Raw genomic sequence first — 56011 nt, 5'->3', positions numbered from 1 at the left:
CCGGGCCGCTGAAGCGCACCGACTGCTCGCTGGTGTCCGATGGGGCCGCCGCGATCGTGCTGGCCGACGTCGACACGGCACTCGGCATGGACAAGGCCGTGGCGTTCCGCGCCGCCGCCCATTCCAGCGACTTCCTGCCGATGTCGAAGCGCGACATCCTGAAGTTCGAGGGCTGCACCTCGGCCTGGCAGAAGGCGTTCGCGCAGTCCGGCCTGACCCTCGACGACCTGTCGCTGGTCGAGACCCATGACTGCTTCACCATCGCCGAGCTGATCGAGTACGAGGCCATGGGCCTGGTGCCGGAAGGCCAGGGCGCGCGCGCCATCGCCGAGGGTTGGACCGAAAAGGACGGCAAGCTGCCGGTCAACCCGTCGGGCGGGCTGAAGGCCAAGGGCCACCCGATCGGCGCCACCGGCGTGTCGATGCACATCATGGCGTCGCTGCAGGTGCGCGGCGAGGCTGGCGACATGCAGGTCGCGGGCGCCAAGCTGGCCGGCATCTTCAACATGGGCGGGGCGGCGGTCGCCAACTACGTCTCGATCCTCGAGCCGCTGCGGTAACACCATGCCATACGGCGTCCGGCTCGCGCGTCCCGACGAGCTGGACGCCCTTCCCGCCATCGAGGTCGCGGCCGACGCCCGGTTCCGGGCGACCGAGTATGCAGATCTGGTGGCCGGCTACCCGACCACCGAGATCGCCGACTTCGCCGACGCCCAGGACCGCTGGGGCCTGTGGGTGGCGATCGACGGCGCCGACCGGCCGGTCGGCTTCGCGCACTGCAAGCCGGTCGGGCGGATCTCGCTCTACGTCGCCCAGCTTTCCGTGCATCCCGACCATGCCGGCAACCGCCTGGCGGCCCGTATGCTGGATCGGGTCGTCGCCTTCCACGGCCCGCGCGGGGTGCAGCGCCTGACCCTGACCACCTTCCGCGACATTCCCTGGAACGGGCCGTACTACGAGCGCATCGGCTTTCGCGAGGTGCCCGACCTCGGCGCCGAGGTGTTCCTCGGCCGCCAGATCGCCGAGCAGGTGCGCTCCGGCTTCCCGCGGGAAACCCGGATGGCGATGGCGCGGGCGATCTGAGGGCGATCCCCGACGATGGAGCGTCGGGTGGGTTCCGGAGCCGGGCGCTCCCGCGCCCCCTCCGGAATGACGATGGAAAGGCGGGCGCACACACGCTCGTCATCCCGGAGAGTCCCGGACTTGAACCGGGACGGCTCCGGGACCCATGGCGCGACGGGCCTATCCCAGCAGCAGCGCCTCAGCCGCGGCGTCGAGGTCGTGGTCGTGCTCCGCCAGCGGGTCGCGCGGCGTGAGCTTGTGGCGGATAACCAGCTCGGCGAGCGCCGTGCGCCGCCGGTCGCCGAGCAGCGCGCCGTCGCAGGCCAGCACGCAGGCCGAGGCGGCGTGGTACAGGCCGGAGGCGACGGCCCGGGCTCGGTGGTCGCCCTCGGCGCCGGCCTTGGCGGCGGTGTCGACCGCGGCGGTGGCGCGGGCCAGTAGGCCGGTCAGCCGGGCCCGCAGCTCCTCGGCGACGCCGGCATCGGCCATGCGCACACCGAGCGCGCCGGCCAGCGCCACATGCGCCATCTCCTTGCGGGCGGCCCGCAGCACGTCGAGCGCGACGATGTTGCTGGTGCCCTCCCAGATCGAGCCGAGATGGGAGTCGCGGACCAGCCGCGGCTCGATCCATTCCTCGATGTAGCCGACCCCGCCGCGCGCCTCCATGGCGTCGCCGGTCACCTTGCGGGCGTCGCGGCAGACCCGGAACTTCAGCAGCGGCGTCAGGATCCGGCGCAGCGCCTTGCCCTCGTCGTCGCCGGCATCGGCCCTGGCCAGGGCGTCGGCGGTGAACATCGACATCGACAGCGCCTGCTCGGTCGCCAGGGTCAGCTTCATCAGCTGGCGGCGCTGCAGGGGCAGCTCGATCAGCCGGCGGCCGAAGGCCTCGCGGCCGCGCGCCACCGCCAGCGCCTCGCGCAGGGCCCGGCGCATCATGCCGGCGGCGCGCACGGCGTTCGACAGCCGCGACTGGTTGACCATCTCGGCCATCTGCACGAAGCCCTGGCCGGCCGCCCCGACCATCCAGGCCGTCGCGCCCTCCAGGGTGATCTCGCCGGACGCCATCGAGCGGGTGCCGAGCTTGTCCTTCAGCCGGACGATCCGGTAGGCGTTGTGGCTGCCGTCCGGCAGGTCGCGCGGCAGCAGGAACAGCGACACGCCCTTGATGCCGTCGGGCGCGCCGTCGGGCCGAGCCAGCACCAGCGCCAGCCCGGCATCGGCGTTCGAGCAGAACCACTTGTCGCCGTACAGCCGCCAGCCGTCGCCGTCGGGCACCGCCCGGGTGACGGTGGCGGCGACGTCGGAGCCGGCGGCGCGCTCGGTCATGAACATCGCGCCCTGGATCTGCTCGTCCAGGGTCTCGGCGGTCAGGCCGGCGAGATAGCGTTCGACCAGCGCCGGGTCGCCGTAGCGCCGGATCGTCCGGGTCAGGGCGTCGGTCATGCTGATCGGGCACAGCAGGCCGAACTCCGACTGCGCGAACAGGTACTGGACCGCGTATTTGGCGGCGTGCGGCACCGGCCGCTCGAGGCCGAGGGCCGGGCGGTGCGACATCGCCGCCATCGCGAATTCACCGAAGCCAAGGCGCTCCATTTCGACATAGGCCGGGTGTTTCTCGATGCGCTGGCGGTCGTCGCCGGTGCGGTCGCGGTGGTGCAGCACCGGCGGGTTGCGGTCGGCGGCGTGCGCCAGGTCGTCGAGCCGGTCGCCGACCAGGCCGCCGAGCCGGCGCAGCGCCGGCGTCAGCACCGCGAGGTCCGTCGGGGAAAGGTATTGGCCGAGCAGCGCGCCGAGTGACGGGTCGTCGTCGTATGCGTTCACGTCCCGGGTTTCCGGCTGGACCCGAAGCGGCACGGCGGGGGCTGCGGCGGTGAAGGAATCCATGGCAGGCTCCGGAACGACTACGTCAGCGCAAGGCCCGAAACCCTCGCACCCCGGGGCGGCTTCGGCAACCGCGCGCCCGATCGAACCGGAGAGGCAGCATGTCCGACAGCTTCAAGGCATACGTCCTGCGCGAGGACGACAACCGCAAGGTCACAGGCGCCTTCGAGCAGGTCGCCACGGCCGATCTGCCGGAAGGCGACGTCACCGTCCGGGTCGCCTACACCACCGTCAACTACAAGGACGGCATGGTAATGAACGGGATCGGCCGGCTGGTGCGCAGCTACCCGCACGTGCCCGGTGTCGATTTCTCCGGCACCGTCGAGGCCTCGACGCACGCGGGGCTGGCGCCGGGCGACCCGGTGGTGCTGACCGGCTGGCGGGTCGGCGAGACCCGCTGGGGCGGCTACGGCGAGCTGGCGCGGGTGCCGGGCGAGTTCCTGGTCAGGCTGCCCGACGGGCTGACCCTGGCGCGGGCCATGGCGCTCGGCACTGCCGGGTTCACCGCCGGCCTTGCGGTCGACACCCTGGAGGCCGCCGGGATGCGGCCGGACGGCGGCGAGGTGCTGGTCACCGGCGCCTCCGGCGGGGTCGGCAGCGTGGCGGTCGCCCTGCTGGCGGCCAAGGGCTACACGGTGGTCGCCTCGACCGGCCGGGCCGAGACCCACGATTACCTGAAGGATCTGGGGGCGGCCGCCATCGTCGACCGCGCCGAGCTGGCGGAGCCGCCGAAGCGGCCGCTGGCCAGCGAGCGGTTCCAGGCGGCGGTCGACAACGTCGGCGGCTCGACCCTGGCCAACCTGCTGACCCAGATCGCCTATGGTGGGGCGGCGGCGGCGGTCGGCCTGACCGGCGGCAACGAAGTGACGACCACCGTGCTGCCGTTCCTGCTGCGCGGCGTCAGCCTGCTCGGGATCGACTCGGTGATGTGCCCGAAGGACCGGCGCGAGCGGGTCTGGCAGACGATCGCCTCGACCCTGCCGATGGACAAGCTGGACGCCGTCAGCCACACGCACCGGTTCGACGAGCTGCCGGACCTCGGCCGGGCGATCCTCAAGGGCGAAGTGCGCGGCCGCGCGGTGGTGTCCTTCGAGGCCCCGCGTTCGCGGGGCGCCTCAGGATGATGGTACCGACAGCCTTAGCCTCGGCTTGCGCCACATCCTGAGGAGCCCTCCGCGTCGGCGGAGCGCCACGAAGGGCTACTCGTCGTAGGGCAGCAGGGCCTCGAACGGGATGTCGAGCCGGTCGCGGCCCTTCAGGAAGGTCAGCTCGATGATGCAGGCGCCGCCGGTGACGTCGGCGCCGACCTTGCGCAGCAGCTGCACCGAGGCGTTCAGGGTGCCGCCGGTCGCCAGCAGGTCGTCCAGGATCACCACTCGGGCGCCGGGCGGCACCGCGCCCTCCTGGATCTCGACGGTGTCGGTGCCGTATTCCAGGTCGTAGGTGTAGGGCACGGTCGGGCCGGGCAGCTTGCCCTTCTTGCGGATCATGATGAAGCCGAGCCCGAGTTCGAGCGCCAGCGGCGCCGCGGTCAGAAACCCGCGGCTCTCGATGCCGGCCAGCAGGTCGGGCTTGAACGGGCGGATCGCGTCGGCCAGCCGGTCGACGGTGGTCTTCCAGGCGACCGGATGCGCCAGCAGGGTCGAGATGTCGTAGAACAGGATCCCCGGCTTCGGGAAATCCGGGACCGAGCGGATGTGCTCCTTGAGGTTCATCGCGTTCTCCTGCGTCGTCCGACCGCCCCGTGTAGAACAATCCGCCGCCGGGTGCCACTGTCGCGCTCGGTGCAGCGCCCTGGCCGATGCGACGGCCACCCTGGTATTCTGTATCGGGGGAACGGGAGGAGTGAGTGCAGGCGACGGCGATCGATCGTCCGGCGGCGGGTCGAAACGGCATCCCGGAATCCGACGCGCTGGCGGTCGAGAGCCGCGGCGACGCCGTGGTCGCGCGATTGCGCGGGGCCTGGACCCTGGAGACGGCGCTGACCGTCGATGCCGCCATGCGGGCGCTGGCCGAGCGGAGCGACCGGGCGGTGACGCTGGACGCGGCGGCGGTGACACGGCTCGACAGCGCCGGCGCCTGGGCGATCCGGCGGACCGCCGCGAGGCTGGAACAGCGCGGCGTGGCGGTCGAGATCGTCGGGTTGGACGCCGGCCTGCGGGCGATCCTCGACAAGGCGACGCTGTCGGATCCTGCGGCCATGGTCGCGCCGCCGCCGCGCTGGTCGCTGCCGCGGTTCCTGGAACAGCTCGGTCGCCACGTCGTCGAGGCCGCGGGCACCGGCCGCGGCCTTCTCGGCCTGCTCGGGCTGGTGGTCGCGGCCCTGGGACGGGTGGTCCTGCGGCCGCGACGGCTGCGCGGCATCGCGGTGGTGGCGCAGATCGAGGCGACCGGCGTGACGGCGCTGCCGATCGTCGGCCTGCTGTGCTTCCTGGTCGGTGTGGTGCTCGCCTATATGGGCGCACTGCAGCTCGCCCGGTTCGGGGCGGCGGTCCTGACCGTCAACCTGGTCGGCGTCTCGGTGCTGCGCGAGATCGGCATCCTGCTGGCGGCGATCATCGTGGCCGGCCGGTCGGGCAGCGCCTTCGCGGCCCAGATCGGCACCATGAAGGTCAACCAGGAGATCGATGCGCTGGAGACCATGGGGCTGTCGGTGGTCGACGTGCTGGTGGTGCCGCGGGTCGTGGCCCTGGTGATCGCGCTGCCGGCGCTGGCGGTGTTCGCCGACGTGGCAGGGCTGGCCGGCGGCGCCGTGGTCTGCCTGTTCCTGCTCGACCTTTCGACCGGGCAGTTCCTGGCGCAGCTGGCATCCGGCGTCACGATCTGGAGCTTCCTGGTCGGGCTGATCAAGGCGCCGGTGTTCGCGGTGGTGATCGCCCTGGTCGGATGCCACAACGGGCTCGGCGTGTCCGGCAGTGCCGAGAGCGTGGGCCGGCAGACCACGCGGGCGGTGGTCGAGTCGATCTTCCTGGTGATCGTGCTGAACGCGATCTTCGCGATCGCCTTCGCCGAGATGGGGATCTGAGGTGGCGGTCGAGCCGGATCCCGGTGCCGAGCCGGCCATCGCGGTGCGCGGCCTGGTCTCGCGGTTCGGGCCGCAGACCGTCCACGACGGCCTCGACCTGGAGGTCCGGCGCGGCGAGATCCTCGGCGTGGTCGGCGGCTCCGGCACCGGCAAGACCGTGCTGCTGCGGACCATCATCGGCCTGCAGCGCCCGGCCGCGGGCGAGGTCGTGCTGCTCGGCGAACCGGTGGCCTGGGACGGCTCGACCACCGCCAGTCTGGCCGGGCGCTTCGGCATGCTGTTCCAGGAGGGTGCGCTGTTCAGCGCGCTGACCGTCGGCCAGAACATCGAGGTGCCGATGCGCGAGCGCGGCGACGTGCCCAAGCCGCTGATGGACGAGCTGGCGCGGCTGAAGGTCGGCCTGGTCGGGCTGCCGCCCGACGCCTGCGGCAAGTTCCCGTCGCAACTGTCCGGCGGCATGAAGAAGCGCGCCGGCCTGGCCCGTGCGCTCGCCCTGGACCCCGAGGTGGTGTTCCTCGACGAGCCGACCGCCGGGCTCGACCCGATCGGCGCCGCCGCCTTCGACGAACTGATCCTGGATCTGCGTCGCGCGCTCGGCCTGACCGTGGTCATGGTGACCCACGACCTCGACAGCCTGGCGCGGATCTGCGACCGCATCGCGGTGCTGGTGGACAAGCGCATCGTGGTCGGCACCATGGCCGAGCTGATGCGCGACCCGCACCCGTGGATCCAGGAGTATTTCCACGGCCCGCGGGCGCGAGCGGCTTTCGAGACCGCGACCCGGACAAGCGCCCGGGACGACGGGGAGGAGCACTGAGAATGGAGACCCGGGCGGGTTACGTACTGGTCGGCGCCTTCGTCCTGGTGCTGTTCCTGGGCGGGCTGGGGCTGGCGGTCTGGTTCGGCGACCTGCGTCTCGACCGGCAGGCGACCGACTATCGGATCGAGTTCGACGGCTCGGTCGGCGGCCTGTCGGTCGGCAGCCCGGTGCGCTACCGCGGGGTGCCGGTCGGCTCGGTGACCGGAATCCAGATCGCCCCGGCCAATGTCGAGAAGATCCAGGTCGACCTGGAGGTCGACGCTACGCTGCCGATCAAGGCCGACATGTACGCCACCCTGGAATCCCAGGGGCTGACCGGGGTCGGATTCATCCAGATCCAGGGCGGGTCGCAAGCCGCGCCGCTGCTGCCGGCGGCGGTCGACGGGCAGCCGCCGACGATCCCGTCGCGGGCGTCGCGCCTGGAGAAGGTGTTCGAGTCGGCGCCCGAGATCGCCAGCCAGCTGGTGGTCCTGACGGCACGTCTGCAGGGCTTCTTCAGCCAGGAGAACCAGGATTCGGTGACCGAGATCCTGCGCAACCTTGCGGTGCTGTCCGCCAGTCTCGGGCGGCGTACCGGCGACATCGAGGCGGCGGTGGTCGACGGGGCCGCGGCGGCGTCCGAGGTTCGCTCGGCGATGGCCGAACTGGTGCCGCTGATCCGCGACATCCGGGGCAGCTTCGCGACCATCACCGACGAGATCGCGGTGACGCTGTCGGCGGCGCGCGGCACCGTCTCCGGCATCGACGTCGAGATCGGCCGCCTGTCCGAGCGGCTGAGCGCGACCACCGAGAAGATCGGCGGCACCGCCACCCAGCTGGAGGCGTTGGTGGCCGAGGCGCGGCCCGGCATGCGGGACTTCTCGAACTCGGGGCTCTACGAACTCACCCAGTTCCTGATCGAGGCGCGGGTGCTGGTCGGCAGCCTCGACCGTGTGGTCCGGCAGATCGACCGCGACCCGAAACAGTTCCTGTTCGGCCGCCGGGAGGGCCAGGTGGAGACACAGCAATGACGACGCATCGCCCGACCCGCCGCATCCTGTTGCTCGGGGGCGCCGGCCTGGCGCTCGCCGGGTGCTCCGGCCTTCCGATCGGCGGGCCGGCCCCGACGCTCTATACGCTCTCGCCGAAGAGCACCTTTCCAGCGGACCTGCCGACCGTCTCGCGGCAGCTCGGGGTCGACCGGCCGTCGTCGCCGGCGGCGCTCGCCACCACCCGGATTGCCGTGGCACGGGGGCCGTACACCATCGACTACTACGCCGGCGCGCGCTGGATCGACGAGGCCCCGGACATGGTCCAGCGGCTGCTCATCGAATCCTTCGAGAACAGCAAGCGCATCGTCGGCGTCGGCCGCGAGTCGGTGACGCTGCGGTCGGACATCGTGCTCCAGGTCGAACTGCGCGAGTTCCAGGCGGAGTACCTCGAAGGCGCGCAAGTGCCTACGATTCGCGTCCGGATCAACGTCAAGCTGGTCCGCATGCCGCAGCGGCACATCGTGGCGGCGACGACCGTGGAACGAACGCTGCCGGCTCCGGACAATCGGATGACGTCGATCGTCGCGACCTTCGACGAGGTGCTCGGCAAGGTGCTGCGCGAGATCGTGGTGTGGACCCTGGGCAACCCGGCGATCAACGCCTGAGCGGCCGGGATCGTCAGCGGACCGGCCGCTCAGGCGTGCTTGACCTGTCCCGGGCGCCGGGCGTTGACTGCCCCTGACGGAGCGCCGGCTCGGCCGGCAGGAGGCCCTCATGACCCACGTGTTCCATCGCCAGACCAAGTCGGTCCCCCCGGTCGCCACCCGCGGCGATGGCGTCTACATCGTCGACAAGTCCGGCAAGCGCTACCTGGACGCGTCGGGCGGGGCCGCGGTCTCCTGCCTCGGTCACAGCGACGCCCGGGTCATCGGCGCCATCAAGGCGCAGCTCGACGCCATTCCCTACGCCCACACCGGGTTCTTCACCAACGAGCCGATGGAGCAGCTGGCTGACTTCCTGGCCGATGCCGCGCCCGGCAACCTGGACATGGTGTATTTCGTGTCCGGCGGCTCCGAGGGTGTCGAGGCGGCGCTGAAGATGGCCCGGCAGTACTATCTCGAGGTCGGCCAGCCGGACCGCTACCGGATCATCGCGCGGCGCCAGAGCTACCATGGCAACACCCTCGGGGCGCTGTCGATCGGCGGCAACGAGTGGCGGCGCGAGCAGTTCCGGCCCCTCCTGATCGACGCCACCCACGTGGCTCCCTGCTACGAGTACCGCGACCGCCGCGACGGCGAGACCCTGGAGGAATACGGCATCCGGGCCGCCGACGAGCTGGACGCGGCGATCCGCGCCGCCGGGCCGGAGACGGTTGCGGCCTTCGTGTGCGAGCCGGTCGTCGGCGCCACCGCCGGCGCGGTACCCGCGGTGCCCGGGTATCTGAAGCGGATCCGCGAGATCTGCGACCGGCACGGGGTGCTGCTGATCTTCGACGAGGTGATGTGCGGCATGGGCCGGACCAGCCACCTGTTCGCCTGCCAGGAGGACGGCGTGGCGCCGGACCTGCTGGTCATCGCCAAGGGCCTGGGCGCCGGCTACCAGCCGATCGGTGCGGTCCTGGTCGATGCCCGGATCTACGCCGCGATCCGCGACGGCTCCGGGTTCTTCCAGCATGGCCATACCTATATGGGTCATCCGGCCGCCTGCGCCGCCGGCCTGGCCGTGCAGCACGTCATCCGCGACGACAACCTGCTGGACAACGTGCGGGAGCGCGGCGCGGAGCTGCGGCAGGCGCTGGAATCGCGCTTCGGCAACAATCCCTATGTCGGCGACATCCGCGGGCGCGGCCTGTTTCTCGGCATCGAGATGGTCGCCGACCGCGCCACCAAGGAGCCGTTCGACCCGGGCCGCCGGCTGAACGCCGCCATCAAGCGCGAAGCCCTGGAGCGGGGCCTGATGGTCTACCCGATGGGCGGGACGATCGACGGTCGCCGTGGCGATCACGTGCTGGTGGCGCCACCGTTCATCATCGACAGGTCCCAGATCGGCGAGATCGTCGAGCGGCTCGGCGACGCGGTCGACGCCGCCCTGGCCGGCTGACGCTCACCCGTTCAGGCAACGCTCCAGGTCGGCCGGGGTGACCGGCTTCGCCAGCGCGCCCGCGACCCGGATCGACAGGGCGGTCGCCAGGGAACCGAGGGTCTGCAGGTAGTCCTGGCCGAAACCGGAGACGATGATCAGTCGCCCGCGGAAGGCGACGTCGCCGAGCAGGCGGATGACCTCGAAGCCGTCGAGCTCGGGACCCAGGATGATGTCGAGAATCAGGACGTCGTCCGTGCCGGCGTCCGCGATGGCGTCCGCGATGGCGGTCCGGTCGGGCTGCACCTCGACCGGGCGGTAGCCCAGGTGTTCGGCATAGGCAGCCACCAACTGCCGGGTCAGGTCGTCGTCGTCCACGACGAACGCGGCCCGCCCGGCCTTCTCGCTCGAGCGCTCTGGATCATTGCCCGTCATGGCACTGTCGTATAGCGGTCACGCCGTTTTGGTCGAGTTATTGGTGGAATTGCTCGCTTTTTGCGCGACCCAACCGCATTTCCGGGCCGAGTGCAAGCACTTGCGGATCAGGGCGCGGGGCCGGCCCGCGTTGACGCGGATAAGCCAGAATGAGCATAGTTAGGCCGGGGTTTGCAGGACAAAGAGGCCCCGGCGCGACCGAGAAGCGAAAAGCCACGGTCGCCGGACAGGTGAGGCAGTCCCAGGGAGGGGCTCCCGTCACCGGAATACAGATGAGAAACGGGAGAGTTCGGAGGACTTCTTATGAAGCGACTTCTTGCTACGACATTTGCTGTCGCGCTGGGCGCCGGCGCGCTGGTAGCGGCCGGCACCGAGGGGGCCTCGGCCGCCGATCAGCGGTTCATTTCGATCGGCACCGGCGGGGTGACCGGGGTGTACTACCCGACCGGCGGCGCGATCTGTCGCCTGGTCAACAAGGACCGCAAGGAACACGGCATTCGCTGCTCGGTGGAATCCACCGGCGGGTCGACCTACAACGTCAACACGATCCGCGCGGGCGAACTGGAGTTCGGCGTCGCCCAGTCCGACGTGCAGTACTACGCCTACACCGGCACCGGCGACTTCGCGAGCGCCGGCCCGTTCAAGGAACTGCGCAGCGTGTTCTCGGTGCATGCCGAGCCGGTGACGATCGTGGCCCGCAAGGACGCCAAGATCGTCAACTTCGAGGATCTGAAGGGCAAGCGGGTCAATATCGGCAACGCCGGTTCCGGTACCCGCAGCACCTGGGAAGTGATCGAGAAGGCGGTCGGCTGGCAGCGCAGCGACCTGAAGCTGGCGGCCGAGCTGAAGTCGGCGGAAACCGGCCAGGCGATCTGCGACAACAAGATCGACGCTTATTTCTGGCTGGTCGGTCACCCGGCGGCACTGGTCCAGGAGACCGTGTCGACCTGTGAGGCCAACCTGGTCAACGTCACCGGCCCGGTCTTCGACAAGCTGGTCTCCGAGAACCCGTACTACCGCCACGCCAAGATCCCGGGCGGCATGTATCCGGGCAACCCGAACGACACCAACACCTTCGGCGTCGGCGCGACCTTCGTCAGCTCGGCGGCGGTGCCGGACGACGTGGCCTACGTGGTCGCCAAGGCTGTCATGAGCAACCTGGACGACTTCAAGAAGCTGCATCCGGCCTTCGCCAATCTGCAGGCGGAGGAGATGGTGAAAGCGTCGCTGTCGGCGCCGCTGCATCCGGGTGCCGAGAAGGCCTACAAGGAACTCGGCCTGCTCAAGTAACCGTCGCCGGCCGGGGGCCCGAATGGCCCCCGGCCGGTTCGGCCGGTACCAACAATACGACGACCGGGAACGACATAAGCCGACGCCTGAAGTCGGCCGGGGGGCATGATGAGTTCAGAGCGCGACGCGAGGCACGCCGAGATCGACCTGCAGGACCTGGTCGCCTCGAGCGACACGGGCAGCCGCAATCCGACGGGGCCGATCGGGGTGTTCCTCGCCGGCCTGGCGCTGGTCTGGTCGCTGTTCCAGCTCTACATCTCCTCGGACATTCCCTACGCCCTGACCGACCTGCTGAAGATCAACGTGATCTTCAACTCGGACGAGGCGCGCTCGGTTCATCTGGCGTTCGCGCTCTCCCTGGCGGCGTTCTCCTATCCGCTGTTCAAGAACTCCCCGCGCGACCGCGTGCCCTGGTACGACTGGGTGCTGGCCGTGATCGGCGTCGCCTGTTGCCTGTACCTGATCGTCGAGAAGGGCAACATCGCGTACCGGGCGGGGTTGCCCACCACCGGCGATCTCATCGTGTCGACCTTCGGGCTCGCGGTTCTGATGATCGCGACCTACCGGTCGCTCGGCCTGCCGCTGGTGATCGTGGCCTCGGTGTTCCTGGTCTACGTGTTCTTCGGGGACCAGCCGTTCATCCCCGAGGTGATCCAGTGGAAGGGCGCGTCCTACGGCAAGGCGATGTGGCACTTCTGGATGCAGACCGAGGGCGTCTTCGGCGTCGCGCTCGGGGTCTCGGCGTCCATGGTTTTCCTGTTCGTGCTGTTTGGCTCGCTGCTCGACAAGGCCGGGGCCGGCAACTACTTCATCCAGGTCGCGTTCGCACTGCTCGGCCATCTGCGCGGCGGCCCGGCCAAGGCGGCGGTGGTGTCGTCGGCCATGACCGGCCTGATCTCCGGCTCCTCGATCGCCAACACCGTGACCACCGGCACCTTCACGATCCCGCTGATGAAGCGGGTCGGCTTCCCGGCCGAGAAGGCCGGCGCGGTCGAGGTGGCGTCCTCGGTGAACGGCCAGATCATGCCGCCGGTCATGGGGGCCGCGGCGTTCCTGATGGTGGAATACGTCGGCGTCACCTACCTGGACGTGGTGAAGCACGCCATCCTGCCGGCCTCGATCTCCTACATCGCGCTGCTGTACATCGTGCACCTCGAGGCCCTGAAGTCGGGGATGAAGGGTCTGCCCAAGCCGGGCCCGATGCGCTCCGGCCTGCAGAAGCTGCTGGGTGCCCTGACCGGGTTCCTGTCCATGGCGATCACCGCGGCGGTGATCTACTACGGCCTGGGCTGGACCAAGCAGGTGTTCCCCGACGCCACCTTCGAGGCGATGGTGGTGCTGTTCCTGGCGGTGTACGTGGGCCTGGTGGCGCTGGCCGCGCGCTATCCGGACCTGGAACTCGACGACCCGAACGCACCGGTCAGCGTACTGCCGGCGGCCGGGCCGACGCTGATGACCGGCCTGTACTACCTGGTCCCGATCGTCGTGCTGGTCTGGAACCTGATGATCGAGCGGCTGTCGCCGGGGCTGTCGGCCTACTGGGCGACCGTGGCGCTGATCTTCATCCAGCTGACCCAGGACCCGCTGAAGGCCCTGTTCCGCAAGTCCGGCGACTATGCCGGGGCGTTCCGGCGCGGCTTCGCGAGCGTCATCGAGGGGCTGATCGCCGGCGCCCGCAACATGATCGGCATCGCCGTGGCGACCGGTGCCGCCGGCATCATCGTCGGGACGATCTCGCTGACCGGTGCGCATCAGGTCATGGGCGAGTTCATCGAGTTCCTGTCCGGCGGCAACCTGATGGCCATGCTCGTGCTGGTGGCGATCTTCAGCCTGATCCTCGGGATGGGCCTGCCGACCACCGCCAACTACATCGTGGTGTCGTCGCTGATGGCCGCCGTGGTCGTGGACGTCGGCGCCCAGAACGGCCTCCTGGTGCCGCTGATCGCGGTCCACCTGTTCGTCTTCTACTTCGGGATCATGGCGGACGTGACGCCGCCGGTCGGTCTCGCCTCGTTCGCGGCGGCGGCGATCTCCGGTGCCGATCCCATCAAGACCGGCGTGACCGCGTTCTACTACTCGCTGCGGACCGTGGCGCTGCCGTTCCTGTTCATCTTCAACACCGACCTGCTGCTGATCAACGTGACGGCCTGGGAGGCGGTCTACGTGTTCGTGGTCGCGACGGTCGCGATGATGCTGTTCGCGGCCGGGACCCAGGGCTATTTCTTCGCCCGGAACAAGGCCTGGGAGGCGGTGGCCCTGCTGCTGATCGCGTTCACCCTGTTCCGGCCCGGATTCTGGCTGGACCTGGTCGCGCCGCCGTTCCACCAGGAGGATCCGGCGAAGATCGTCGAGTTTGCCGAGGCCGAGCCGTCCGACGACGGGATGCGGATCGTCGTCGAGGGGCCGTCGATCAAGTACGCCGACAAGACCGAGACGATCACCTTCCTGTTGCCGCTCGGCCCGAAGGGCGCGGCGGGAGCCGAGCGGCTGAAGGCCCAGGACCTGCATGTCGCGGTCGAGGACGGCGTCGCCAGGCTCGAGGAGCCGTTCCAGCCGACCAGTGTTCCCGGCAGCAAGCTGCTCGACTTCGATTTCTACGGCGATCAGCCGGTCCGGGTGGTCGCGATCGAGGTGCCGACCGAGCGGATCGCGAAGGAGGTCTTCTACATTCCGGCGCTCCTGCTGCTCGCCCTGGTGATCATGCTGCAGCGACGCCGAACCGACGTGCCGGCGTTCTAGACGCGCCGGCAGCCTAGGCGGCCGAGAAACCGAGGGAGGGCGGCGCGATGTACGCCGATATCATGCTGGCGGTGGACCTGGTGCACCCGGGAACCCAGATGAAGGCCGTCGCCACGGCGGTGGAGTTGGCGCGGACCTTCGGGGCGCGGATTCACGTCATCACCGTGGTGCCGGACTACGGGATGAGCCTGGTGGGTGGATTCTTCACCAAGGAGCACGAGCGTCAGGCGATCGACGCCGCCAACAAGGCGCTTCACGATTTCACCGCCGAGAACCTGCCGAAGGAAATCAAACTTCAACATATCGTCGGCCATGGTACGATCTACCAGGAGATCCTGCGGTATGCGGCAGATACCGGATGCGACTTGATCGTGCTGGCGTCGCACCGACCGGAGCTTGAGGACTACCTGCTTGGACCGAATGCCGCCCGTGTCGTGCGGCATGCCCGGTGTTCGGTCATGGTGGTCCGGGACTGACGGCTCGGGGCTCGGCAACATTTCGTTAACATGCTGCCGCTAGCCTCTCCCGTGCCGGGCGGAAGCTTGGCCGTCTGGAGGTTTGAGAGATGAGCGGATCTAAGCCCTCGGCTGGACAGGGAGCGAGGTTGCCGACGGCAGCGCTGGTAGCGAAGCTGTCGAAGGACAGTTCGCCGTCCGCTCGGGCCGAGGTCGCCGAGACGGTCGGGATCGCTCTGGACACAGGCGCGCTGGCCGAGGGCGAGCGTCGGCTCGCGACCGACATCGTCCGGCGCCTGGCGGTCGACCTCGAACGGCAGGTGCGCGAGACTCTCGCCCAGGCTGTGCGCCGAACCCCCGACCTGCCGCATGACGTGGCCCTGCTCCTCGCCCGCGACATCGCCAGCGTCGCAACCCCCGTGCTCTCGGAGTCGAGCGTCCTCACGGACAGCGACCTGGTCGACCTGGTGGTCGGCGAGGACGAGACCAAGCAGCTGGCGGTCGCCGCGCGTCCGTCGCTGTCCGAGGTGGTCGCCGATGCGCTGGTGGCGCACGGCTCGGAAGACGTGGTTGTGGCGGTGGTCTCGAACCCCGGGGCCGAACTCGCCGAGCCGACCCTCGACCTCGCCCTTGACCGGTTCCCGGACAGCGAGCGCGTGCACGCGCCGATGATCGCGCGCGACGCCCTGCCGGTCGCTGTGGCCGAGCGGCTGGTCGCGGTGGTGTCGGAGCGGCTGAAGAGCGAGCTGGTCAGACGCCACGCCCTGCCGTCGGATCTGGCAACCGACCTGATCCTCGAGAGCCGCGAGCGCGCCACGCTTGCACTGGTGGACGACAACTCCTCGCCGGAGCGGGTCGAGGATCTGGTCCGCTCGCTCGCGACCGGTGGCCGCCTGAACTCGTCGATCATCGTGCGGGCCGCCTGCGTCGGCGACATGGCGTTCGTCGAGACGGCCCTGGCGGTGATGGCCGGCGTCCCGGTCGACAATGCCGGCCGCCTGGTTCACGACGCCGGTCGACGCGGCCTGGAGGCACTGGCCGAGAAGGCCGGGATCGCGGCGCGCGACAAGGTTGTATTGCGGGCGGCCATCGAGACGGTCGACGAGACCGAGTTGGGCGACGGACCGGCCGACCGCGACCGGTTCGCCGAGACTGTGATCGAGCGGGTGCTCACCCGGTTCGACGCCGACGAGCCGGGGGTCAGCGAGGAAGACGTCCAGTACTTGATTAAAAAGCTTGAGAATTACGTTTCGCATCGCCCCGAGCCGGCTGCGTCGCAGGCTTGAGGAGACGGTCGCCGCCGTGCCCGACCGAATCATCGTCGACCGGGGCGACAGGGGGACTTCTAAAGCTCGCGCAGACGCGGTAAGATTGCGCAGTTGCTTTCTGCAACCGTCGAGCTGGGGAGTCTCGATGTGAGCATTCAGACCATCGAAGCGAATGACTGGGATCAGTCGGCGGCACGGGTCGCTCTGCGGCGGACCGTAGTCGTCCTGGCGCTGGCCGCCGTGATCGTCGGGCCCATCCTCATCGGCGGGGTTGTCGGCTGGATGACGACCCGCGAGGCGGGGCCGATTCTGGGAGAGGACGGCTGGCTGCGGACCCGGTCGAGTATCGCCAGTACCGGTGCCGGCTTTCCGCTGGTGTCCGCCGGCGAACTGGAAGCGGCGGGGCTGAGCCTCGACGAGGCCCGCAAGATCCTGCGGCGCTGATCCCGTTCCGCCGAACCGGCGGGGATGGATCCGAGGAACCGACCGGCTTTGCGTCGACCGGTGTCGTTCGTCGAACCCCATGGTCGACGCCGACCGGCCAGACGCTCAGGCAGGGAGTGTGCCGAGGAAGCGGTCGACCGCCACTGCCGCCTCGTCGAGTGCGGAGTCGTGGTCGCGCCCGCTGCTCCTGCGCGGCTTCAGGTCGTGGTCGCCGTCGTCGATCCAGGTGACCGAGACCGACGGCGAAAGCCGGTAGCCGGCGACGTCGGCGGCCGTGCCGAACGGGTCGCGGGTGCCCTGGACGACCAGGGCCGGCACGGCCAGGCCGGCAAGGTGTTCGACCCGGGTGCGTTCCGGCTTGCCCGGCGGGTGGAACGGGTAGCCGAGGCAGACCAGCCCGCGGGCGCCATCCTCGGCGGCCAGCAGCGACGCCATCCTTCCGCCCATCGACTTCCCGCCGATCACCAGCCGCTGCCCGCCGCCCAGGGCGTCGACCACCCGACGCCAGCAGGCCAGCAGCGCCGGTTGCCGGTCCGGCGGACGGCGGCGTCCGTCGAGCCGGCGCGCCGCCATGTAGGGAAACTCGAAGCGCACGACGCGATGGCTCCGGGCGGCCAGCCGCGCCGCCATCGCGGTCATGAACGGGCTGTCCATCGGCGCCCCGGCGCCGTGCGCGAGCACGACGGTGACGGCCGCGCCGCCCGGCCCGTCGACCAGCAGGTCGGGGACGGCCTCCACGGCGCGGAGCCCCCGGTCAGATGCCGGAGAAGAAGTCGTTGCCCTTGTCGTCGACGACGATGAAGGCCGGGAACTTCTCGACCTCGATCCGCCAGACCGCCTCCATGCCGAGTTCCGGGAACTCCTGGACCTCGACCTTCTTGATGGAGTTCAGCGCCAGCTTGGCGGCGGCGCCGCCGACCGAGCCGAGATAGAAGCCGCCGTGCTTCTTGCAGGCCTCGCGCACCATCGGCGAGCGGTTGCCCTTGGCCAGCGTCACGAAGCTGCCGCCGGCCGCCATGAACGGCTCGACATAGCTGTCCATGCGGCCGGCCGTGGTCGGCCCGAACGCGCCCGAGGCATAGCCGGGCGGGGTCTTGGCCGGCCCGGCGTAGTAGATCGGGTGGTTCTTGACGTAGTCCGGCAGCGGTTTGCCGGCGTCGATCAGCTCCTGCAGCTTGGCGTGCGCGATGTCGCGCGCCACGATCATCGGGCCGGTCAGCGAGACCCGGGTCTTGATCGGATACTGCGACAGGGTCCGGCGGATCTCCTCCATCGGACGCGTCAGGTCGATCTCGACCGCGTCGGCGGTCAGCGCGGCCTCGTCGATGTCCGGCAGGTACTTCGCCGGATCGGCCTCCAGCCGCTCCAGGTAGATGCCGTCGCGGGTGATCTTGGCGGTCGCCTGGCGGTCGGCCGAGCACGACACCCCGATGCCGATCGGGCAGCTGGCGCCGTGCCGCGGCAGCCGGATCACCCGGACGTCGTGGCAGAAATACTTGCCGCCGAACTGCGCGCCGATGCCCATGTCGCGGGTCATCTGCAGGATCTTCTGCTCCCACTCCAGGTCGCGGAAGGCGTGGCCGCTCTCGGAGCCGGCCGTCGGCAGCCCGTCGAGGTAGCGGGTCGAGGCCAGCTTGACGGTCTTCAGGTTGAACTCGGCCGAGGTGCCGCCGATCACGATCGCCAGGTGATAGGGCGGGCAGGCCGCGGTGCCGAGGGTGCGGATCTTCTCGTCCAGGAACTTGGCGAGGCTGTCCGGGTTCAGGACCGCCTTGGTCTGCTGGAACAGGAAGGTCTTGTTGGCCGAGCCGCCGCCCTTCTGGATGAACAGGAACTTGTAGGCGTCGCCCTTGTCGGCATAGAGCTCGATCTGCGCCGGCAGGTTGGATGCGGTGTTCTTCTCTGCGAACATGTCGAGCGGGGCGAGCTGGCTGTAGCGCAGGTTGGTGTTGACGTAGGTGTTGAACACCCCGCGCGACAGCGCCTCCTCGTCGTCGAAGCCGGTGAAGATGTTCTGGCCCTTCTTGCCCATGACGATGGCGGTGCCGGTGTCCTGGCACATCGGCAGCACGCCGCCGGCGGCGATCGAGGCGTTCTTCAGCAGGTCGTAGGCAACGAACCGGTCGTTCGGCGAGGCGTCGGGATCGTCGAGGATGTTGCGCAGCTGCTGGAGGTGGCCGGGGCGCAGCAGGTGGGAGATGTCCTTGAACGCCTGCTCGGCGAGCAGGGTGAGGCCCTCCGGCTGGACGCTGACCACCTCGCGTCCGCCGAGCGAGGCGACCGACACATGGTCGGATGTCAGCTTGCGGTAATCGGTGGTGTCGGGGCCGAGCGGGAACATCTCGGTGAAATCGAACGCCGCCATCGGGGGTCCTCTCGGGCAGGAGGCGGCGCCGGGGTCCGGGCGCCGGCCGGGATCACTTCTTCTTGCGGAAATGGTCGAGCGAGACGACCTCGCCGGTGCCGCCGTCGGCCGGCGCGTCGCCGCCGCCGTCCGGGGGCGTCGGGTCCGGGTCGCTGTCGCCGGATCCGGCTGCGCTGGAGTCCTGGAACTGCAGGCCGAACTGCACCGACGGGTCGGCGAATCCGGACAGCGCCTCGAACGGCACCAGCAGGCGCTCACGCACGTCGTTGAAGCTCAGCATCACCGAGAACCGGCGGTCTTCGACCTCCAGATTCCAGTACTGGTACTGCAGGACGATGGTCATCTCGTCGGGGTAGCGCTCGACCAGATAGCTCGGGATCTCGACCCCGGGAGCCCGGGTCTTGAAGGTCAGATAGAAATGGTGATTGCCCGGCAAGCCGTGCTCGACAGCCCGCAGCAGGGCGTCGCGGACGACACCGCGCAGGGCGTTCTCGACCATCAGGTCGTATCGGAAAAGATCTTCCGCCATCGGCTCTCATGCACTCGGGACGTCCCGCCAATGAACACCACCGACCGGCGGGCCTCAAGGCAAAACTTCGGACAGCGGCGGGAGAGCGGGGAAGTGCGGGCCTTCTGTTGCTAGGCGGCCCGCGAGCCCCACGTTACGACGCTAACCGCAACGGATTGTTCGGGGTTCCTTACCGCTTAAGCAGCGGCGCGGAGCTCCCCAGCATAGTTGTCATTCGCAACTATAAAGTAGCCCGATAACGGTGGTACCATACCGAGCGAAAAGACGGCCTTTACCACGCGCGTCGATCCTGTTTCGCCCCCATGAGCCCCGGCCGGATCCATTCGGATCGGCCGGAGGAATTTGGTGGAGGCGCCGGGTACTGCCCCCGGGTCCGCTACGCTTATTCCGTCGCCCGTTTATCGCCATAGTCGACCGTCGCCGACGCTCGTACATATAGGCGGTTCGTGGCCGCGATGAAAGGGGGACCGTCACGCCGGGCGACTCGGTTATGCTGTCAGCCTCGTGACGGAGGAGCGCATGCGTCAGTACCTCGACCTGATGGACCGCGTGATGACGGACGGCACGCTCAAGGGCGACCGGACCGGCACCGGCACGCGTAGCGTGTTCGGGCACCAGATGCGGTTCGACCTGCGCGAGGGGTTCCCGATGGTGACCACCAAGCGGCTGCACATGAAATCGATCGTCCATGAGTTGCTGTGGTTTCTGGCCGGCGACACCAACGTGCGCTACCTGCAGGACCACGGGGTCCGGATCTGGAACGAATGGGCCGGGCCGGATGGCGACCTCGGCCCGGTCTACGGCAAGCAGTGGCGGAGCTGGGCGGCTCCCGACGGCGGGACCGTGGACCAGATCGCCACGCTGCTGGAGCAGATCCGCAAGAACCCCAACTCGCGCCGCCTGATCGTCTCCGCGTGGAACGTCGGCGAACTCGATGCCATGGCGCTGGCCCCCTGCCATTGCCTGTTCCAGTTCTACGTCGCGGACGGCCGGCTCTCCTGCCAGCTCTACCAGCGCAGCGCCGACGTGTTCCTCGGCGTGCCGTTCAACATCGCATCCTATGCCCTGCTGACGCACATGATCGCCCATGTGACCGGGCTCGGGGTCGGCGACTTCGTGCACAGCTTCGGCGACGCCCATCTCTATCTGAACCATCTCGAGCAGGCGCGCGAACAGCTCGGACGCGAACCGCTGCCGTTGCCCCGGCTGTGGCTGAACCCGGAGGTCGACGACCTGTTCGGCTTCGGTTTCGACGACATCCGGATCGACGGCTACGAGTCGCATCCCCACATCTCCGCCCCCGTCGCAGTCTGAGATCGCCCATTCGCCATGCCTCGTCGTGAAGACCCCCTAGCCGAAGGTGACCGGCTCGCCCGCGCCGGCGAGCGCGAGAAGGCCGTGGAGGCCTACGACTCCGCGGTCGACGGTGCACCGATCACCGCACGGGCCCGGGCCGCCGACGTGCTGCTCGAGCTCGGACGCCTGGACGCAGCGCTGGAACGTGCCGAGGCGGCGTGGCGGGTGGCGCCGGAGGCACCCGAGGCGCTGCTGCTCATGGGCCGGGTGGCCTGGCGCGCACGCGCGGTCCGCGAGGCCCTGACCTGCCTGGACCGCATCCCCGAGGACTCGCCGCTGTGGCCGGAGGCCCAGGCCGAGCGTGCCGAGGCGCTGCTCGCCGGGCGACGGGCGGACGAGGCCTACGACGACCTGCGGCGGGCGCTGAAACAGCACAGCGATACCCCGGCACTCTGGCTGTCGCTCGGCCATGTGCTGATGACGCTCGAACGGCTGGAAGAGGCGGAGGACGCGTATCGCCAGACCATCGAACGGCTGCCGAACTCCGGGCGCGGCCTTGCCGGACTCGCCGACGTCTGCCTGCGTCTGGGGCGTCCGGACGAGGCGGTGGCGGCGGGCGAACGCGCCGTCGAGGTGTCGCACGGCGACCCGGTGGCGCGCACGGTGCTCGCGAACGCCCTGCTCGCCGTCGGGCGCCACGAGGAGGGATGGGCGGCCTACGAGGCGCGGTTCGACGCATACGCGCTGGATCACCGGGTCGGCGTCAAGGCGCGCAGCTTCGAGACGCCGGGCTGGAACGGCAGCGCGCTCGCCGATTCCTCGATCCTGGTCTGGGGCGAGGGTACGCCGTCGGACGAGGTCAGCTTCGCCGCCCTGCTGCCGGCGCTGCGCGAGCAGAACCCGAGCGCGCTGGTCCTGGAATGCGATCCGCGGCTGCAGGTTCTGTTTCAGCGCTCGTTCCCGGAAGCGGAGGTGGTCGCGCGGACGACGCCGCCCGACCCCGAACTGGCCGACCGGTTCCTGAACTGGCAATGCGCGTCCGGCGGCCTCGCCCATCGGCTGCAGGCCTACCGCAAGGACTACGCGGGAATCCCCCGCGGCTATCTGCTGGCGGACGAGGGCAAGCGCGAGCGCTGGCGGAACCGCTGGGCCGAAGGGGCGTCGGGACGGGTGATCGGGTTGGCGTGGCGGCATCCCGACGCCGAGGCCGACCGCCGGTCCGTGCCGTTCCGCCCGCTGCTCGACGCCCTGTCGGCCAGCGGCCGGGTCCTGGTCTCCCTGCAACGCGGGATGAGCGACGAGGAACGGTCGACCGCGGCCGACCGGGTCCGCATCGAGCCGGACCCGGACGCCAACGACGTCGACGATCTGGCGGCCCGGGCGGCGGCCTGCGACGTGGTGGTCACCGTCGACTCGCTGGTCGCCCACCTGGCCGCCGGATGCGGCGTCGACACCCGCGTCCTGCTGGACGCCGGCGCCGATGCGCGCTGGGGGGCCGGCCGTGCGAAGACACCGTGGTATCCGTCCGCCCGGCTGTACTGGCAGGGCGTGGACGGCGGCTGGACCAGCGCCATCAAGCGATGCGGGCGGGCGGTCGACGGCGGCTGAACGATCGGCTTGGACCGCCTGGGCCGCGGGGCCCCGGCGTTCAGGGGGCGTCGGCCAGGGCCGCCGCGACCGCGGCCACCGGTGCCAGCCAGTCGCCCGGCGCCGTCTGACGGAACAGCCGCATCGTCGGGTACCAGGGCGTGCGCTCGCCGTGCCCCCAGTACCACATCAGACCGGGACCCCGGCTGAGCAGCACCCAGGTCGGGACCCCGAGGGCACCGGCGAGCTGTGCGGTGGTCGAGCCGGTGGTGATCACCAGGTCCATGGCGGCGACCAGGGCGGCGGCGCCGTCCAGGTCGTCGAAAAGGTCGACGTCGGATGTGCGCACTTCGCGGCCGGCGGCCTGGCCGGCCTCGGCGATCTCGGCGGCGACGTCGCCGTATTGAAGGTTGACGAAGGTGACGCCGGGAACCCGCAGGATCGGCGCCCAGTCGACCAGCCGGGTGCTCTTGAACCCGCCGAAGGCGGCGTTCTTGCTGCGCCAGCAGACGCCGACCAGCCGGTGCGCCGGTTCCGCCAGTGCCGTTCTGAGCGCGCCGACCCGGTCCGGATCGGCGGCCAGGTAGGGCGGGGCCTCCGCTCCGGCCGGCGACGGGCTTCCCAGGACCGCCGGCAGGGAGGCGATCTCGACGGCCGCCGCCGCCGCTGTGGCGATGACCGCGCGTTCGTCGGCCAGCGGTCCGTGCACGTCGCGGAACCGGCGGGCGGCGACCAACGGGAGCGCCGGATGGCTGCGCCGGACCAGGGGATGCAGCTTGCCGTCGAGCTCGACGGCGACGACCGGCGCACGGGCGGCCAGGGCCGGCAGGAAGCGCAGGAACAGAATCTGCTCGCCGATGCCCTGTTCGGCCAGTACGGCGACCGGCCGGCCGGCCGCCTCCGCGGTCCAGCGCGGCAGCCGGTGGCGACGCCGGATGTGGTCGGGGATCGTCGGGTCCAGTCGCGCCTCGTAGGCCGGCCAGCCCTCGGACCAGCGCTCGAGGCCGAGCAGTGTTACGGCCCGGTTGAGCCGCAGCTGCGGAGCGGCGTCACCGCGCGTCGCATGGGTATCCAGGGCCGCCAGGGCGGCCTCGGGCCGTCCGAGGTGATGCAGTGCCTCGGCCCGGTTGCCGATCGCCTGCGGATGACCGGGGGCGAGCAGCAGCGCCCGGGCCGCCGAGCGCTCGCCGGGCGCGAACGCCAGGCCGGCGATCAGGCAGCCGGAATGGCTGGCGAGGGCGTCGGGCTGCGCCGGCAGCAGCAGCAGGGAGCGCCGCAGCGCCGCGTCGGCGCCAACCGGATCGCCGGCCCGCAGCCGGGCCGAGCCCAGGGCGGCGGCGACCGGGGCTGCGTCGGGCAGCGACGCGGCGGCCCGCTCGAGGTCTTCCGAGGCACCGCCCGGATCGCCGGCCTCGAGCCGCAGCAGGCCCCGCAGATAGCGCGCCTGAACGGCGTCGGGCGCCGCCGCCAGGGCCCGATCCAGCAGCGCCAGGGCGGCATGGCGCCGGCCGGCGCGGGCTTCCCGCAGGGCCTTGGCGGTCAGGTCGGCCGGTTCGCTCGCAGGCTCGGTCATGCGGCTTGCGTCCAACGGCTCGGCCGCCGATCCTGGCGCCCTGCCGACAAGCTGGAGTTCGTCATGCCGTCCATCGTCGTCGTCGCGGCCGTCGCCCGCAACCATGTCATCGGCGCCGCCGGCGACCTGCCGTGGCGGCTGCCGGCCGACCTGCGGCGGTTCAAGGCCATCACCGTCGGCAAGCCGATGGTGATGGGCCGCAAGACCTACGAGTCGATCGGGCGGCCGCTGCCGGGGCGCCGGATCATCGTCGTGACCCGCGACCCTTCGTGGTCGGCGCAGGGCGCCGAGACGGCCGCGTCGCTGGAAGCGGCGCTCGAGATGGCCCGGACCGGCGCGCCCGAGGAGATCGTGATCGGCGGCGGCGGCGAGATCTATGCCCAGGCGCTGCCGCTCGCCGATCGCCTGCGGCTGACCTGGGTCGAAGCGGAGCCGCCCGGCGACGCGCTGTTCCCGGAAGTCGATCCGCGGATGTGGCGCGAGACCGCGCGCGAGCCGCATCCGGCCGAGGACGGCCGCCCGGCCTTCAGCTTCGTCGACTACGCGCGGGCCCGCTGACCGCTCACTCGAACACGATCTTCGGCTGCTGCCGGCTGGTGTCGCCCAGGCGCCTGGCGACGTCGCGCCAGACCGCGTCGGCGACCGCCGCGAAGGCGGTGGCCTGCGGGCTCTCCGGTGCCGCCGCCACGATCGGGGTGCCGGCGTCGCCGGCTTCGCGGATCGCCAGGTGCAGCGGCACCTCGCCGAGGAACGGCACGCCCAGCCGCTCGGCCTCCTGGCGGGCGCCGCCATGGCCGAACACCTCGCTGCGCTCGCCGCAGTGCGGGCACAGGAAATAGCTCATGTTCTCGACGATGCCGAGCACCGGCACGTCGACCCGGCGGAACATGTTCAGCCCCTTGCGGGCGTCCAGCAGGGCGATGTCCTGTGGGGTCGAGACGATCACGGCGCCGGTCAGCGGCACCCGCTGCGCCATGGTCAGCTGGGCGTCGCCGGTGCCCGGCGGCATGTCGACCACCAGGATGTCGAGCTCGCCCCACTCGACGTCCCGCAGCATCTGCTCGAGCGCGCTCATCACCATCGGCCCGCGCCAGATGGTCGGGGTGTCCTCGGCGACCATGAAGCCGATCGACATGCACTTGACCCCGTGATTGACCAGCGGGATCAGGGTCTTGCCGTCCTTGGACTGCGGCTTGTCGCGGATCGCCATCATGCGGGGCAGCGACGGGCCGTAGATGTCGGCGTCGAGCAGCCCGACGCGCAGGCCCTGCATCGCCAGACCGAGCGCCAGGTTGGTCGCCACCGTCGACTTGCCGACGCCGCCCTTGCCGGAAGCGACGGCGACGATCGAGCGGATTCCGGCGATGTCGGGGCGGGCCGGCATCGCGCCCTGGGCCTGGCCATGCGCATGTCCCTGGCCGTGTGAATGGCCGTGGCCTTGCGGCTGCGCCGGCCGGGTCGCCGCACCACCACGCCCGCCGCCCTGCGGGCCGCCGGCGCGGTGGGCGGTCAGCACGGCGGTGACCGACGTGACGCCGTCGAGCGCCAGTACCGCCGCCTCGGCGGCCTTGCGCAGGCCCTCGAGCTGCGGGCCCCGGGCCGGGTCGACCTCGAGCGCGAAACCGATGTTGCCGTCCTTCACGACGAGACCCGAGACGGTCGCCAGATCGCGGAGCGCTCCAGCCCCTTCGGGGTCGACGACCGAGGCCAGCGCCGTATGGATCGTCTGCTCAGAAACCGTTGCCATTCTTGAAATCCCCACGATTTCGACGATATGCCCGTCCACGACGGGGGATGAGCCCCCGCGAGCGGGGACATAGAGCGTCGGGCTCCGCTTTGCAACGCGAGGTGCGCATGCTAAGCCGCCCGACGGTCTGGGTGCGGACGAAAGGATAACGGGATGCCGTGGAGCGATCAGGGCGGCGGCGGACAGGGGCCCTGGGGGGGCGGCGGGTCCGGCGGCGGAGGACGTGGCAATTCACCCTGGGGACGCCCCGGCGGTGGCGGCCCGAACCCCAAGGATATCGAAGACATGCTGCGCCGGAGCCAGCAGCGGTTCCGCGGCATGCTGCCGCGCGGATTCGGGGGCCCGAAGCTGGTCATCCTGGGAATCCTGGTGCTTGTCGGCCTGTGGTTCGCGAACGGCCTGTACCGCGTGCAGCCGAACCAGCAGGGCATCGAGATGGTGTTCGGGCGCTTCACCGGTCTGCCGACCGAGCCGGGCCTGCACTGGAACTGGCCGTCGCCGATCGGCGACGTCTACCTGCCGAACGTGACGCTCGAGAACCGCATCGAAATCGGTTTCCGGTCCAGCGGTGACGGCTCGGCGCGCTCCTCGGGCAGCCGCGACGTGCCGGAGGAGAGCCAGATGATCACCGGGGACGAGAACCTGGTGGACATCGACTTCGTGGTGTTCTGGCGGATCGCCGACGCAGCCAAATACCTGTTCACCCTGCGCGATCCCGACCAGACCGTGAAGGTCGCGGCCGAGGCGGTGATGCGCGACATCATCGGCGGCACCCGGATCCAGGACGCCCTGACCGACCGTCGCGGACCGATCGAGAGCGAATCGCAGGTCCAACTGCAGAAGCTTATGGATGAGTACGGCGCCGGCATCGAAGTCCGGCAGGTCCAGCTGCTGGAGGTCGACCCGCCGAGCCAGGTCATCGACGCGTTCAACGAGGTCACGCGCGCCAAGCAGGACCTGGAGCGCCTGAAGAACGAGGCCGAGGCCTACCGCAACGACGTGGTGCCGCGGGCCCGCGGCGAGGCCGCGCAGATCGTCGAGCAGGCCGACGCCTACCGCCAGGAGGTCGTGAACCGGGCGCAGGGTGACGGCAACCGCTTCGACTCGGTCTATCAGGCTTATCGCCAGTCCAAGGACATCACCACCCAGCGCATCTATCTCGAGACCCTCGAGGAGGTGCTGAGGAACGTGAACAAGGTGATCATCGACGACGGCGCCGGCGGCAACGGCGTGGTGCCGTATCTGCCCTTGCCGGAGGTCCAGAAGCGCATGAGCAAGCCGAACGCCGGCACGGCGCGTCCGACTCAGCAGGGGGGCAACTGATGAACCGCACACTCGCCATCATCGGCGTTGTCGTCATCCTGCTCGGCATCGTCGCCGTGAACTCGATGTTCATCGTCTCGCAGACCCAGCAGGCCCTGGTCCTGCGGCTCGGCGAGCCGCGCCGCCAGATCCAGGATCCGGGACTTCAGCTGAAGATCCCGTTCATCGAGGACGCGGTGTTCTACGAGCGCCGGGCCCTGGACGTCGATCCGCCGAAGCAGCAGGTCATCCTGTCGGACCAGAAGCGCCTGGATGTCGACAGCTACGCCCGCTACCGGATCGTCGACCCGCTGCTGTTCTTCCAGGCTGTGCGGACCGAACGGGAGGCCCGCGCCCGGCTGTCGGCGATCATCAACTCGTCGCTCCGCCGGGTGCTCGGCAGCCAGACCCTGTTCGACATCCTGTCCGAGAAACGGGTCGGGATCATGGCCAACATCCGCTCCGAGGTGAACGGACCGGCGCAGCGCCTCGGCATCGAGATCATCGAGGTGCGGCTGCGGCGGGCCGACTATCCTGACGAGACCCGTGAGAACATCTACAACCGCATGAAATCGGAGCGCGAGCGCGAGGCCAAGGAGTTCCGCGCCCAGGGCTTCGAGCAGGCCCAGAAGATCCGGGCCGACGCCGACAAGCAGCGGGTTGTGATCGTCGCCGAGGCCCAGAAGCAGGCCGAGACCCTGCGCGGCCAGGGCGATGGCGAGGCCATCAAGATCTACGCCGACGCGTTCGGCAAGGATCCGAGCTTCTTCTCGTTCTACCGGTCGATGCAGGCCTACCGGACGGCGATCACCGACAGCGACACGACCACCATGGTGTTGTCGCCGGACAGTGATTTCTTCCGCTACTTCAATTCGATGACCGGTCAGCCGGGATCGGAGACCCCACCCGCCGGGCAGTGAGCCGGGGACGGCGCCGTGCAGGATCTGCTGTCGGCGTTCGCCCTGGTTCTGGTGATCGAGGGGGTGCTGTATGCCGGGTTCCCCACCGTCATGCGACGGGCGTTGGAGGCCGCGATGACCATGCCGGACTCGACGTTGCGGGCGGCGGGGCTGCTGGCGGCAGCCATCGGCGTCGTGGCGCTGTGGCTGATCCGCGGCTGACGGCCCGTCAAATCGCCGCCGCAATCGTCGGGCATTGGAGTAACCTGTAACAGTACGGTGTTCGCAGAGGGGGCGGCGTTGACTGCCGCCGATCGATGACCACCTTTTCAGGTATCCGACCGCGGCACGCGATTGTCCTGAGTCGAGGAGAGGAAGACACCCGATGACGGTTCTGGTTCGAAACGCGGCCGAGGGGGCCGGTCACGGATCGATGCTGCGCTCGGCGGCACGCCTGGGTATGACGGCGGTGCTGGCGCTGGCGCTGGTGGTTCCGGTGACGGCACCGGCGATCGCCAAGGCTCCGCCCAGCAGCTTTGCCGATCTGGCCGAGCGTCTGCTGCCGGCGGTCGTCAACGTGGCGACCACCCAGACGGTCCAGGACCGTGGCCCCAGCATGGACATGCCGCAGTTCCCGCCGGGTTCCCCGTTCGAGGAGTTCTTCAAGGACTTCTTCGAGCGCAACGGCGGCAACCAGCCGCAGCAGCCGCGGCGGGCGCAGTCGCTGGGCTCGGGCTTCCTGATCTCGGCGGACGGGCTCGTGGTGACCAACAACCACGTGATCGCCGACGCCGACGAGATCACCGTCCGACTGTCCGACGACACCGAGTTCCCGGCAAAGCTGCTGGGCACCGATACCAAGACCGACGTGGCTATCCTGAAGATCGATTCCGGCGGTCGCGATCTGCCGCACGTCAAGTTCGGCAACTCGGACGAGTTGCGGGTCGGCGACTGGGTGGTGGCGATCGGCAATCCGTTCGGGCTGGGCGGGACGGTCACCGCCGGCATCGTGTCGGCGCGCGGCCGCGACATCGGTCAGGGTCCGTATGACGATTTCATCCAGACCGACGCCTCGATCAACCGTGGCAACTCCGGCGGCCCGCTGTTCAACCTCGACGGCGACGTGATCGGCATCAACACCGCGATCTTCTCGCAGTCCGGCGGCTCGATCGGCATCGGCTTCGCGATCTCCTCGAAGCTCGCCTCGAACGTGGTCGGTCAGCTGCGCGAGTTCGGCCGCACCCGGCGCGGGTGGCTCGGGGTGCGGATCCAGCAGGTCACCGACGAGGTCGCGGAATCGCTCGGCCTCGACCGCGCGCGCGGCGCGCTGGTCGCCGACGTGACGCCCGACGGTCCCGCCAAGGCGGCCGGCATCCAGGCCGGCGACGTGATCCTGAATTTCGCCGGCCAGGACGTCTCGGAGATGCGCGAGCTGCCGCGGATCGTCGCGGAGACCGAGGTCGGCAAGACCGTCAGCGTGCAGGTCTGGCGCGACGGCAAGCAGGTGGATGTGACCGCCAAGCTCGGGGAACTGGAAGCGGCCGAGCAGGCCAGCCTCAAGCAGGAGCCGGAAACCCCGCCCGCGGCCAAGGGCGATTTCGGCCGGGTGGACTCGCTTGGCCTTGGACTCGCCACGCTGACGCCGCAATTGCGTGCTGAATATTCCATAGGCGATCAGGTGGAAGGTGTCGTCGTCACCGAGGTCGACCCGGCCGGCACCGCCGGCGAGAAGGGTCTCCGCCCGGGCGATGTCATCGTCGAGGTCGCACAGGATGAGGTTCGTTCCCCTGATGATGTCGATCGCGGCGTGAAGTCCGCGACGGAAAAGGGTCGCAAGTCCGTTCTGTTGTTGATCGAGCGACAGGGCGAGAAGCGTTTCGTTGCGCTCCGCATTGACAAGGGCTGATCCCCCCGCCCCCCGTAGGCCCTGTTTTGCGGAGTGTGAGGCGGCGCCGGTCTTCGGACCGGCGCCGTTCTCGTTTCGGGGTACCGGATTTCAGGAGACCGGGCTGCCGAGCGCGGCCTCGATGTCGGACTCCCGGTAGCCCTGCAGGTACAGCAATCCGCTGAGGTCGCCGTGGTCGATCCGGAAGCCGGCGGCCTCCCGGACCGCCGGCTTGGCGCGGAAGGCGACGCCGATGCCGGCGGCCTGCAGCATCGCCAGGTCGTTGGCACCGTCGCCGACCGCCACCGCGTCCGCCGGGTCCGTGCCCTGCCGGCCGGTCACCTCGCGCAGGGCTGCGAGCTTGGCGTCGCGCCCGAGGATCGGCAGGATCACCCGGCCGGTGAGGGCGCCCTCGTCGATCTCCAGCCGGTTGGCGCGGTCCTCGTCGAAGCCGAGCCGGGCGCGGATCGCGCCGGTGACCGGCGTGAAGCCGCCGGAGACCAGGGCGCAATACGCCCCGTGGGCCTTCATCGTCGCGACCAGGGCGGCCGCCCCGGCGGTGATCTCGATGCGGGCCAGCACGGCGTCGATAGTGGATTCCGCCAACCCCTTCAGCATCGCCACCCGCTCGGTCAGGGCGGCCTCGAACTCCAGCTCGCCGCGCATCGCGCGCGCCGTGATCGCCGCGATCACGTCCTTCAGGCCGGCGTACTCCGCCAGTTCGTCGAGCGATTCCGAGGTGATGATGGTGGAGTCCATGTCGGCGATCAGGACCCGCTTGCGGCGGCCGACGGCCGGTTGGGCGTTGGCGTCGACCGGCCGGTCGGCGAGCGCCGCGCGCGCCGCAGCCAGGGCCGCGCCCAGGGGGATCCCGTCGAACGGAAGGTCGAGCGCGACGTCGGGCGCCAGCCAGTCGGTCTCGCCGACGGCGGCGCCGGCCCGGCGCAGGGCCTCGGCGGCAGTGGCGGCATGGCCGGCGGCGAGCGCGCGGGCCAACGGGTCGGTCGTTAGGGTGAGGACATGTTGCATGGCGCCGCCTTATGGCGTAGCGGCAGGGCGCATGTCCAGCGCTCACGGCCCCTGTCCCGTCCTCGTCGTCGCCGGTCCGACCGCCTCGGGCAAGTCGGCGCTGGCGCTGCGGCTCGCCGAGGCCCTGGACGGCGTGGTGATCAATGCCGACTCCATGCAGATGTATCGCGACCTGCGGATACTGACCGCACGGCCGTCGCCGGCCGACGAGGCGCGGGTGCCGCACCGGCTGTACGGCGTGCTCGATGCCGCCGAGCGCGGCTCGGTGGCCGGCTGGCGGGAAGCCGCGCTCGCCGAGATCGCCGCTGCCCGTGCCGACGAACGGCCGGCGGTGCTGTGTGGCGGCACCGGCCTCTATCTGCGGGCCCTGCTGGAAGGCATTGCCGAGATTCCGCCGGTCCCCGCCGCGGTCGCCGAGGCGGCGGCGGCGCGCTATGCCCGGCTGGGCGGCGAGGCGTTCCGCGACGAGCTGCGGGTCCTGGACCCGGCGGCCGCCGATCGCCTGTTCCCCGGCGACGGTCAGCGCCTGCAGCGGGCCTGGGCCGTGTCGACGGCGACCGGCCGGGCGCTGTCGGACTGGCAGGCCGACGTCCCGGCGCTGCCGGCGGGACTGACCTTCCGTCGCGTGCTGCTGTTCCCGCCGCGCCCGGCCTCGGCCGAGGCGGTGGAGCGGCGGTTCCGGGCGATGGTTGCGGCCGGCGCGGTCGAGGAGGTCGCGCGGCTGGCGGCGCGCCGGCTCGACCCGGCGCTGCCGGCCATGAAGGCGATCGGCGTCCCCGAGCTCCTGGCGCATCTGCAGGGCCGGGCGACCCTCGAGCAGGCGACGCGGAATGCGGTGGTGGCGACCCGGCAGTATGCCAAGCGCCAGCGCACCTGGTTCCGCCATCAGTTCCAGTCCGACCTGCGGGCCGATGCGCAATTTTCGGAAAGCGGCTTTGAGGAAATCTTTTCGAAAGTTCGCGAACTTGTGTTGACGCCCGAGGAGTGACTGACTAGTTTCCGGCGGCCGGCGCGGGTAACCCCCGCGCCGCGTCTGTCTTCAACCCTGATCCGGCCCGCCGAGAACTCGAACCGACGGCGGGACGCCCGATCGCAGCAGAAGGAGCGGAACGGTGGCTAATCCCCGCAGTTCATCCCCCCGTCGCACCGCGGCGCCTACGACAATGTCGGGCGCGGCGATCATTCTCCAGGCGTTGAAGGACCAGGGCGTAGAAGTCGTGTTCGGCTATCCCGGCGGGGCGGTATTGCCGATCTATGACGAGCTCTTCAAGACCAATGCGGTCCGCCACATCCTTGTCCGCCACGAGCAGGCGGCGGTGCACGCCGCCGAGGGCTATGCCCGCTCGACCGGCAAGGTCGGCGTGGTGCTGGTCACCTCCGGCCCCGGTGCCACCAACGCGGTGACCGGCCTGACCGACGCGCTGATGGACTCGATCCCGATCGTGTGCCTGACCGGCCAGGTGCCGACCCACCTGATCGGCAACGACGCGTTCCAGGAGGCCGACACCACCGGCATCACCCGGCCCTGCACCAAGCACAACTACCTGGTGAAGGAGCCGGGCCAGCTCGCGCGCGTCATGCACGAGGCGTTCTACGTCGCCTCGCACGGCCGGCCCGGCCCGGTGGTGATCGACCTGCCGAAGGACATCCTGTTCGCCGACTGTCCCTACGTCGAGGCGAGCCAGGTCGAGACCAAGAGCTACCGCCCGCAGGTCAAGGGCGACAGCGGTGCGGTCGAGCGGGCGGTCGAGCTGATCGCCAAGGCGAAGCGGCCGATCTTCTACGGCGGCGGCGGGCTGATCAACGCCGGGCCGAAGGGCTCGAAGCTGTTCACCGAGTTCGTGCACAAGACCGGCTATCCGGCGACCCTGACCCTGATGGGCCTGGGCGCGCTTCCGGCCTCCGACAAGCGGTTCCTGGGCATGCTCGGCATGCACGGCACCTACGAGGCCAACTGGGCGATGCACGAGTGCGACGTGATGGTGTGCGTCGGCGCCCGGTTCGACGACCGGGTGACCGGGCGGCTGTCGGACTTCGCGCCGAACGCCAAGAAGATCCACATCGACATCGACCCGTCGTCGATCAACAAGAACGTCGCCGTCGACATCCCGATCGTCGGCGACGCCGGGACCGTGCTGGAGCAGATGCTCGCGGTCTGGAAGGCCAAGGGCTACAAGGCCGACGACGCGGCGCTGTCCAAGTGGTGGAAGAAGATCGAGGGCTGGCGGGCGCGCAAGTGCCTGGCCTACCGGCCGAGCCCGGACGTCATCCTGCCGCAGCACGCCATCCGGCGGCTGTTCGAGAAGACCCGCGGCATGGACTGCTACATCACCACCGAGGTCGGCCAGCACCAGATGTGGGCCGCCCAGTATTTCGGCTTCGACGAGCCGAACCGCTGGATGACCTCGGGCGGGCTCGGCACCATGGGCTACGGCTTCCCGGCGGCCATGGGCGTGCAGATCGCGCATCCGGACGCGCTGGTGATCGACATCGCCGGCGAGGCGAGCTTCCTGATGAACATCCAGGAGCTCTCGACCATGTGCCAGTACAGCCTCCCGGTGAAGGCGTTCATCATCAACAACCAGTGGATGGGCATGGTCCGCCAGTGGCAGGAACTGATCCACGGCGGCCGGTATTCCGAGAGCTATTCGGCGGCCCTGCCGGACTTCGTCAAGGTCGCCGAGGCGTTCGGCGGGGTCGGGCTGCGGGCGACCAAGCCGTCCGAGCTGGACGACGTCATCGACGAGATGATCCGCACGCCGCGGACGGTGATCGCGGACATCATGGTCAAGCAGGACGAGAACTGCTTCCCGATGATCCCGTCGGGAGCGGCCCACAACGAGATGCTTCTCGGCCCGGACGACCAGGCCGAGCGGCGCACGTCCGAAGAGGGCATGGTGCTCGTCTGATCGGGTTGAGGCCGGTCGCCGCCGCGCGCGGCGCCGGCCGAAGCCGGTCCCTGTCGTTACGCTTGTCGAGGGCGCGCCCGGTCCGGTGCGGCGCTCCAGGAGAGAACCAGTGATTGCAACCGACATGCCGATCCAACGGCATACCATCGCCGTGCTCGTGGCCAACGAGCCCGGCGTCCTGGCCCGGGTGATCGGGCTGTTCTCCGGTCGCGGCTACAACATCGAGAGCCTGACCGTATCGGAGGTCGACGAGGTGAACGCGCGGTCGCGCATCACCATCGTGACCTCGGGCACGCCGATGGTCATCGAGCAGATCAAGGCCCAGCTCGCGCGCCTGGTGCCGATCTACGACGTCCACGACCTGACGCTCGAGGGTCCGCATGTCAGCCGCGAGATGGCGCTCGTCAAGATCCGCTCGACCGGCGAGCCCCGGATCGAGGCGCTGCGCATCGCCGACACCTTCAGGGCCCGTGCCATCGACTCGACCCTGGAGAGCTTCGTGTTCGAGCTGACCGGCGACACCGGGAAGATCGACGCGTTCATCGACCTGATGGCGGCCCTCGGGGAAGTCGAGGTGTCGCGCACCGGTGTCGTGGCGATCGCCCGGGGGGCGCATCTCCAGATGCCGCTGGTCCGCCGCAAGGCGGCCAGGCGGAAGGGCAAGACAGGCGGCGACGACTGACGAAACCGGCTTTGCGCATCCCGCATATGGACCAGCGGGCGCCCGCCCGCTAAACCGGCGGCCAATCGCCGCCATCGAGACCCGAACCAACAAGACCCAAGAGCGTCAAGACCCGAGAGGAGAGTACCCATGCGCGTCTATTACGATCGCGACGCCGACGTGAACCTGATCAAGACCAAGAAGGTCGTGATCGTCGGCTACGGCAGCCAGGGCCACGCCCACGCCAATAACCTGAAGGACAGCGGCTGCAAGGAGATCGCCGTCGCCCTGAAGAAGGGCTCGCGCTCGGCGCCGAAGGCCGAGGCCGCCGGCCTGAAGGTCATGACCCCGGCCGAGGCCGCGGCCTGGGGCGACGTCATCATGATCCTGACCCCGGACGAGCTGCAGGGCGACATCTACCGCGACGACATCGCTCCGAACATCCGCCCGGGCGCGGCCATCGCCTTCGCGCACGGCTTCAACGTGCACTTCAACTTCATCGAGGCGCGCGACGACATCGACGTCTTCATGATCGCGCCGAAGGGCCCGGGCCACACCGTGCGCTCCGAGTACCTGCGGGGCGGCGGCGTGCCGTGCCTGGTGGCGGTCAACCAGAACCCGTCGGGCAACGCGCTGGAGATTGCGCTGAGCTACTCCTCGGCGATCGGCGGCGGCCGGGCCGGCACCATCGAGACCACCTTCAAGGAAGAGTGCGAGACCGACCTGTTCGGCGAGCAGGTGGTGCTGTGCGGCGGCCTGTGCGAGTTGATCAAGGCCGGCTACGAGACCCTGGTCGAGGCCGGCTACGCGCCGGAGATGGCCTATTTCGAGTGCCTGCACGAGGTGAAGCTGATCGTCGACCTCATCTACGAGGGCGGCATCGCCAACATGAACTACTCGATCTCCAACACCGCCGAGTACGGCGAGTACGTGTCGGGCCCGCGGATCGTGACCCCGGAGGTCCGGGCCGAGATGAAGCGGGTGCTGAACGATATCCAGTCGGGCACCTTCGCGCGCAACTGGATGCTGGAGAACCGGGTCAACCAGGCGTCGTTCAAGGCCATGCGCCGGCGCGCCGCCGAGCACGACATCGAGGTGGTCGGCGAGAAGCTGCGGGCGATGATGCCGTGGATCGCCGCCAACAAGCTGGTCGACAAGACCAAGAACTGAGGCCGGTCGCCGGCCGATGCGGGACGGCGCCGTCGCGAGACGGCGCCGTCTTCGTTTGCCGGCGCCGGTTACGGTCTGTTAAGCAACATGGCATATGCAGTCCGGCGGCGCCCGGTTGCGGCGCTAAAAAAGTGCGAAATCGGGTGAACAGCCTTTTGTAGATGCCCGCGAATCCTGGTATCTTTCCGATCGCCGCGCGGGGAGAAGCGCAGCGTCTATCGATTCCAGGCATACGGACGCACGCGGGCGCGCACCCGGCTCTGAGGCTCTTACGGGATCGGATTCCATGTTCTTTGCCAACCTGCTCGGAATGCTCTCGGCCGACATGGCCATCGATCTCGGGACCGCGAACACGCTGGTCTACGTGAAGGGCCGCGGCATCGTGCTGAACGAGCCGTCGGTCGTCGCCATCGCCACGGTCCGCGGCAAGAAGCAGGTGCTGGCGGTCGGCGACGAGGCCAAGCAGATGCTCGGCCGCACCCCCGGCAACATTCAGGCCATCCGGCCGCTTCGCGACGGCGTCATCGCCGACTTCGAGGTCGCCGAGGAGATGATCAAGCACTTCATCCGCAAGGTGCACAACCGGCGGTCCTTCGCCAGTCCGCAGGTGATCGTGTGCGTGCCGTCGGGCTCGACCGCGGTCGAGCGGCGCGCGATCCAGGAGAGCGCGGAGAGCGCCGGCGCCCGCCGGGTGTTCCTGATCGAGGAGCCGATGGCGGCGGCGATCGGCGCCAACCTCCCGGTGACCGAGCCGACCGGCTCGATGGTCGTCGACATCGGCGGTGGCACCACCGAGGTGGCGGTGCTCTCGCTCGGCGGCATCGTGTACTCGCGTTCGGTGCGGGTCGGTGGCGACAAGATGGACGAGGCGATCATCGCCTACATCCGGCGCAACCATAACCTCCTGGTCGGAGAGGGCAGCGCCGAGCGGATCAAGAAGGACATCGGCTCGGCCTATCCGCCGGAGGATGGCGTCGGCAGGACCATGCAGATCAAGGGCCGCGACCTGATGAACGGCGTGCCCAAGGAAATCATCATCGATCAGTCGCAGATCGCCGACAGCCTGGCCGAGCCGGTCAGCCAGATCGTCGAGGCGGTCAAGGTCGCGCTCGAGCAGACCCCGCCGGAACTGGCGGCCGACATCGTCGACAAGGGCATCGTGCTGACCGGTGGCGGCGCGCTGCTCGGAAATCTCGACTACGTGCTTCGGCATGCCACCGGGCTGCCGGTCATGATCGCCGACGACCCGCTGTCCTGCGTGGCCCTCGGCACCGGCCGGTGCCTCGAGGAGATGAAGGTCCTGCGCAATGTCCTGATCGGCGCATACTGACCGGTCGACGGCGGGGCGCGGAGACGACGAACCCAGGGGGAGGTTGAACGGCGAGGATGGCACGGCGTCCCGGCTCCTTCACCAGTGTCGCGCAGCCGGTGCGGTCCTTCTGGAGCCGCTTTGCCTTTGCGCTGCTGCTGGCCGGCGCCTTCACCCTGATGCTGCTCGGCAAAGCCGACGTCCTGCTGGTCGAGCGGTTCCGGACCAGCGTCGCCGACGCCCTGGCGCCGGTGCTCGAGGTGCTGTCCCGGCCTGCCGCCAGTGTGGCCGATACCGTGGCGGCGGCTCGCCGGCTGCGCGACCTGCGGGCCGAGAACGAGCGGCTGCGGGTCGACAACGACCGGTTGGAGCGCTGGCAGCACGTCGCCCGTCGCCTGGAGGCCGAGAACAAGGCGCTGCGGGCCCTCACCAACTACGTGCCGGAACCCGCCGTGGCGTTCATCACGGCCCGGGTGATCGCCGACGCCGGCGGCGCCTTCGTGCGCAGCGCGATGATCAACGCCGGCTCCGACCAGGGGGTCCGGCGCGGACTGGCCGCGGTCACCGGCGACGGCCTGGCCGGCGGCGTGGTCGAACTGGGCAGCCGGCACGCCCGGGTCCTGCTGATCACCGACCTGAACTCGCAGATCCCGGTGGTGGTCGAGCGGACCCGCGATCCCGGCGTGCTGGCCGGTGACAACACCCGGCTGCCGCGGCTGGTCTACCTGCCGCAGAACGCCCAGGTGCTGCCCGGCGACCGGATCGTCACCTCGGGCCATGGCGGCGTGTTCCCGGCCGGGCTGCCGATCGGGGTGGTGACGGCGATCGACGACGGGTCGATCAAGGTCATGCCCTATGTCGACTGGAACCGGCTGGAATACGTCCGGCTGCTGGACTACGGCCTGGACGGCCTGGTCAGGCCGGCCGCCGGCACCCCGCCCTTCACCCTGATGGGGCCCGAGCGGTCCGACCGCGGGCGGCTGCTGGGTCTGGCCCCGAAATGAGGATGACGGCGACACAGCGCGTCGACCTCTGGCTGCGCCAGGCGACCCCGATCGCGCTCACCGTGCTGCTCGCCATCCTGTCGGCGGTGCCGATCGGCATTCCCGGCTACACCGCGGTGGTGCCGGCCTACACCGCGATGGCGGCGTTCTACTGGGCGGTGTTCCGCCCGGACCTGCAGCCGCCCTTCGCGCTGTTCCTGGTCGGCGTGCTGCAGGACATCCTGGCGGCCACGCCGCTCGGCATGACCGCGCTTTCCCTGATGATCGTGCACGGGCTGGCGGTCTCGCAGCGCCGTGCCTTCCTCGGCAAGCCGTTCGTGCTGGCCTGGTTCGGCTTCGTGCTGATCCACGCGCTGGCGGCGTTCCTGGTGTGGTTCCTGGCATCGCTCCTGGCGCTGCGGCTGGTCGGGCCGGAGCCGGCGGTGTTCCAGTACCTGGTGACCGTGACCCTGTTCCCGGTGGTCGCCTGGGTGTTCGTGCGAATCCACCGCTATGTGGTGCGGTGAATGCTGAAGGCGAGCGAGCAGGACAGCCAGCGGATCTTCACCCGGCGCGCCCTGATGCTGGCGGCCGGCCAGCTCGGGCTGGTCGGTGCCCTGGCCGCGCGGCTCTACTACCTGCAGGTCGTCGAGGCGGACCGCTATTCGCTGCTGTCGCGCAACAACCAGTTCAATCTCGAGCTGCTGCCGCCGATCCGGGGCCGGATCCTGGACTTGAACGGCGTGCCGCTGGCCGACAACCAGGACAATTTCAGGGTCGAGATCGTCCGCGAGCAGACGGTCGACGTCTCCGCCACCCTGGCCGCCCTCGGCTCGATCATCGAGGTGCCGGAATGGGACGTCCGCCGGGTGCTCAAGGACGTCAAGCGCAAGCGCGCCTTCGTGCCGGTCACCGTGGTGGAGAATCTGAGCCGCGAGGAGATCGCCCGGGTGGCGGTCAACGCGCCGTACCTCCCGGGGGTCCGGATCGAGGTAGGGCGGTCGCGCCGCTATCCCTTCGGTGAACTGGCGGTGCACTGCACCGGCTACGTCGCGGCGGTCTCCGAGAACGAGCTGACCGGCGACCCGGTGCTGGAGCTGCCGGACTTCCGGATCGGAAAGAGCGGGATCGAGAAGGTCCACGACCTGGAGATGCGCGGCACCGCCGGTCAACGCCAGGTCGAGGTCAACGCACTCGGCCGGATCATCCGCAAGCTGCCGGGCGACGAGGGCGAGCCCGGCCGCGACATTCGCCTCAGCATCGACATCAACCTGCAGCGCTTCGCCACCGAGCGGCTGACGCGCGGCATGGCGGAACGGATTCCGGTCGACGATCCGCGCGCCCAGGTGGCGCTGGCCAAGGCATCGCCGGCGATGCTGGCGGCGAGCGAGGCGCAGGACACCATCCTGCTCGACAAATACGGCGAGGTGGTCGAGGCCGAGAGCGGCTCGGTGGTCGTGATGGACGTCCATTCGGGCGAGCTTCGCGCTCTGGTGTCGGCGCCGGGCTACGACCCCAACCCGTTCAACCACGGGCTCTCGGCCAAGGACTGGGAGGAGTTGCTCTCCAACCCGCGCTCGCCGCTCACCAACAAGTCCATCGCCGGCCAGTACCCGCCCGGGTCGACCTTCAAGATGCTGGTCAGCCTGGCGGCCCTGGAAGCCGACCTGGCGGGTCCCGACACCCAGTTCTTCTGTCCCGGGCACCTGGAACTGGGCGACACCAGGTTCCACTGCTGGAAGCGTGGCGGGCACGGCACGGTCGACATGGTCGGCGCGCTCGAGCAGAGCTGCGACGTGTATTTCTATGAGATCGCCAAGCGCATCGGCATCGACCGGATCGCGGCGATGGCCAAGCGCCTGGGCCTCGGCGAGATGCTCGACGTCGATCTGCCGGGCGAGCGCCGCGGGCTGATCCCGAGCCGGGAGTGGAAGCAGGCGACGCGGGGCGAGCCCTGGCACCGCGGCGAGACCCTGGTGGCGGCGATCGGACAGGGGTTCGTCCTGGCCACCCCGCTGCAGCTCGCGACGATGACGGCGCGCCTGGTGAACGGCGGCCGCGCGGTGGTGCCGCGTCTGGTCCGCGATCCCGACGGCAACGCCCGGAATTTCCCGCCGACCGGCCTGGATCCGCGCGACCTCGACCTGATGCGCCAGGCGATGAGCGCGGTCGTGAACGGGGCCCGCGGTACCGCCCGCGCCGTCCGCAGCCGCGAGAACGATCCGACCATCGGCGGCAAGACGGGGACGTCGCAGGTCAAGCGCATCACCATGGCGCAGCGGGCGGCGGGGCTGACGAAGTCAAAGGACCAGCCCTGGCGCGACCGCGACCATGCCCTGTTCGTCGGCTTCGCGCCGGTCGAGGCGCCGCGCTATGCGGTCTCGGTCGTGGTCGAGCATGGCGGCGGCGGGTCGTCGATGGCGGCGCCGATCGCCGCCGACGTGCTTCTGGAGACCCTGCGGATCGATCCGGGCGGGTCGGCGCCGCTGAGTGCCGTACCGGCCGCTGACCCGCGGCGGCGGGGGTAGGGCGATGGCCGTCGGGACCCGTTTCGAGGCTCTCAACCCACCGGAGATGACCCTCGGCCAGAAGCTGGCCGCGGTGAACTGGCTCATGGTCCTGCTGATCGTCGCGATCGCCTCGGTCGGCTTTGCCATGCTGTACTCGGCGGCCAACGGCAGCGTCACGCCCTGGGCTTATCGCCAGGCGATCCGTTTCGGTGTCGGCTTCGTGGTGATGCTGACCGTCGCCATGGTCGACGTGCGGTTCTGGATGCGCAGCGCCTACCTGATGTACGCCGCGGTGCTTCTGCTGCTGTTCGCCGTCGAGGTGATGGGCGAGATCGGCATGGGCGCGCAGCGCTGGATCGACCTGGGCCTGTTCCAGTTGCAGCCCTCCGAGCTGATGAAGATTTCCCTGGTGCTGGCGCTCGCCCGGTATTTCCACGGTCTGACCTGGGACGAGGTCGGAAACCCGCTGAACCTGCTGCCGCCGCTGCTGATGATCGGCATGCCGGTGGTGCTGGTGCTGCGCCAGCCCGACCTCGGCACCGCGCTCATGATCCTGATGGGGGCGGGCGCGACGTTCTTCCTCGCGGGGGTGCGAATCTGGAAGTTCCTGACCCTGATCGGGATCGCGCTCGCGGCCGTGCCGATCGGCTGGCAGTTCATGCGCACGTACCAGCAGCAGCGCATCCTGACCTTCCTGAACCCGGAGAGCGACCCGCTCGGTTCCGGCTACCACATCACCCAGTCGAAGATCGCGCTCGGCTCCGGCGGGCTGTTCGGCAAGGGGTTCCTGGAGGGCAGCCAGAGCCACCTGAATTTCCTGCCGGAGAAGCAGACCGACTTCATCTTCACCATGCTGGCCGAGGAGTTCGGCATGGTCGGCGCGCTCGGCCTGATCGGCCTGTACGTCCTGGTGATCGCCTACGGGTTCGCCATCGCGATCCGGTCGCGCAGCCAGTTCGGGCGGCTGGTGGCCCTCGGGGTGACCACCACTCTGTTCCTGTACCTGTTCATCAACGTGGCCATGGTGATGGGCCTGATACCGGTCGTCGGGGTGCCGTTGCCGATGATCAGCTACGGCGGAACCGCCATGCTGACGATCATGCTGGGGCTCGGCATGGTCCTCGGGGTGTCGGTACATCGCGACGTCCGGATCGGCCGGGCCGGCGTCGACGAGGACTGAGCGCCGACCGGGACCGGGCCGGCGTTAACCAATCGACAATCTTCTGCGGATACCGTTGCCGTGCGCGCGAACGCCCGGCGTTCGGGCGCGTCCCTTCGAACGCACGCACAGGTCTCCGCCGCGTGATGTCGAACACCCAGCAGACGACCCTGTTCGCCGCCCTTCTGCAGGCGAGCCTGGACGGTATCGTGGTGCTGCGCCCGATGGCCGGACCCGACGGCGGGTTCGCGGATCTGGTGTTCGAGACCGTGAACCGCCGTGCCGAGGAGATCCTGGCGCGCGGGGCGGGCGGACTGGTCGGCCTGCGCGCGCTGCGGGACTTCTTCGACGGCGACGACGCGGCCTTCGACAAGTATCGCCGGGTGTGGCTGACCGGCGAGCCGGCAAGGTTCGAGGTCGACCGCCGCAGCGGACCCGCCGGGCGGGTGTTCCGGGGCGCCATCGTGCGCGCCGACGACCGGATCGTGGTGACGTTTTCCGACGTGACCGAACTGGTCGAGGCGAACGAGGTCCTCGAGCGCCAGCGCGTCGAGTTGCTGTACCAGTATGAACTGCTGGACGAACAGGCGGCCGACCTGGCCCGGATCGCCGAGGACAGCGACGCCGCGCGCGCCGAGGCCCGCAACGGCGCGCGCTTCGTCGCCGACCTGCTCGAGGCGATGCCGCTGCCGGTGTTCTTCAAGAGCCGGGAGGATCGTCGTTTCCGGATGACGAACCGGCTGTTCGCCGAACTGCACGGTTCCGGCGACAGGGACGCCACCGGCAGCACGGTGGACGACTTCTTCGAGGCCGAGACGGTGGCGTCGATCGACCGCCTCGACCAGCAGTTCTACGACAGCCCGGCGCCGCGGCAGGTCTACGAGACCGACATGACCTTCGCGGGGGCCGGCTATCGCCGCATGGTCGTCCACAAGGCGAAGATGCGGGATGCCGAGAACCGGCTGATCGGGATCACCGGGGTGATGGTCGACGTCACCGAGGCGCACCGGCTTCGGCAGGAGCTGGAACGGCTGGCCACCACCGACCCGCTGACCGGCCTGGCCAACCGCCGGGCCTTTCTGGAGCGGGCCGCCGAGGAGGTCGAGCGGGCGAGCCGGCACGACCGCCCGATGTCGGTCGTCATGATCGACGTGGACCACTTCAAGGCGATCAACGATCGCCACGGCCACGACATCGGCGACCAGGTGCTGCAGCGGGTCGCCGAGGTGGTCGGGTCGACGCTGCGGCAGGCCGGCGACCTCGCCGCCCGCTTCGGCGGCGAGGAGTTCGTGCTGCTGTTGCCGGAGACCCCGCTCGGCGGGGCCAGGATGCTGGCGGAGCGCATCCGCGAGGCGTTCGAGGTGACCCGGGTCGACACCGACGACGGGCCGGTCAACTTCACCGCCAGCTTCGGGGTCGACGCCTTGCGCCCCGGCCTCGACGCCGGCATCGATGCCGTGATCAAACGGGCCGACGACGCCCTCTACCGGGCCAAGGCCGCCGGCCGCAACCGGGTGCATCTGGCGGCATAGTCGCGACGCCGCCGGCCTGAACCGGCCCGGTCGCTCAGAACATCGTCACGGCGATCACGCCGGACCGGTGCTCGACGCACTCTTCGGTGGCGCAGACCGGCGCGATCCAGACCCGTCCGGCGGCCAGCGCGGCACCGTTGTCGTCGATATGCACCTTGTCGGCGGGCTCGTCGCGCACGGCCGACACGAAGGCCCGGGTCAGCCGCCGGCCGTACTCGGCCGCGAAGGCGCCGGCGTCCGGGATCTCGAGCACCTCGTCCTTTCCGCCGGCGCTGGCCCGCAGGACGATCGGATACAGCACCAGCTTCGCCAGGCCGGGCGGGTCGTCGACGGTCGCCCGCACCCGGGCGGCCAGCGCCGGACCCTCGCCGGGATCGAAGCCGGCCACGTCGACCCAGCGCGGGTCCTCGAACGGGGTGGGACGCCACAGGAAGGCGACCAGCGTCCAGTCGGACAGCACCTCGGGCGACGGCAGCATGCCGTCCGGGCCCTGCCAGTCGCCCTCGAAGACATAGGCGAGCCGGCCGCCGACCCGGGCCGGGCAGAGGACGCGCCCGGAGGAATCCTCGACGCCCGGCACGCAGAACGGCGGCGCCGCGGCCTCGAACACGCCGCCGAACCGCATGCCGAGCGTGGGCCCGCCGGCGCGGCGGAGCGCCTGGCTCTGCACCAGGACCGAGAAGATGCCGCCGGTCCAGTCCGGGAACACCAGGGCGACCGGCGTCGGGCCGTTGCGGATCACCAGGATGTCGACCGAGGCTCCCTCGCTGGAGCCCGCCTGCCGCTCGACGGTGCAGCCTGGTACCGCCCGGGCGATCGCGTCGCGGTCGAACGGGGTGTCGCCGGTGATGTCGCCGAGCCCGGCGTCGGACAGCTCCGGCGCGCACGCCGCCGCCCGGTCCGGGACGATCAGCAGCGCGACCAGTACCGAGGCGGCCAGGCCAGCGGCGACCAGTTGGGCGGCGTGGGGGAGGCTTCCCGGCATGGGGACATGATAGTCCAGGCCGGGTGTCGGTTTGAGTGTGAAATGTCCGTATGCTTGCAGGAGCGCCCGGTGCCGAAGCCCAGATACGGTGGCCGTCGAGGATCGGGTCGGACAGGGACCGGATGGTGGGCGCAGTAGGACTCGAACCTACGACCCGCTGATTAAGAGTCAGCTGCTCTACCAACTGAGCTATGCGCCCATCCGGGTGCGGCAGGCCGGAAAACGGCCGTCAACCGCGCGGGAGGCGGCCTTATAGCGGACCGATTCCGCTTTGTCGAGACCGTCCGGGCCGGTCTCGCGAAGTTCCGTGCGGGGAGCGGTCAGGGCGGCTCCATCGGGAAGCTGGCGACCACCACCTGGTCGACCCCGGCCCCGGGCGCGCTGCGCACCGGCAGCACGATCTTCTCGTAGGCATAGGGGCGGTGGTCGACCACCGTCCGCACCACGAAGGCGGCCGGATCGCCGGACTCCGAGGCCCCGTCGAACTGGGCCCTCAGCATCGCGGCGAGCGGGGCGTGGAAGCGGTCGATGACCTGTCCGGTGACGTCCGCGTCGACCAGGGTGGCGATCTCGGTTCCGACCAGCCGGTACTTCCAGCTGTGCCCGGTGCCGTCGGCGCCGGCCGTCCGCTCCAGCACGGTGATCCGGCCGAGGGCGGAGACCACGTCGGTCGGCCGGAACGCGATCCGACTCGGTGGGCGCACCCCTTCGTCGGCGCTCGCCAGCAGCCACGCCTCGGCGAGCGCGCGCAAGGCCGGGTGGTGCAACTCGTCGACGGCAAGCGGGGTCCAGGTCCGGACCTGGTCGGCACGCTCCTCGATCGGCGGGCGGCGCCATCCGGCGCCGGCCGGGCCCGGCGTTCGATTCCCATCGTCTTTCACTGGTTCGCACCGTGGAGGTTGCCCGCAGGGATCGTACCGGACCCACCGCCTCAATCATATCTTGTCGCTGAGGGGCGGCCGCCGGGTCAATCGGCGCACGGACGGCACGCGCCGTTGACGGAAGCGCCGCCGGACGCGAGGCTAGCGCGCCGGGTTCTCCGGTCCAGAAATTCACGAACAGAGATTCACGAACCACGGTTCTGATGCGGAGGAATGCGCCATGCGGGTCGCGAGCTATCTCGTCGACGGAATCCCGGCCTGGGGGATGGTCACGGCCGACGGCAAGGGGCTGGTCGACGCCACCGGGCTGTTCCCGAGCCTGAAGGCCGCCCTGGCGGCCGACGGCCTCGCCGAGGTCGGCCGCGCGCTCGCCGGCCAGCCGGCCAGCCGGAGCGTCGCCGACACGGTATTCCTGCCGGTACTGCCGGACCCGGACAAGATCCTGTGCGTCGGGCTGAACTACGACGATCACCGCCAGGAGGGCGGTCATCCCGAGCAGGCGCACCCGACCTTCTTCGTGCGCTTCGCCAACGCCAACATCGGCCACCGCCGGCCGATGGTGAAGCCGGCGATCTCGGACATGTTCGACTGGGAGGCCGAACTCGCCGTGGTGATCGGCAAGGCCGGCCGCCACATCCCGGCGGGGAAGGCGTTCGAGCACATCGCCGGCTACGCGCCGTACAACGACGGCAGCGTGCGCGACTGGCAGCGCCACACCACCCAGTTCACCCCGGGCAAGAACTTCGTCGGCACAGGCGGCTTCGGGCCGTGGATGTCGACCCCGGACGAGATCGCCGACCTGCAGGCGGTGACCGTCGAGGCGCGGCTGAACGGCACCGTCATGCAGCATGCCACGGTCGCCGACATGATCTTCGACATCCCGTCCCTGATCGCCTACGCGTCGACCTTCACCGAGCTGGTGCCGGGCGACGTGATCGCCACCGGCACCCCGGGCGGCGTCGGCTCGCGCCGTACCCCGCCGGTCTGGATGAAGCCGGGAGACGTGATCGAGATCGAGATCGGCGGCGTCGGCACCCTGGTCAACGAGGTGGTGGCGGAATGAGCGAGGCCGCCGTCCCGGCGGAGTCGCCGCTGCCCAAGCCAACACTCGAGGGCATCCGTGTCGTCGAACTCGGCGGCAGCGTCGCCGTCCCCTATGCCGGCTGGGTGCTTGCGACCCTCGGTGCCGAGGTGGTGAAGGTCGAGCGCCCGGACGGCGGCGACGACGCCCGGGCCTGGATGCCGCCGGAGCGGCGGCCCGGCTTCGGCGGCATCTTCACCGCCCTGAATGCCGGCAAGCGGTCGGTCACGGTCGACTTCAAGGATCCGGCCGCGCTCGAGCGGCTGGCCACCCTGATCGGCCGCGCCGACGTGGTGGTGCAGAACCTGCGGCCGGGTCTCGCCGAGCGGCTCGGCATCGGCGCCGAGGCCATGCTGGCGGCCAACCCGCGGCTGATCTACTGCGACAGCGGCGCCTTCGGGCGCACCGGCCCGCTCGCCGACCGCCCGGGCTACGACCCGCTGATGCAGGCGTTCGGCGGGATCATGAGCGTGACCGGCCACGAGGGCACGGATCCGGTGCGGGTCGGAACCTCGCTGATCGACATGGGCACCGGCATGTGGGCGGTGATCGGCGTGCTGTCGGCGCTGCGGCGGCGCGACGCCACCGGGGCGGGCGGCCGCATCGACGTGTCGCTGTACGAGACCGCGCTCGGCTGGATGACCTACCACGTGTCGAACTTCATGGCCTCGGGCCGGGACCCGCGCCGGCCCGGCACCCGGTCGCCGGGCATGGCGGTCTACCAGGCCTTCGCCTGCGCCGACGGCCACCTGATCATCGCCGCCCCGAGCGACCGGCTGTTCGCCAAGGTGGCCGCCGTGCTTGGCCACCCGGAATGGCCGGGAGACCCGCGCTTCGCCAGCAACGAGCGGCGGTTCGAGAACATCGAGGTGCTGGTCGGGTTGATCGAGGACGTGACGCGGACCCGGCCGCGGGCGCACTGGCAGGCCGCCCTGGACGCCGCCGGCGTGCCGTCGGCGCCGCTGCAGAGCGTCAGCGAGGTGGTGGCGCATCCGCAGACCCGGGCCCTCGGGATCGTGGAGACCACGCCGGACGGCTGGGAGTTGGTCGGCCTGCCGCTGTCCTTCGACGGGCTGCGGCCGCCGCAGCGCTCCGGACCGCCGGGGCTCGGGGCCGACACCGAGGCGGTGCTGGGCGGCGAGGCAGGAGCGTAGCGCCGGGTGGCCCGATCCTGCATGCCGGGGTACGCTCCGAGCGACGGCAGGGAGGGGGCGGGATGACCGGTGGGGATTCGTCGAACGCCGACTGGGCGTCACGACTGGCCGGCACAGATCCGCGGGTCTTCACCTTCATCGATGCCTGGCGGGCCGCCCGCCGCGGCAAGCTGGTGCCGTTCCGCCAGGACTTCGACCCGACCGTCGTTCCGGGCCTGCTGGGCAGCGTGTGGCTCTACCGCTACGAACCGGAGCTCGGCGACTTCGTCTGCCGGCTTGCCGGCGAGGCGATCAAGGCGGCCTGGGGCGGCAACCTCACCGGGCGGACCCTGCGCGAGATCATCGGTGAGGACGACTACGCCGTGGTGATCGAGCGCTGGCGGCGGATCATGGCCGGCCCGCTGATCCAGTACGGCGCGGCGGCCGAGCTGGGCAGCGACAGCCAACAGCGCCGGGTCGAGCGGCTGGTCATGCCGCTGGCGTCCGAGAGCGGGGAGATCGACCACATGCTCGGCCTCAGCCTGTATGCGCTGTCGTCGCCGACCCTGACGCGCACCATCCTGGTGCCGGGCACGACCGTGCAGATCCCCTGCGCCGAGTTGTGACGCCCCGTCAGGCGGCGGCGTAGCGGTCCCAGAATCCCTCGGCCGGGGCGATTTGCCGGACCACGTCGACCCAGACGCCGGCCGGGTCGCGCAGCATGAACCGGCGCTGGCCCCAGGGCTCGTCGACCGGCCCGTGCAGGATCGCGACGCCCCGGGCCGCCAGCCTGTCGCACTCGGCATCGACGTCCTCGACCTCCAGGGTCAGCAGCAGGCCGGCCGCGCCGAACCGCTCGCGCCCGGGCGGGATCGACGGGTGGTCGGGCGACATGAAGGCAACCAGGCTTCGGGATCCGGAGGACGACATCACGACGATCCAGGTCGCCTCGAACACCACCTCGAAGCCGAGCATCTCGACCCAGAACCGCCGGCATTCGGCAAGCCGGTCGGTCATCACGATGGGATACATCCCGGACAGGTGCATGGTGCTCTCCTCCGCCAGCGCGCCGTGGTAGAAACATACTGATGGTATGTAAAACATACAGGCTGTATGTATGCAAGAGAGACGAACCCAGGCCGGCCGCCGGACAGCCACCCGGCAGGCGCTCCTGGCGGCGGCCCGCCGGGAGTTCGCGGAGCAGGGCTACGCCGGCGCCGCGACCGAGTCGGTGGTCCGTCTGGCCGGGGTGACCCGGGGCGCGCTGTATTACCACTTCCCGGACAAGGCGGCGCTGTTCGAGGCGGTGGTCGACACCGTGGCGGCCGGGATCCGCGACGCGATCCTGGATGCGGCGCAGCGGTCGGCGTCGCCGCGCGCGGCCCTGATCGACGGCATGCGGGCGTTCCTGGATGCCTGCCTGCGCGACGACGCGCGATCGATCTACCTGATCGACGGGCCGGCCGTGCTGGGGTGGCGGCGCTGGCGCGAGATCGACGGCGCCCACAGCGGCCGACTGCTGCGCGAGGGTGTGGCGGCTGCGCTCGGCGAGGGGGCGGGGCGCGACGTCGAGGCGCTGACGACCTTGCTCTCCGGCGCCTCCAACGAGGCCGCATTGTGGCTGTCGGACGCCCCGGGCGACGCGGCGCGGCGCCGTGTCCTCGACGCAGCCATGGTCGACCTGATCGTCCGGCTGTTTCCCGATCCGCCCCGCTGAGGGCCGCGTCTGGACCGCCTGCTACGGCATGCTATGGTCGCGCCGCATCGATCATCCCCGTTTCTGCCATGTCCCTCAGTACTCCGCTCACAGCCCTGCTCGGGATCGAGCACCCCGTGATCAGCGCGCCGATGGCCGGTGTCGCCGGTGGCGCGCTGGCCGGTGCCGTCTCCCAGGCAGGCGGCCTCGGGCTGATCGGTGGCGGCTACATCGACGACGCCTGGATCGAGCGCGAATGGTCGGCCGCCGGCAATGCCCGGGTCGGCATCGGCTTCATCACCTGGCGCCTCGACGGCGCGCCGGCGGCGCTCGACGCCGCCCTGGCGCACCGCCCGGCGGCGGTCATGCTGTCGTTCGGCGATCCGGCGCCCTACATCCCGCGGATCCATGCGGCCGGTGTGCTGGCGATCTGCCAGGTCCAGACCGTCGGGACGGCCCGGCAGGCGGCCGACGCGGGTGCCGACCTGATCGTGGCGCAGGGCGCCGACGCCGGCGGCCACGGGGCCAGCCGCGGCACCTTCGCCCTGGTACCGGCGGCGGTCGACGCGGTGACGCCGGTGCCGGTGATCGCCGCCGGCGGGGTCGGCGACGGCCGCGGGCTGGCCGCCGCCCTGGCCATGGGGGCGGCCGGCGTGCTGGTCGGCTCGCGGTTCTACGCCAGCGTCGAGGCCCAGGCCCGCGACGGGGCCAAGGCGCGGGCGGCGGCGGCGTCGGGAGACCACACCGTCCAGTCCGGCGTGTTCGACCGGGCCCGCGGCTTCGACTGGCCGGCGCCGTTCCGGCTGCGCACCCTGCGCAATCGCTTCACCGACCGCTGGCACGGCCGCGAGGCCGGGATGGACGGGTCGCTGGATGCGATCCGGGCCGACTACGGCCGGGCGGTCGACGCCGGCGACCTCGACGAGGCGGCGGTGGTGGTCGGCGAGGCCGCCGACCTGATCCGCGACGTGCCGCCGGCCGGCGACCTGGTCCGGCGCATGGTCGCCGAGGCCGAGGCCGCCCTGCGGAGCGGAACCCAGTTCATCGTCTAGGAGGAGACAAGCCGTGCAGGTCCGCGAGTTCGAGACCCTGACCCTGGAGGCCGTGGACGAGCATGTCCTGGTCGTCACCCTGGACCGCCCGGAGGTCCGAAACGCCCTGAACACCCAGATGGGCTTCGACCTGCGCGACCTGTGGACCGAGATGTACCGCGACGCCGGGACGGTGCGCTGCGTGGTCCTGACCGGGCGCGGCGACAAGGCGTTCTGCGCCGGCGGCGACCTCAAGGAACGCAACGGCATGACCGACGAGGCGTGGCGCTGCCAGCACGCCCTGTTCGAGCAGATGGTCAAGGCCCAGCTTGAATGCCCGGTGCCGATCGTGGCGGCGGTCAACGGTGCGGCCTTCGCCGGCGGGCTGGAGATCATGCTCGGCTGCGACTTCGCCTACGCCGCGCCGAACGCCCGGTTCGCGCTGACCGAGGTGACGCTGGGCATCATGCCGGGGGCGGCGGGGACCCAGAACCTGCCGCGCGCCGTCGGCTTGCGCCGGGCCAAGGAGATCGTGCTGACCGGCCGGCCGTTCAGCGCCGAGGACGCGCTGGCCTGGGGCGCGATCAACCGGATCTGCCCCGACGGCAGGCTGATGGACGAGGCGTTGGACACCGCCCGGACGATCGCCGGCAACGCGCCGATCTCGGTCCGCCAGGCCAAGAAGTCGCTGAACGCGTCGGAGCAGATGGACCTGAAGAACGGCTACGACTTCGAGATCGAGGCCTACAACCGCACGGTCGGCACCGAGGACCGCAGCGAGGGCATCCGCTCGTTCAACGAGAAGCGCAAGCCGGTCTACAAGGGGCGATGACACCGCAACGATGGTGAGGTGAGGCGGCGACCGGCCCGGCTCACCCCCGCGCGTCCCGGATCGCCTGCCAGACCAGCTCGGGCGTCATCGGGGTGTCCAGGTGCTCGACCCCGAGCGGCCTGAGGGCGTCGAGCACGGCGTTGATGATCGGTCCCGGCCCGCCGATCGACGGCACCTCGCCGACACCCTTGGCGCCGATCAGGGCGTTCGGGCTGGCGGTCGGCGCCCAGGCCAGGTCGAAGAACGGCATGTCGTCGGCCCGCGGCAGGCAGTAGTCCATCAGCGATCCCGACAGCAGCTGGCCGCTGTCCGGGTCGTAGTGCACGCGCTCCAGCAGCACCTCGCCGATCTCCTGGGCGATGCCGCCGTGGATCTGGCCGCGGGCGGTCGGCTCGTTGATCACCCGGCCGAGGTCGTCGACCCCGGTCCAGCGCTCGACCGTCACCCGGCCGGTGTCGGGGTCGACCTCGACCTCGACCGCGTAGGCGCCGTTCGGGAAGGTGGTGTGCAGGCCCTCGAAGTCGAGCTGCGCCATGCAGCCGCTGCCGAGCTCGCCGTCGCGCTGCTCGGCCGGGATGCGGTCCCAGCCGGCCGCGACCTCGCCGAGCGCGATGGTCCGGTCGGTGCCGGCGATGCGGAACTCGCCGAAGCCGTACTCGACGTCCGGGACCGCCGCCTCCAGCAGGTGCGAGGCGACCTGCCTGGCCTGGTCGATCATCTTCAGCGCCGTGCGGTGCACGGTGTTGCCGGCGATCGACAGCAGGTTCGAGCCGCCGGTGCCGCCGCCCTTCTCCAGGAAGTCGCTGTCGCCCTGCTCGACGCGGATGCGCTCGACCGGGATCTCCAGGGTCTCGGCGGCGACGATGGCGAGCGCGGTGCGGTGGCCCTGGCCGGAGTCCTGGGTGCCGGTGCGCACCAGCACGGTGCCGTCGGGCAGGGCCCGGACCTCGCTGCGCTCCGCCACCGAGCCGCCGGTGGCGTGCAGGTGCAGGCCGATGCCGATGCCGCGGCGCCGGCCCTTCGCCTCGCTCTCGGCCCGTCGGCGCGCGAAGCCGGCCCAGTCGGCGTCGTCGAGGACCCGGTCGAGCACTGCCGGGAAGTCGCCGCCGTCATAGGTCTCGTTCATGGCGGTGGCGTAGGGCAGGTCGGACGGCCGCACCAGGTTGCGACGCCGCAGCTCGACCCGGTCGACGCCGAGCCGGTCGGCGGCGACGTCGATCAGCCGCTCCAGGGTCGACACCGTCTCCGGCTTGCCGGCGCCGCGATAGGCGTCGGTCGGCACCGCGTTGGTGAACACCCCGCGCACCCGGTAGTGCAGCCCCGGGATCCGGTAGCAGTGCCCGAACACCCGGCAGGCGCCGCCGGTGACGATGGTGGCGTTGACCGCGTTCCAGTAAGCGCCGACGTCGGCCAGCGCGTCGATCCGGAAGCCGGTGAAGTTCAGGTCGGCGTCGAGCGCCAGCCCGGCCCGGTCGATCCGGCCGCGCCCCATGGCGTCGGAGACCATCCCCTCGGTCCGGCTGGAGATCCACTTGACGGGCCGGCCGAGTGCCCTGGCGGCCGCCAGCACCAGCACCTGCTCGGGGTAGGGCCAGATCTTGACGGCGAAGCTGCCGCCGACGTCCTCGGTGATCACCCGGACCCGGTCCTGCTCGACGCCCAGATAGTCGGCCATGGCGCCGCGCAGCGACACCACGCCCTGGCTGCCGGTCCACAGCGTGTAGCGACCGTCCTCCGGGTCGAAGGCACCGACGCAGCCGCGGGTCTCGACCGGCGCGATCGCGATCCGCGGGTGCCGGACGGTCAGCTCGAACACATGCGCCGCCTCGGCGAAGGCGCGGGCGGTGTGGTCCGGATTGCCCTTGTCCCAGTCGATGCCGATATTGTCCGGCGCCTGCGGCCAGATGGTCGGGGCCTCGCCGGCGACCGCGGCCTCCAGGTCCAGGACCACCGGGGCCTCGTCGAAGTCGATCTCGATCGCCTCGAGGGCGTCCAGGGCCTCGGCCTCGGTCGCGGCGATCACCGCGACCACCGGCTGTCCCACATACTTGACCGAGTCGCGGGCCAGCACCGGGCGTTCCGGCTCGATCATCGGCGACCCGTCGCTGTTCGCCATGGCCGAGCGCACGGTCATCGGGCCCACGCCCATGCCGTCCAGGTCGGCGGCGGTCAGGACCGCGAGCACGCCGTCTGCCCCGCGCGCCGCCTCGACGTCCAGGGCGGCGATCCGGCCGTGGGCCACGGGAGAGCGCAGCAGCACCATGGTCAGGGTGCCGTCGGGCCGATGGTCGTCCACGTAGCGGCCGCGTCCGGTCAGCAGTCGGTCGTCTTCGAAGCGGTGCATGGGGCTTTTCGGGGTGGATCAAGGAGAGGCGGAGGGTCGCACGGATGGCGGCGGGTTTTCCAGTCTTCCGGCCGCCGCGATTTGCTATGATCGCCGGAGTGACCCATCCCCAAACCGCAATCGGCAAATGACGGACAATCTGCCGGTCACGCTGGCCAACCTCCACCAGGACGCCAAGACGGCCGGCGATCGAACCGAGACGTTTCGTGCGTACGTCAAGCTGCTCAACGCGGCCTACAAGGCGCTGGAGAAGGCCCGCGAGGAGTCGCGGCTGGCGGAGCGGCGCGTCAACGCCCTGCGCGTCGACCATGACTTCTTCACTCGCCACAAGGCGCGCGTGGAGGTCGCGTTCAGGGCCCTGCGCGAGACATACAGGAATCCGGCCAAGGCACTGCGGATCATCGACGATCTTTGCGCGAACTATCCGCCGCAATACGTCTATGAAGTCTGCCAGCTCGGCAGCTACCGGCTCGGCGTGCCGCTCGGATGGAACATGCTCGGGGTGCGATCGGCATCCAGGATCGATGCCGATCAGAACTATGCCGACGTCGCAATTCCGGCCCTCGCACAGATGCTGCCGGACCATGCGGCATATCTGGAGCTTCGGACTTCCGACATCGAGTCGGAATTCGATGACGCGGTCGCCAGCGCGAACCGCAAGCGCAACGTGCAGGCGGCCATCGCGGAGGCGATGCCGAAGTGGAACGAGGAACTGTCCGCCTGCTCGCTCGCGCTGAAGCCCTCGGAGATCGAACGGCTGAGCAACAGCGAGCGCGAGGTGCGCCGACGCCTCATGCCCAAGTCGACCACCGAGGAGCACGAGCAGGAAGCCTGACCTGCCCGGCGCCTCCCGTCAGCCGACCGCCTTCTCCGGGTGCAGGGCCAGCCGGGCCGGCACCTCGACCGGCATCGACAGCAGGTGGAAGGCCAGCGACTTGCCGTGGCCGTCCAGGTTCAGCGCGCCGTTGACCCCGCCCTGCAGGACGTCGTCGATCACGAAGTTCATGGCCGGCAGGTTCGGCAGCTCGTAGCGGGTCACCGTGCCGGCGCCCTTGGCGGCGAACCACGTCTTGATCCGCTCGGGCGTCAGCTGCTCGAGCAGCAGCGACCAGGCCTCCTCGTGATAGGGGATCACGCTGATGTTGACCCGGTTGCCCTTGTCGCCGGTGCGACCGTGGGCGACCTCGTGCAGCGGCACCCGGACGGTGCGATCCGCCCCGTTCATGTCCGGTCCTCCTCTACCAGCCGTGCCCCTGCGCTGACCCGGTCGCGGTCGACCAGGATCGAGGCGGTGGTGACCTGCGGGGCGATCCGATGGCGCACGCCGGCGCCGCCGGCCGGGCCGGAGCAATAGAGCGACAGCACCTCGTCGGCGATCCACTGCGCCATCTGCTTGTCGCCGCCCTGGGTCGCCATGCGCACCCGGTACTCGCCGTCGTCCGGCCAGTCGCGGCCGGCGCGCAGGTCGCCGCCGTCGCCGTCGAAGGTCGCGACCGTGCCGATCAGGTCGAAGCGCAGCGGCCAGTTGGTGCCGAGGTCGCGCACCCTGCTGCGCAGCACCTCGATCGCCAGCTCGGCGCGCCGACGGGCGTTCGGCCCGGCATAGGTGATCTCGCCCTCGCCGAGCCAGCCGCCCTCGAAGCTGACGGTCGCCTTCAGGGTCGGCGGCCGCGGCTTGCCGCGGGCGCCGGTGATGCGAACCCGGTCCGGCCCGGCCTCCTCGACCTTCACGCCCGAGATGTCGAGGGTGACGTCCGGCGTCAGGTAGGCGGACGGGTCGTGCATCTCGTACAGCAGCTGCTCCTTCACCGTGCGGTGGCTGACCAGCCCGCCGGTGCCGTCGGCCTTGCCGATCACCACCGTGCCGTCGGCCGAGATCTCGGCGATCGGGAAGCCGACATGGCCGAAGTCCGGCACGTCCTTGTAGCCGGGGTCGGCGAAATAGCCGCCGGTGACCTGGGCGCCGCACTCCAGCAGGTGGCCGGCCATGGTGCCGGCGGCCACCCGGTCCAGGTCGTCGAGCGACCAGCCGAACTCGTGCAGCAGCGGCCCGAGTGCCAGCGCCGGGTCGGCGCAGCGCCCGACCACCACCACGTCGGCGCCCAGCGCCAGGGCGTCGGCGATCGGCTGGGCCCCCAGATAGACGTTGGCGGCGACCAGCTTGCCGTCGGGCATGGCGAGGCCCTCGACGGCGTCGTGGCCGCGGATGTCGCTCTCGGTCATGACGGCGGTCAGGTCGTCGCCCTCGACCACCGCGACCTTCAGGCCGGCGATCCCGTCCTCGCGCGCCATCTGCAGGATCTTCCGGGCCCCGCCCATCGGGTTGGCGGCGCCGAAGTTCGACACCACGCGGATTCCGCTGGCCTTGGCGGTCTTCAGCACCGGCCGCAGGATGCGCTCCAGATAGGGCGAGTAGCCGGCCGCCGGGTTCTCGATCCGGGCCTGCTGGGCCAGCGCCAGGGTGCGCTCGGCCAGGGTCTCGTACATCAGGTAGCGCGGGCCGGCGCGGCGGGCCAGGGTCGCGACCACGGGAACGGCGGCGTCCCAGCGGTCGCCGGCGAATCCGGCGCCGCAGCCGATGTGCACGGTGGTGGCGGTCACGCTGGGTCTCCTCCGGGTGGTGTTTTCACGCAGCCTAGCCGACCGGGCCGCCTTGCCGGAACACCCGTTCGCCCCAGGATGTGGAAAGACCGAACCGCCATGCAGCATCGCATTGCCGCAGCCCGCCGTCCGATCGGCTGCCGCCGGAATACGATGATGGTGAATCGGCCCCGGCAGTCGGTGGCGACCCGGCCGAACCGCCTGAGCGGCGTCCGCGGATTCAGTGAACCGTCACCAGAATTCTTGAGTGAACTGTCACCGAAATTCTATCTTACACACGCCTTCGGAATCTGATGTTCTTTACAACTAGGCGGTGTCAATTTTGAAGTGCAACGTTCTGTGGCGTGGTCTGATCATCGGCGACTAGTTTTCGGAAGACCTCGTTTGGGGTGAGGAAGTCGAGGATTTTCCGGGGTCTGTCGTTGAGGCGCTCGGCAATGTCATTGAGGTGCTGCTGGGAGTGGCCGCTGAGATCGGTGCCTTTGGGGAGATACTGCCGGATCAGGCCGTTGG

53 protein-coding genes, 1 tRNA gene and 1 other RNA gene (1 of these 55 cut by a window edge) are annotated in these 56011 nt (G+C 70.2%); 37 read left to right on the top strand and 18 right to left on the bottom strand.

The window, feature by feature from the left end:
* Both RIC31_RS07535 and RIC31_RS07530 read left to right on the top strand, forming a co-directional pair.
* Nucleotides 1-560 carry the final stretch of an acetyl-CoA acetyltransferase gene (locus RIC31_RS07535; protein WP_350104748.1) on the top strand. It extends 607 nt beyond the left edge of the window, so only the last 560 of its 1167 coding nucleotides appear in the window; its start codon lies off the left edge, out of view; its stop codon occupies nt 558-560.
* Between the two features lie 4 nt (nt 561-564).
* Nucleotides 565-1083, top strand: coding sequence for a GNAT family N-acetyltransferase (locus RIC31_RS07530; RefSeq protein ID WP_350104747.1), 519 nt, complete (start codon nt 565-567; stop codon nt 1081-1083).
* 159 nt (nt 1084-1242) lie between these two features.
* Here RIC31_RS07530 and RIC31_RS07525 read toward each other — a convergent pair whose 3' ends face one another.
* Nucleotides 1243-2946 (bottom strand): acyl-CoA dehydrogenase family protein, encoded by a 1704-nt coding sequence (locus RIC31_RS07525; RefSeq protein ID WP_350104746.1) that lies wholly within the window; start codon nt 2944-2946, stop codon nt 1243-1245.
* 98 nt (nt 2947-3044) lie between these two features.
* Here RIC31_RS07525 and RIC31_RS07520 point away from each other — a divergent pair, with 98 nt between their 5' ends.
* Nucleotides 3045-4067, top strand: a complete 1023-nt coding sequence (locus tag RIC31_RS07520; protein ID WP_350104745.1) for an MDR family oxidoreductase — start codon at nt 3045-3047, stop codon at nt 4065-4067.
* Between the two features lie 75 nt (nt 4068-4142).
* On the opposite strand, the gene RIC31_RS07515 is transcribed toward RIC31_RS07520, so the two are convergent.
* On the bottom strand, nt 4143-4658 hold the full coding sequence (locus RIC31_RS07515) for an adenine phosphoribosyltransferase (RefSeq protein ID WP_350104744.1): 516 nt from the start codon (nt 4656-4658) through the stop codon (nt 4143-4145).
* A gap of 134 nt (nt 4659-4792) precedes the next feature.
* Here RIC31_RS07515 and RIC31_RS07510 point away from each other — a divergent pair, with 134 nt between their 5' ends.
* From RIC31_RS07510 to RIC31_RS07490, 5 genes are all read left to right on the top strand, one after another.
* A complete protein-coding gene (locus RIC31_RS07510) occupies nt 4793-5968 on the top strand; it encodes an MlaE family lipid ABC transporter permease subunit (RefSeq protein WP_350104743.1) in 1176 nt (391 codons plus the stop codon).
* Between the two features lies 1 nt (nt 5969).
* Entirely contained in the window at nt 5970-6785 is an 816-nt protein-coding gene (locus RIC31_RS07505) for an ABC transporter ATP-binding protein (RefSeq protein ID WP_350104742.1), read from the top strand.
* Nucleotides 6786-6787: 2 nt separating this feature from the next.
* On the top strand, nt 6788-7798 hold the full coding sequence (locus tag RIC31_RS07500) for an MlaD family protein (protein ID WP_350104741.1): 1011 nt from the start codon (nt 6788-6790) through the stop codon (nt 7796-7798).
* Entirely contained in the window at nt 7795-8424 is a 630-nt protein-coding gene (locus RIC31_RS07495; RefSeq protein WP_350104740.1) for an ABC-type transport auxiliary lipoprotein family protein, read from the top strand. Before RIC31_RS07500 ends, RIC31_RS07495 begins: the two co-directional genes overlap by 4 nt.
* Nucleotides 8425-8533: 109 nt before the next feature.
* The gene (locus tag RIC31_RS07490) at nt 8534-9859 is read left to right on the top strand and encodes an aspartate aminotransferase family protein (RefSeq protein ID WP_350104739.1); all 1326 of its coding nucleotides are present in this window, start codon (nt 8534-8536) and stop codon (nt 9857-9859) included.
* 3 nt (nt 9860-9862) lie between these two features.
* On the opposite strand, the gene RIC31_RS07485 is transcribed toward RIC31_RS07490, so the two are convergent.
* Nucleotides 9863-10273 carry a response regulator gene (locus RIC31_RS07485; protein WP_350104738.1) on the bottom strand — a complete coding sequence of 137 codons (411 nt, stop codon included), beginning with the start codon at nt 10271-10273 and terminating at the stop codon, nt 9863-9865.
* Nucleotides 10274-10576: 303 nt separating this feature from the next.
* Between RIC31_RS07485 and RIC31_RS07480 the strand changes: the two genes are divergently transcribed.
* From RIC31_RS07480 to RIC31_RS07460, 5 genes are all read left to right on the top strand, one after another.
* Entirely contained in the window at nt 10577-11563 is a 987-nt protein-coding gene (locus tag RIC31_RS07480) for a TAXI family TRAP transporter solute-binding subunit (protein WP_350104737.1), read from the top strand.
* Between the two features lie 108 nt (nt 11564-11671).
* Nucleotides 11672-14302 (top strand): TRAP transporter permease, encoded by a 2631-nt coding sequence (locus RIC31_RS07475; protein WP_350104736.1) that lies wholly within the window; start codon nt 11672-11674, stop codon nt 14300-14302.
* Nucleotides 14303-14349: 47 nt separating this feature from the next.
* A complete protein-coding gene (locus tag RIC31_RS07470) occupies nt 14350-14778 on the top strand; it encodes a universal stress protein (protein ID WP_350104735.1) in 429 nt (142 codons plus the stop codon).
* 128 nt (nt 14779-14906) lie between these two features.
* Nucleotides 14907-16043 carry a SpbR family protein gene (spbR, locus tag RIC31_RS07465; protein ID WP_350104734.1) on the top strand — a complete coding sequence of 379 codons (1137 nt, stop codon included), beginning with the start codon at nt 14907-14909 and terminating at the stop codon, nt 16041-16043.
* A 129-nt stretch (nt 16044-16172) separates the two neighbouring features.
* On the top strand, nt 16173-16469 hold the full coding sequence (locus RIC31_RS07460; RefSeq protein WP_350104733.1) for an eL13 family ribosomal protein: 297 nt from the start codon (nt 16173-16175) through the stop codon (nt 16467-16469).
* Nucleotides 16470-16574: 105 nt separating this feature from the next.
* Here RIC31_RS07460 and RIC31_RS07455 read toward each other — a convergent pair whose 3' ends face one another.
* The 4 genes from RIC31_RS07455 to ssrA all read right to left on the bottom strand — a co-directional run bounded on the left by RIC31_RS07455 (nt 16575) and on the right by ssrA (nt 19828).
* Nucleotides 16575-17207, bottom strand: a complete 633-nt coding sequence (locus tag RIC31_RS07455) for an alpha/beta family hydrolase (RefSeq protein WP_350104732.1) — start codon at nt 17205-17207, stop codon at nt 16575-16577.
* A gap of 16 nt (nt 17208-17223) precedes the next feature.
* Nucleotides 17224-18834 carry a fumarate hydratase gene (locus RIC31_RS07450; protein ID WP_350104731.1) on the bottom strand — a complete coding sequence of 537 codons (1611 nt, stop codon included), beginning with the start codon at nt 18832-18834 and terminating at the stop codon, nt 17224-17226.
* Nucleotides 18835-18886: 52 nt separating this feature from the next.
* Nucleotides 18887-19363: an SspB family protein gene (locus tag RIC31_RS07445; RefSeq protein ID WP_350104730.1), complete on the bottom strand. Its 477-nt coding sequence runs from the start codon at nt 19361-19363 to the stop codon at nt 18887-18889.
* Nucleotides 19364-19455: 92 nt separating this feature from the next.
* Nucleotides 19456-19828: a transfer-messenger RNA gene (gene ssrA / locus RIC31_RS07440) on the bottom strand.
* Between the two features lie 54 nt (nt 19829-19882).
* On the opposite strand from ssrA, the gene RIC31_RS07435 reads away from it, so the two are divergent.
* Together RIC31_RS07435 and RIC31_RS07430 are read left to right on the top strand one after the other, a co-directional pair.
* A complete protein-coding gene (locus RIC31_RS07435) occupies nt 19883-20677 on the top strand; it encodes a thymidylate synthase (RefSeq protein ID WP_350104729.1) in 795 nt (264 codons plus the stop codon).
* Nucleotides 20678-20761: 84 nt separating this feature from the next.
* On the top strand, nt 20762-22267 hold the full coding sequence (locus tag RIC31_RS07430) for a tetratricopeptide repeat protein (protein WP_350104728.1): 1506 nt from the start codon (nt 20762-20764) through the stop codon (nt 22265-22267).
* A 40-nt stretch (nt 22268-22307) separates the two neighbouring features.
* Here RIC31_RS07430 and RIC31_RS07425 read toward each other — a convergent pair whose 3' ends face one another.
* On the bottom strand, nt 22308-23819 hold the full coding sequence (locus RIC31_RS07425) for a hypothetical protein (RefSeq protein ID WP_350104727.1): 1512 nt from the start codon (nt 23817-23819) through the stop codon (nt 22308-22310).
* Nucleotides 23820-23882: 63 nt separating this feature from the next.
* On the opposite strand from RIC31_RS07425, the gene RIC31_RS07420 reads away from it, so the two are divergent.
* Nucleotides 23883-24377: a dihydrofolate reductase gene (locus RIC31_RS07420; protein WP_350104726.1), complete on the top strand. Its 495-nt coding sequence runs from the start codon at nt 23883-23885 to the stop codon at nt 24375-24377.
* Between the two features lie 4 nt (nt 24378-24381).
* Here RIC31_RS07420 and RIC31_RS07415 read toward each other — a convergent pair whose 3' ends face one another.
* Nucleotides 24382-25566 (bottom strand): Mrp/NBP35 family ATP-binding protein, encoded by a 1185-nt coding sequence (locus RIC31_RS07415; protein ID WP_350104725.1) that lies wholly within the window; start codon nt 25564-25566, stop codon nt 24382-24384.
* A gap of 153 nt (nt 25567-25719) precedes the next feature.
* Here RIC31_RS07415 and hflK point away from each other — a divergent pair, with 153 nt between their 5' ends.
* The 4 genes from hflK (at nt 25720) to RIC31_RS07395 (ending at nt 29673) form a co-directional block, all read left to right on the top strand.
* Nucleotides 25720-26889, top strand: coding sequence for an FtsH protease activity modulator HflK (gene hflK, locus RIC31_RS07410; protein ID WP_350104724.1), 1170 nt, complete (start codon nt 25720-25722; stop codon nt 26887-26889).
* The gene (gene hflC / locus RIC31_RS07405) at nt 26889-27788 is read left to right on the top strand and encodes a protease modulator HflC (RefSeq protein WP_350104723.1); all 900 of its coding nucleotides are present in this window, start codon (nt 26889-26891) and stop codon (nt 27786-27788) included. Before hflK ends, hflC begins: the two co-directional genes overlap by 1 nt.
* A gap of 15 nt (nt 27789-27803) precedes the next feature.
* Nucleotides 27804-27989, top strand: coding sequence for a DUF2065 domain-containing protein (locus RIC31_RS07400; RefSeq protein WP_350104722.1), 186 nt, complete (start codon nt 27804-27806; stop codon nt 27987-27989).
* A 238-nt stretch (nt 27990-28227) separates the two neighbouring features.
* A complete protein-coding gene (locus RIC31_RS07395) occupies nt 28228-29673 on the top strand; it encodes a DegQ family serine endoprotease (RefSeq protein ID WP_350104783.1) in 1446 nt (481 codons plus the stop codon).
* A gap of 90 nt (nt 29674-29763) precedes the next feature.
* Here the strand turns inward: RIC31_RS07395 and serB are convergent, their stop codons facing one another.
* The gene (gene serB / locus RIC31_RS07390; protein WP_350104721.1) at nt 29764-30681 is read right to left on the bottom strand and encodes a phosphoserine phosphatase SerB; all 918 of its coding nucleotides are present in this window, start codon (nt 30679-30681) and stop codon (nt 29764-29766) included.
* A 31-nt stretch (nt 30682-30712) separates the two neighbouring features.
* Here serB and miaA point away from each other — a divergent pair, with 31 nt between their 5' ends.
* From miaA to RIC31_RS07340, 10 genes are all read left to right on the top strand, one after another.
* The gene (miaA, locus tag RIC31_RS07385; protein ID WP_350104720.1) at nt 30713-31669 is read left to right on the top strand and encodes a tRNA (adenosine(37)-N6)-dimethylallyltransferase MiaA; all 957 of its coding nucleotides are present in this window, start codon (nt 30713-30715) and stop codon (nt 31667-31669) included.
* A 124-nt stretch (nt 31670-31793) separates the two neighbouring features.
* Nucleotides 31794-33590, top strand: coding sequence for an acetolactate synthase 3 large subunit (locus RIC31_RS07380; RefSeq protein ID WP_350104719.1), 1797 nt, complete (start codon nt 31794-31796; stop codon nt 33588-33590).
* 124 nt (nt 33591-33714) lie between these two features.
* Complete coding sequence (ilvN, locus tag RIC31_RS07375; protein ID WP_350104781.1) at nt 33715-34272, top strand: acetolactate synthase small subunit; 558 nt, start codon at nt 33715-33717, stop codon at nt 34270-34272.
* 129 nt (nt 34273-34401) lie between these two features.
* A complete protein-coding gene (ilvC, locus tag RIC31_RS07370) occupies nt 34402-35421 on the top strand; it encodes a ketol-acid reductoisomerase (RefSeq protein WP_350104718.1) in 1020 nt (339 codons plus the stop codon).
* Nucleotides 35422-35707: 286 nt separating this feature from the next.
* The gene (locus RIC31_RS07365) at nt 35708-36751 is read left to right on the top strand and encodes a rod shape-determining protein (RefSeq protein ID WP_350104717.1); all 1044 of its coding nucleotides are present in this window, start codon (nt 35708-35710) and stop codon (nt 36749-36751) included.
* 56 nt (nt 36752-36807) lie between these two features.
* Complete coding sequence (mreC, locus tag RIC31_RS07360; protein WP_350104716.1) at nt 36808-37734, top strand: rod shape-determining protein MreC; 927 nt, start codon at nt 36808-36810, stop codon at nt 37732-37734.
* A gap of 2 nt (nt 37735-37736) precedes the next feature.
* The gene (mreD, locus tag RIC31_RS07355; protein ID WP_350104715.1) at nt 37737-38240 is read left to right on the top strand and encodes a rod shape-determining protein MreD; all 504 of its coding nucleotides are present in this window, start codon (nt 37737-37739) and stop codon (nt 38238-38240) included.
* Complete coding sequence (mrdA, locus tag RIC31_RS07350) at nt 38241-40241, top strand: penicillin-binding protein 2 (RefSeq protein ID WP_350104714.1); 2001 nt, start codon at nt 38241-38243, stop codon at nt 40239-40241. It begins immediately after the preceding gene.
* Nucleotides 40242-40245: 4 nt separating this feature from the next.
* On the top strand, nt 40246-41403 hold the full coding sequence (gene rodA, locus RIC31_RS07345) for a rod shape-determining protein RodA (protein WP_350104713.1): 1158 nt from the start codon (nt 40246-40248) through the stop codon (nt 41401-41403).
* A gap of 125 nt (nt 41404-41528) precedes the next feature.
* A complete protein-coding gene (locus tag RIC31_RS07340) occupies nt 41529-42914 on the top strand; it encodes a sensor domain-containing diguanylate cyclase (protein ID WP_350104712.1) in 1386 nt (461 codons plus the stop codon).
* Between the two features lie 34 nt (nt 42915-42948).
* Here the strand turns inward: RIC31_RS07340 and RIC31_RS07335 are convergent, their stop codons facing one another.
* The 3 genes from RIC31_RS07335 to RIC31_RS07325 all read right to left on the bottom strand — a co-directional run bounded on the left by RIC31_RS07335 (nt 42949) and on the right by RIC31_RS07325 (nt 44780).
* Nucleotides 42949-43899: a DUF1131 family protein gene (locus RIC31_RS07335; protein WP_350104711.1), complete on the bottom strand. Its 951-nt coding sequence runs from the start codon at nt 43897-43899 to the stop codon at nt 42949-42951.
* Between the two features lie 123 nt (nt 43900-44022).
* Nucleotides 44023-44098, bottom strand: a tRNA-Lys gene (locus tag RIC31_RS07330).
* A 121-nt stretch (nt 44099-44219) separates the two neighbouring features.
* Nucleotides 44220-44780 carry a PAS domain-containing protein gene (locus RIC31_RS07325; protein WP_350104710.1) on the bottom strand — a complete coding sequence of 187 codons (561 nt, stop codon included), beginning with the start codon at nt 44778-44780 and terminating at the stop codon, nt 44220-44222.
* 220 nt (nt 44781-45000) lie between these two features.
* On the opposite strand from RIC31_RS07325, the gene RIC31_RS07320 reads away from it, so the two are divergent.
* From RIC31_RS07320 to RIC31_RS07310, 3 genes are all read left to right on the top strand, one after another.
* Nucleotides 45001-45843 (top strand): fumarylacetoacetate hydrolase family protein, encoded by an 843-nt coding sequence (locus RIC31_RS07320; protein ID WP_350104709.1) that lies wholly within the window; start codon nt 45001-45003, stop codon nt 45841-45843.
* The gene (locus RIC31_RS07315) at nt 45840-47015 is read left to right on the top strand and encodes a CaiB/BaiF CoA transferase family protein (RefSeq protein ID WP_350104708.1); all 1176 of its coding nucleotides are present in this window, start codon (nt 45840-45842) and stop codon (nt 47013-47015) included. The genes RIC31_RS07320 and RIC31_RS07315 overlap by 4 nt, the downstream gene beginning before the upstream one ends.
* A 62-nt stretch (nt 47016-47077) precedes the next feature.
* Nucleotides 47078-47620 carry a PAS domain-containing protein gene (locus RIC31_RS07310; protein WP_350104707.1) on the top strand — a complete coding sequence of 181 codons (543 nt, stop codon included), beginning with the start codon at nt 47078-47080 and terminating at the stop codon, nt 47618-47620.
* A 7-nt stretch (nt 47621-47627) separates the two neighbouring features.
* Here the strand turns inward: RIC31_RS07310 and RIC31_RS07305 are convergent, their stop codons facing one another.
* Nucleotides 47628-48041, bottom strand: coding sequence for a VOC family protein (locus RIC31_RS07305; RefSeq protein ID WP_350104706.1), 414 nt, complete (start codon nt 48039-48041; stop codon nt 47628-47630).
* A gap of 70 nt (nt 48042-48111) precedes the next feature.
* Here RIC31_RS07305 and RIC31_RS07300 point away from each other — a divergent pair, with 70 nt between their 5' ends.
* The 3 genes from RIC31_RS07300 to RIC31_RS07290 all read left to right on the top strand — a co-directional run bounded on the left by RIC31_RS07300 (nt 48112) and on the right by RIC31_RS07290 (nt 50553).
* Nucleotides 48112-48711, top strand: coding sequence for a TetR/AcrR family transcriptional regulator (locus RIC31_RS07300; protein WP_350104705.1), 600 nt, complete (start codon nt 48112-48114; stop codon nt 48709-48711).
* A 68-nt stretch (nt 48712-48779) separates the two neighbouring features.
* Nucleotides 48780-49742 carry an NAD(P)H-dependent flavin oxidoreductase gene (locus RIC31_RS07295; RefSeq protein WP_350104704.1) on the top strand — a complete coding sequence of 321 codons (963 nt, stop codon included), beginning with the start codon at nt 48780-48782 and terminating at the stop codon, nt 49740-49742.
* 13 nt (nt 49743-49755) lie between these two features.
* Nucleotides 49756-50553 carry an enoyl-CoA hydratase/isomerase family protein gene (locus RIC31_RS07290; RefSeq protein WP_350104703.1) on the top strand — a complete coding sequence of 266 codons (798 nt, stop codon included), beginning with the start codon at nt 49756-49758 and terminating at the stop codon, nt 50551-50553.
* A 40-nt stretch (nt 50554-50593) separates the two neighbouring features.
* Here the strand turns inward: RIC31_RS07290 and RIC31_RS07285 are convergent, their stop codons facing one another.
* Nucleotides 50594-52897, bottom strand: coding sequence for a xanthine dehydrogenase family protein molybdopterin-binding subunit (locus tag RIC31_RS07285; RefSeq protein WP_350104702.1), 2304 nt, complete (start codon nt 52895-52897; stop codon nt 50594-50596).
* Nucleotides 52898-53024: 127 nt separating this feature from the next.
* On the opposite strand from RIC31_RS07285, the gene RIC31_RS07280 reads away from it, so the two are divergent.
* Nucleotides 53025-53732 (top strand): hypothetical protein, encoded by a 708-nt coding sequence (locus RIC31_RS07280; RefSeq protein WP_350104701.1) that lies wholly within the window; start codon nt 53025-53027, stop codon nt 53730-53732.
* 18 nt (nt 53733-53750) lie between these two features.
* Here the strand turns inward: RIC31_RS07280 and RIC31_RS07275 are convergent, their stop codons facing one another.
* The 3 genes from RIC31_RS07275 to RIC31_RS07265 all read right to left on the bottom strand — a co-directional run.
* Nucleotides 53751-54122, bottom strand: coding sequence for an AtuA-related protein (locus tag RIC31_RS07275; RefSeq protein ID WP_350104700.1), 372 nt, complete (start codon nt 54120-54122; stop codon nt 53751-53753).
* The gene (locus RIC31_RS07270) at nt 54119-55498 is read right to left on the bottom strand and encodes an acyclic terpene utilization AtuA family protein (RefSeq protein WP_350104699.1); all 1380 of its coding nucleotides are present in this window, start codon (nt 55496-55498) and stop codon (nt 54119-54121) included. Before RIC31_RS07270 ends, RIC31_RS07275 begins: the two co-directional genes overlap by 4 nt.
* 316 nt (nt 55499-55814) lie before the next feature.
* The coding region (locus RIC31_RS07265) for a transposase (RefSeq protein ID WP_502990109.1) at nt 55815-56011 on the bottom strand (197 nt) is incomplete at its 5' end.

The organism is Thalassobaculum sp. (genome assembly GCF_040219615.1).
Lineage (GTDB): Bacteria > Pseudomonadota > Alphaproteobacteria > Thalassobaculales > Thalassobaculaceae > Thalassobaculum_A.
Note: the sequence above shows the minus strand (reverse complement) of the source record. Positions and strands in the feature narration are given on the sequence as shown.

Bases quoted from the DNA above. Each gene is read 5' to 3' on its own strand.
- ilvN (WP_350104781.1), top strand. From the start codon at position 33,715: ATGCCGATCCAACGGCATACCATCGCCGTGCTCGTGGCCAACGAGCCC.
- mreD (WP_350104715.1), top strand. From the start codon at position 37,737: ATGACGGCGACACAGCGCGTCGACCTCTGGCTGCGCCAGGCGACCCCG.
- RIC31_RS07335 (WP_350104711.1), bottom strand. From the start codon at position 43,899: ATGCCGGGAAGCCTCCCCCACGCCGCCCAACTGGTCGCCGCTGGCCTG.
- RIC31_RS07415 (WP_350104725.1), bottom strand. From the start codon at position 25,566: ATGGCAACGGTTTCTGAGCAGACGATCCATACGGCGCTGGCCTCGGTC.
- RIC31_RS07280 (WP_350104701.1), top strand. From the start codon at position 53,025: ATGACGGACAATCTGCCGGTCACGCTGGCCAACCTCCACCAGGACGCC.
- RIC31_RS07445 (WP_350104730.1), bottom strand. From the start codon at position 19,363: ATGGCGGAAGATCTTTTCCGATACGACCTGATGGTCGAGAACGCCCTG.
- RIC31_RS07320 (WP_350104709.1), top strand. From the start codon at position 45,001: ATGCGGGTCGCGAGCTATCTCGTCGACGGAATCCCGGCCTGGGGGATG.
- RIC31_RS07495 (WP_350104740.1), top strand. From the start codon at position 7,795: ATGACGACGCATCGCCCGACCCGCCGCATCCTGTTGCTCGGGGGCGCC.
- hflK (WP_350104724.1), top strand. From the start codon at position 25,720: ATGCCGTGGAGCGATCAGGGCGGCGGCGGACAGGGGCCCTGGGGGGGC.
- RIC31_RS07435 (WP_350104729.1), top strand. From the start codon at position 19,883: ATGCGTCAGTACCTCGACCTGATGGACCGCGTGATGACGGACGGCACG.
- RIC31_RS07295 (WP_350104704.1), top strand. From the start codon at position 48,780: ATGTCCCTCAGTACTCCGCTCACAGCCCTGCTCGGGATCGAGCACCCC.
- RIC31_RS07525 (WP_350104746.1), bottom strand. From the start codon at position 2,946: ATGGATTCCTTCACCGCCGCAGCCCCCGCCGTGCCGCTTCGGGTCCAG.
- RIC31_RS07300 (WP_350104705.1), top strand. From the start codon at position 48,112: ATGCAAGAGAGACGAACCCAGGCCGGCCGCCGGACAGCCACCCGGCAG.
- RIC31_RS07310 (WP_350104707.1), top strand. From the start codon at position 47,078: ATGACCGGTGGGGATTCGTCGAACGCCGACTGGGCGTCACGACTGGCC.
- RIC31_RS07475 (WP_350104736.1), top strand. From the start codon at position 11,672: ATGAGTTCAGAGCGCGACGCGAGGCACGCCGAGATCGACCTGCAGGAC.
- RIC31_RS07340 (WP_350104712.1), top strand. From the start codon at position 41,529: ATGTCGAACACCCAGCAGACGACCCTGTTCGCCGCCCTTCTGCAGGCG.
- hflC (WP_350104723.1), top strand. From the start codon at position 26,889: ATGAACCGCACACTCGCCATCATCGGCGTTGTCGTCATCCTGCTCGGC.
- RIC31_RS07305 (WP_350104706.1), bottom strand. From the start codon at position 48,041: ATGCACCTGTCCGGGATGTATCCCATCGTGATGACCGACCGGCTTGCC.
- RIC31_RS07315 (WP_350104708.1), top strand. From the start codon at position 45,840: ATGAGCGAGGCCGCCGTCCCGGCGGAGTCGCCGCTGCCCAAGCCAACA.
- RIC31_RS07275 (WP_350104700.1), bottom strand. From the start codon at position 54,122: ATGAACGGGGCGGATCGCACCGTCCGGGTGCCGCTGCACGAGGTCGCC.
- RIC31_RS07470 (WP_350104735.1), top strand. From the start codon at position 14,350: ATGTACGCCGATATCATGCTGGCGGTGGACCTGGTGCACCCGGGAACC.
- RIC31_RS07530 (WP_350104747.1), top strand. From the start codon at position 565: ATGCCATACGGCGTCCGGCTCGCGCGTCCCGACGAGCTGGACGCCCTT.
- miaA (WP_350104720.1), top strand. From the start codon at position 30,713: ATGTCCAGCGCTCACGGCCCCTGTCCCGTCCTCGTCGTCGCCGGTCCG.
- RIC31_RS07490 (WP_350104739.1), top strand. From the start codon at position 8,534: ATGACCCACGTGTTCCATCGCCAGACCAAGTCGGTCCCCCCGGTCGCC.
- RIC31_RS07285 (WP_350104702.1), bottom strand. From the start codon at position 52,897: ATGCACCGCTTCGAAGACGACCGACTGCTGACCGGACGCGGCCGCTAC.
- RIC31_RS07420 (WP_350104726.1), top strand. From the start codon at position 23,883: ATGCCGTCCATCGTCGTCGTCGCGGCCGTCGCCCGCAACCATGTCATC.
- RIC31_RS07480 (WP_350104737.1), top strand. From the start codon at position 10,577: ATGAAGCGACTTCTTGCTACGACATTTGCTGTCGCGCTGGGCGCCGGC.
- RIC31_RS07425 (WP_350104727.1), bottom strand. From the start codon at position 23,819: ATGACCGAGCCTGCGAGCGAACCGGCCGACCTGACCGCCAAGGCCCTG.
- RIC31_RS07520 (WP_350104745.1), top strand. From the start codon at position 3,045: ATGTCCGACAGCTTCAAGGCATACGTCCTGCGCGAGGACGACAACCGC.
- RIC31_RS07450 (WP_350104731.1), bottom strand. From the start codon at position 18,834: ATGGCGGCGTTCGATTTCACCGAGATGTTCCCGCTCGGCCCCGACACC.
- RIC31_RS07395 (WP_350104783.1), top strand. From the start codon at position 28,228: ATGACGGCGGTGCTGGCGCTGGCGCTGGTGGTTCCGGTGACGGCACCG.
- mreC (WP_350104716.1), top strand. From the start codon at position 36,808: ATGGCACGGCGTCCCGGCTCCTTCACCAGTGTCGCGCAGCCGGTGCGG.
- rodA (WP_350104713.1), top strand. From the start codon at position 40,246: ATGGCCGTCGGGACCCGTTTCGAGGCTCTCAACCCACCGGAGATGACC.
- RIC31_RS07485 (WP_350104738.1), bottom strand. From the start codon at position 10,273: ATGACGGGCAATGATCCAGAGCGCTCGAGCGAGAAGGCCGGGCGGGCC.
- RIC31_RS07500 (WP_350104741.1), top strand. From the start codon at position 6,788: ATGGAGACCCGGGCGGGTTACGTACTGGTCGGCGCCTTCGTCCTGGTG.
- ilvC (WP_350104718.1), top strand. From the start codon at position 34,402: ATGCGCGTCTATTACGATCGCGACGCCGACGTGAACCTGATCAAGACC.
- RIC31_RS07365 (WP_350104717.1), top strand. From the start codon at position 35,708: ATGTTCTTTGCCAACCTGCTCGGAATGCTCTCGGCCGACATGGCCATC.
- RIC31_RS07515 (WP_350104744.1), bottom strand. From the start codon at position 4,658: ATGAACCTCAAGGAGCACATCCGCTCGGTCCCGGATTTCCCGAAGCCG.
- serB (WP_350104721.1), bottom strand. From the start codon at position 30,681: ATGCAACATGTCCTCACCCTAACGACCGACCCGTTGGCCCGCGCGCTC.
- mrdA (WP_350104714.1), top strand. From the start codon at position 38,241: ATGCTGAAGGCGAGCGAGCAGGACAGCCAGCGGATCTTCACCCGGCGC.